The organism is Paenibacillus sp. FSL R7-277 (assembly GCF_000517965.1).
Classification (GTDB): domain Bacteria; phylum Bacillota; class Bacilli; order Paenibacillales; family Paenibacillaceae; genus Paenibacillus_AQ; species Paenibacillus_AQ silagei.
The window spans coordinates 1-57,671 of record NZ_ASPX01000022.1; the positions used below are offsets into that span (position 1 = coordinate 1).

The window sequence follows — 57,671 nt, forward strand, 5'->3', positions numbered from 1 at the left end:
CGTGCTGCAATTTGCATAACTATTATTCACTTGCCTTATCTGCTAAGCATACCGTACAACGACACGTTCCCCCGCCTGCAGTTCAATACTCACCAGACCGTCCGAATCCGGCTCCACCAATAGGCGGTCTTCTCCGCGCATAATCTCCAGAGGCCTTTCTGCCAGAACCCGGCAGACTCCACCAAGATGAGCGGTAACCTCCGCTTGTCCGAGAACGCCAGCGCTCCAGGTCAGGTTCACCTCATAGCCGCCGCGTGCCCGCAGCCCCTTTACTCTTCCTTCGCTCCAGCTTGAAGGCAGGGCGGGCAGAAGCTCCAGATAACCCTGGTGGGATTGCAGCAGCATCTCGGCAATTCCGGCTGTAGCCGCGAAGTTTCCGTCAATCTGGAACGGCGGATGCGCGTCGAACAGATTCGGATAGACACCGCCGCGTTCATTGTTAACGGCCTCCGGCTGAACCAGCGTCAGCAGGTTCGTGATCAGTTGCTTGGCGCGGTCACCCTGTCTGAATCTGGCCCATAGTCCGATTTTCCAGCCCAAGCTCCAGCCGGTTCCGCCGTCTCCGCGAATCTCAAGCGAGGTTCTGGCTGCTTCATACAGCTCAGGAACTAACTTCTCCGTGATCGATCTGCCCGGGTAGACCCCGACCAGATGGGAGACATGGCGGTGATGCACATCCTCATCCTCCACATCTGCCGACCACTCCTGAAGCCGGCCTCCGGCACCAATCTGCAGTGGCAGCAGCCGCACGCGGGCGGCCTCCAGCTCGGCCGCGAACTCCCCGTCCAGCCCAAGCAATCCGGCAGCAAGGCTGCAGTTCGTGAACAGCTCCGCGATCAGCGACAGATCCATGGTTGCCGCTTCGCTGACGGCATACTTCTTGCCGCCGTCTACGATTTTGTGCTCAGGAGAAGTGGATGGTGAGGTAATCAGGTACCCGTCCGGGTTCTCGATCAGCCAATCCTGGCAGAACAAGGCCGCTTCCTTCATCACAGGATACGCGGTCTCCCGCAGATAGGACAGATCGCCGCTGAAGGCATAATGCTCCCACAGATGCTGGGTAAGCCATACCCCCCCCATCGCCCAGGATGCCCAGACCGGATCTCCGTCGCCGTAGCCGCCAACGGGAGCCGACTGCGCCCAGAGATCGGCGTTATGATGGGCTACCCAGCCGCGTGCGCCATAGTTAATCCGGGCCGTCTCGCTGCCGTTGAGCGCCAGCCTCCGGGTATAGTCAATCAGCGGCTGATGCAGCTCGGACAGATTGCAGATCTCTGCCGGCCAATAATTCATCTCCGCATTGATATTCAGCGTGTAATTGCTGCTCCACGGTGCCCGGGTATCCTGATTCCAGATGCCCTGGAGGTTTGCCGGCTGTGTGCCGGGGCGGGAGCTGGCAATCAGCAGATAACGGCCGTAATGGAACAGAAGCTCTACCAGCCCCGGATCATTGCTGCCGTAGGCGGCAATTCTCTGATCTGTCGGCATGCCCTCCGGAGCCAGGCTCTCTCCCAGATGCAGCTCTACCCGGTCAAACAGCTCCCGGTGGTCGTCAACATGACGGCCAAGCAGCCCGGCATAAGGCTCAATAATGATACGCTGTACCGTTTGCGCAGTCTGCTGCCGCACATCGTAATTCGCCTTCACTGTGCCCGATTCCGCATCGAACGAGGTCGCCGCACTGAAGTATAGAACCGCTTCCGTTGCGCCGGTAACTTGGATACCGTCAGCAGTAGCTTCCAGGCGGCCTCCAGTCTGGACCGCAGCCAGACGGCCGTGGAACTCCAGACTCCGGGGGGACTCTCCACCGTAACGGACCGGCTGATCGACTTCGTAATAATTCGGTGCCACATATTCAGGAGCATGTCCGGTAATCGTGTAGTGCTCCCCGTCTGCTTCCGAACGGTGGCGGAGCGGACTGTCCAGCTTCGCCCGGAAGCTGAGCCGGTGCTCCTCACTGGCCGTTAAACGGACAATGATCGCCTGGTCCGGGTGAGAGGCGAAGACCTCCCGGGTATAGCGGACACCGCCGATTACATAGGAGACGGTACCAATACCTGTGGACAAGTCCAGCTTCCGGCTATATTCCCCGTCTATGGTCTGCCCGTGCTCCATCGTAAGCAGCAGATCCCCGAACGGCAGGTAGGACTGGGCGTAGGGGCCCATCATTTTTTTGCATAGCTGATCCGCTTCTTCATTCCTGCCTTCTGCAATCAGCGCCCTGACCTCAGGGAGAACCTCGCGGGCCTCCGGATTATTCCAGTCTGTCTTGTACCCGGACCACAGTGTGTCCTCATTCAGCGCCAGACGTTCCTTCTCGATGCCGCCAAAAATCATAGCCCCCAGCCGTCCGTTCCCGACTGGAAGCGCCTCCACCCAATAAGTGGCGGGAGTATTAAATGAAATATTCATTGCGCAGCTTACCTCCATACACCGTAATTTCTAATCTGGCTGAACCCTTAAGTCCTGATAAATCCTGATAACCCTTTCATTATATAGGCATCTGTCAGGAAAGACGAATCCGCAGGCTATATTCCAGAGGAGTGATGAGTGTTACGATGACTTTCTGGCAGCCTTGGGGATAGCTCATCCCGCGGATATCGGCCAGGTGATGCTCATGAAAGCCCTGCTCAAGCTCCATCCAGTCCTCCCCTGCGCTATAGCGGAGTGTTCCGGCGGTCCAGAAGGAAGCCTCGCTCATCCCCGGCACCGGCGTCAGCGCGGAGCCTTCAAGTCTGCCCTCGCTGCCGAAGAGCAGGACGATCTGGGTCAGCACATCTGCCGGAGACATCGCTGAGAAATGCAGATCCCAACCAGCTTCCCACTCGCTTACCTTCACGCAGACACTGCTCGTCTGGTTATGGGTAAGCGGCCGCTCTCCATGAGGCAGCAGATACCACGGGCTGCAAGGCAAGCCGGTCCGGGATGGCAGCTTGTCCGCCGGAATGGTGCCGTAATAGCCCTTTCCGGCTACAGACTCCAGACGATAGCCGCCCGAAATCTCCGTCAGCGTATCCATCGTAATCAGTCCAGGCTCGAAGCTTGAAGCCAGCTGAACCCCAAGCAGCCTTGCCCGGCCATGCCGCAGCGAGAACAGCGAGGAAGCCTCGGTCATCACGCTTACACTGGTCTCTCCGCTGCGCACACGGGCAACCGGAGCGCCGAATTCCGTATGCTGCTTGCTGTGGCGGACAGGCCCGCCGTAGCCGTCCTGACCGATTCGGCCCATCAGCTCCTGACGATTAAACGTGCCATTGATCACCTTGCGGTAGCTGTCCGGCAATTCTCCCGGCGAGACTGAAGCCGCCTGCATCTGCGGATAGAGCAGGAACCCCAGCATAATCTGATTGGGCAGCGAACCCGGATGGATAACCGAGCGGCCTGCCAGCTCCGCAAGAGCAGCGAATTCCGGGTCTCGGTCATGCTCAGCCATCAGCTGGTAGCACAGATAATAGTCAGCCAGCGAGTAGACGCTGCCGAAATCCTGCCGACCCGAGTAATCGGTGACCACCTCACCATCCGGGTGAACCAGGTATTTCATCATCCGCAGATTCTGGCGGACCGGCTCCAACAGCTCTGGACGGTTCAGATCCTGCGCGGCGTAATAGAGCATGATATCGCTGACCGTATTGTAAATTCCGTTACTCCGCTCCGTCCATTCGCCGTCCGGCGTAATGTCCATCCCCTCCTGAAGCCATTCCCCGGCTCTTGCCTGTAACTCCTCCAGGGCAAATATCCGGTACAAAGACCCCAGCGCGGCAGTCAGCACCCAGCGGTGATTGGGGGTATGTACACCCCCGGTCAGCATCGCCGGAATCGTCCGCACAAGGAAGGCTCGAATCTGATCCGTCACCGGCTGCAGCGGCGGCCAGCTCTGCCGCTCCAGCAGCGTGAGGATATTGGCTAATCCGACCACGACGAACGCCGTATCCGGCGGGGAATGATAATTCGTCCAGCCCGGCGAGATCGTGCCGTCCTCATGCTGGAAGCGCAGCATGAATGCCATCCCCTCATGCAGCTGCTCCAGCAGCTCCAGATCCCGGTAATACCGGGACTGCGGATTCACCAGGGCTGCCGCCCATGCCGCCAGATACTGGGCCGTGCCGGTATGATTCGGCCAGGCTACACCGCTCAGCGGATCACGCACGCCCCCGAAGTACCGGCTCTCCCGGTCACGGATCTGCAGCTCCATAGATTCCTCTGTCCATTTGTCATTAATGTCCGTTATCTTCTTGAACATCTGCTCGACTCCCCTATCTGCCAGCCCTGTTAGGGCATGATTTATACTGAACCTGCACTTGCACCAGCCAATACAGTACCAGTCAATAGCCTCAACCCTTCACAGCTCCGGTCATCACACCTGAGACGAAGTATCTTTGCAGCCATGGATAGACGAGCAGAATAGGCACTGTGGCGAACATTACAGTAGCCGCCTTCAGACTCTCCTGCACAACCGTGCTGACCGCGTTCCCCTCCATTCTCATCAGATCGGATACCTGGCTGTTCTGGATCATATGATAGAGCTTAAGCTGGAGCGGATACAGCTCCGGCTTCGTGATATACATCAGCGTATCCTGAAATCCGTTCCATCTGCCGACGGCATAGAACAGGCTTAGGGTAGCAAGCACCGGCATGGATAACGGCAGAATGATACGGATCAGCGTCCCGAACTGGCTGCTGCCGTCAATCTCAGCAGATTCCTTGAGCGCGTCAGGAATACCTGCCAGAAAAGAAATCAGGATAATCATATAGAAGGGGCTAATAAGTCCAGGGAGAACCAGCGCCCAGATCGTATTGAGCAAATGCAGCTCCCGTGTCAGAATATACTCTGGAATAATACCGCCGCTGAAGAACATGGTGACGACAATGAGGAACATGAAGATTTTACGGCCCTTCAGATCCTTCTTCGACAGGGCATAGCCCGCCGCAACCGTCATCATCATGCACAGCGCTGTGAACAGCACTGTCAGGAATATCGTGAAGCCCAGCGAGCGGATCATCGCGGCATCACTGAACACTTTTTTATACGCCTCAATATTGAAGTCCATAGGGAACAGAGTGACTCTGCCCGAAGCAATCGGGACGGTTCCGCTGAAGGAGACCGCGAGAATATGCACGAACGGAATCAGACATGCCAGCACCGATAAGGTTAAGCAGATCACAATCCATGTATCAAACGCCTTGTTAGCTGCTCTTTCATTCATAATGTACACTCCCGATCCAAAGGTTGATTAGAGGATGCTCTCGTCTGTAAGCTTCTTGGAAATATAGTTCGCCACCAGCAGGAACAGAAGTCCGACCACCGCCTGGAACAATCCAACCACCGTAGCCAGCGTATACTGCCCCGATTCCAGACCGATCCGGTAGACAAAGGTACTCAGCACATCCGAGTATTCCATAACCGCAAGGTTACCGATTACGAACGGCCGCTCGAAGCCAATCGAGATCATGTTGCCCAGATTAATGATCAGCAGCGTAACAATCGTCGGCTTGATCCCCGGAATTGTAATATGCAGAATGCGCTTGATTCTTCCGGCCCCATCGACCTCCGCCGCTTCGAACAGCTCTTTATTAATGCCCGCGAGTGCCGCCAGATAGAGAATCGTCCCCCAGCCTGCGCTCTGCCAGACACCAGTCAGCAGGTACGTGATCAGCCAATAATTTTTGTCAGAGAGAAAAGGAATGGCATCCAGCCCCAGGCTCGTTAACAGGTTGTTAATCATCCCGGACTGCTGGCCAAAGAGCTGGTACACAATCCCGCCGATGATTACCCAGGAAATAAAATGCGGAATATACAGAATCGTCTGAGACAGCTTCTTGAACCAGACCACCTTCAGCTCAAATAGCATAATGGCAATAATCAAGGGGGCGGGAAAAGAAACGATCAAATCCAGAAAGTTCAGCATCAACGTGTTGCGTAAGGTTATATAAAAGTCCTGATTCGCAAATACCTCGCGGAATCCGTCAAGACCAATCCATTCACTGCCACCAATGCCTTTGAAGAAGTTGAAGTCCTTGAACGCAATCTGCACACCATACATTGGACCGTATTTGAAAATAATAAAGAACAGCATGGGTAAGACCAGCAATGCGTACATCTGCCAATTTCTGCGGAAATAACGGGTGTATCCCACAACGATTCCTCCTCCACTGTGCCCCTGAGGCTGTAAGGGGAAGCAGCCAAGACCGGCAGCCCTGCCGCTCCCCTCCCTCACGGACCTCGAATTCAATTATTTCTGCTCGCTGTAGGCAGCCTTGCGTTCATCCAGAATGGCCTGTCCGCCGCTCGACATGTAGTCCTTCAGCATACTCTCATAGGTGACTTCGAATTCACCAGGGGGGACCATTGTAGCTTTCACCATTAGCTGCTTGATTTTATCGCTAAGTGTCGTGCCGTATTTGCTCTCGGCCTCAATCGGACGGCTGGTGAATACCGGCTCAATCGGGTTAGTGGTGGAAATCGTCAGTGATTTCGCGATGATGTCCTGATACTGGGTGCGGAAGCTCTTCACGAAGGCCTCATTATTCTTCTCCTGGCTCTCAAAAATCCGTCCGTTCGCAATAATCCCGATATCCCCGCCGCCAGACAGCTTGTTCGAGGATTCGACAGACAGATCCGGAATGGAGACCGGCACGCCGTCTTCCAGCGTATAATGCTCGCCTTCAATCCCGTTCTGGATATATTGCAAATGACCCTCTGTAGACATCCAGTCCAGATACTTGATAGCTTCCACCGCATGCTTGCTGGACTTCGGAATCATAATGTACATCCCGTTCGGAGCAGATACCGGCTTGGCCGTCTTCCCCTCGCTGTTCGTGAACGGATCAATGGCGCTCAGCACAGCCTTCGGGTTATTCTTCGTCAGAACATCATAAGTACCGTCAGGGTAGAAGATCGCATCGTTATCATCGCTGAATGCGCCCACAAGCCCGTTCCCGATATTCTGTGTAAGGGTCTCTTTATTCTCATCCAGGGCAAAGTCCTTGCTGATCAGCCCTTCGTTATACAGCTTGTTCATATATTGAATGGCATCCTTGAATCCGGGCAGCAGAATCGGATAGTCCCGGGAGCTGAGATTCTGCGTAAGTTCGAAGCGCTCCTGCTCAGTAACCGGCTTGATGAAGGACCAGACCAGCGAATCATACTGCGCCGCTGCAATCGTCATGCCCAGAGGAATCACCTTGCCGCCGGTTTCACCCGGATCTTTGGTCTTGAAGGCGGTCAGTGTATTATATAGCTCCTCTGAGGTAGCCGGAACGGGGAGGCCCAGCTTATCCAGCCAATCCTGACGGATGAAGGAAGCATATTTACCTATCGTAGAGCGTTTGGCGGGAATGCTATACTGGACGCCATCGTATTGACCGTAGCGCAAAGTATCCTCGCCAAGGAACTTGGTCAGGTTCTGTCCGTGTTCTTGCAGCAGCGGAGTCAGATCCGTCAGCCCGCCTTGCTCGGCATATTTGTTGAAGGTCCCGGAATCATAGGTGAAGACGATATCAGGAACATCGGTTCCGCTGGCCATCAGGACATTAAGCTTAGTCACTTCTTCCGAGCGGGGGATAGGGACGAATTCCACATTAATATTGTTAGCCTTTCCGAAATTCTCTTTAACATAATTGGTGAGGAAATTATCGGATGCCGTAACACCGGCCGGCGCATTGCCACGGTCAAAAATTTCGATCTTCAAGCTGCCGGCTGGCGCTGCACCGTTGCCGCTTGCTTCACTGGAATCTTTAGACGAGCATGCAGACAATACCATGGATGACATAAGAACCGCTGAGAGACCGAGAGCCAACTTTCTTTTACCGTTATCATTTGTCATATTTTCCTACCACCTATCCCTTTCGATTTCTGATTTCAATCAGCCTGTTGTCTCTGTATGATGCTTACGGCTTGACCATGTGATGAATTATTACATCGTTTGCGGAATTCGACAATATACATGTTTCTTATTGAATTTTCATGAAAAACCCAATGAAATTACAGCATTTTTCATTCTGAATATACAATTATCGCAGGAATGCTTCACGAAAATCGTATCCATAAACCTAAATATCTAACTCATATATAACCTTACATGTTATGTATTTACTGCCCATTGCACCAGACCTCCCACAATAATTAAAAAAAGCGCAAACCCGGAATCTGCTGAAGCCGGATTTACGCAGTGCTTATTCATCTTTATGGAGCTTCGATTTGCGGTAATCCCCCGGGGTCATGCCCGTAATACGCTTGAAGACCCGTCCGAAGGTAATGGAATTAGCATATCCAATCTGCAGGGCAATATCCTGTATGCTCTCTGAAGTCGTCTCCAGCAGTTCCTTGGCCTTCATCAGCCGCAGCTCTGCGAGAAAGTCCACGAACTTCATATTGAATTCTTCCTTGAACAGGTAGCTGGCGTATTTCGCAGAGATCTGGAACCGCTCGCTCAGATGATTCAAGGACAGATCAGGATTCGCATAATGCTCTTCTATATAATGCTTAACCTCGGTAATCATCACCCGGTGGCTCTTCAGCTCATTGACCGACACATAGACATGGTAGGTTTCATTCAGCCAGCCGGTCAGCAGCTCCCGGATCTCTTCAAGATTGGTGCTGCCCCGGATGCGTTCCCGCAGACCGCCGCTCCATGCTGCCGCGAGCTGACGGTCCAGCGTCTCCGCTATCCCCTTAAGCTCCTGCTCCAGCGCCTGGAGCAGCACTTCCAGCAGCATATAGATCTCTTCGTCCTTCAGGCGGTCCTTGCGGAAGGAATTGAAGATTTCGTCCAGCCGGATTCGCCAGTTCTCGCCCGACAGGCGGAATTCACGGACCAGCTGGGTGAAGCTTCCGAAGTATTTATAGCTCTGCAATCCGGAATCGTCCTGCTGATCCATTTGGACTGCAGCAATATCTGTTCCCAAGGCCAGCCTGTGACTGAGCACCTCAGCCGCTGCCGCGTAAGAATCCCGGATCTCCCGCCAGTCCCGGACGACCGTACCCACTCCGAAGGTCAGGGATACCCGCAGATTATCCATAATCCAGCGGTGGCAGTCTCTTGCCAGCTCCAGCATCGTATCACTGTCATCCTTCACCGGCTGGAACCGGAGGCCAATAATCATCCCCAGCCGCTCCCCACTGATCCACTCGGCCCAGGCTTGAAGCTGCTTATCTGCCATCAGGTCCCCCAGCACATTGGTTAAGGCGAATTTCAGCAGGTTCTGATCCTGAGCAGGCAGCGCATGCCAGTCCTTCTCCCGGTTCAGCTCGGCTGCGAATACAACGAACGCTTCGAACTCCCTGGTGCCCTCGAAGGGGTCCAGCGTCTCCAGCCGCTCTGCCGCATCCTCCAGCCTCTGCCCGCTGAGGAAATCCAGGAATAGCTCCCGGCGCTGAATAACCAGATTCTCATAACGTTCCCGCTCATAGTCGGTAGTGATCTGCACCAGCCGGTCCAGCGCGTTATGCATCAGGGCCAGCTCATCGGAAGCTACGCCAGGAGCGGCGTCCTGGGCCGCAGGCTGAAGTCCTTGAATCCGCACCATCAGCTGATGGATGGGCCGGTAATTCCGCCGGGTGATGTAGATGATATACACTACGCCCAGCGCAATCGTCAGCAGCCCGAGAATGAACCAGACGTAGGAGATCACCGAGATCCAATCGAATAAGCGCCCGGCCCGGAGTCCGCTCTCGAAGGTCCAGCCCAGATTCTTCGCCTCGACCTTCGAGAGCGTTCTGTTATTCTCGCCGTCTGCGGCTGGAGCAGAATCATAGATCGGTGTCCCCGAGACATCCCTGATCCGCAGGAAGGACAGTTCTCCACTCGTCAAGCTGTCCACTAGACGCTCTACGCGGTACACACTGACATTAATAACAATATAACCGTCGGAGCCCCATGGAATCGGCAGCCTGCTGGCCAGGCTGATCACCGGCCGTAAGTCCTTAGAGTTCCTGGGCTGAACCATCCGTACAGCGCTCCACCCCTGTTGCTGCTTATTCGCAGAGAGCTGCTGCAAATATTCTGCCTCCAGCCCTTGGCCCTGCCCCGGATTCAAGTATCCGCTCTGGCCCAGCATCAGCTTGTCCTTGTTACGGTAGACATAGATTGAATCAATCAGGCTGAAGCGTTCGGATAGACGGTTCATACTTTGCACAATTTCATACGAGCTGCCTGCCGGTGAGTCCGTGCCGGAGGGCGTATCCAGGAAGTCATTATAGGAATAGTTATTTCCGATCTCCTGCAGCACCCCCAGCTCTATATCATTCAAGGTCCGCTCCACCGTATCCGCCACATAGCTGGTGGATACGTAGTTAGCCTTCTCCGTCTCGCTGCGGGACAGCTCCGTAATGACCATGAAGGCCAGGAAGATTAGAACAGTGACTACAAGCAGGAAGACAGGGAAGTATGAGAATAGCATCCGACTATACCAACTGCGCTTCATAGAGCTTCCCCCTTCTTCTTATTCAGACTGCTGCTTACGTGAAATTGAGCTTACCTTGTACAGCAGCAATGCGCCGAGCGCGGCGCTGACCGTACAGGAGAAATACATCAGTCCCGGTCCGCCGGTCTCCAGCAGATACCCGTTCAGCAGATTCCCGGCAATGCCACCAAGACCGACAAACACCATATTGAACAGACTTTGTCCTGTGGCTTGCAGCTCTTTACCCGTAATGGAGGCCACATATTCTACGGCTGCAATGTAGAAGAAACCAAAAGACATGCCGTGCAGCGTCTGGACACCTATCATAACACCGGGAACAGGAATGAGCCATTGGATCGCCCAGCGGAGCATGTAGACAACGGAGGCCAGCATCAATGTTTTCTCATAGCCGTACTTCTTCAGGACTCTTGCGGCCACGAGCATTGCCGGAACACTGGTAATGGAAGCAATCATCAGGGCGATGCCTGACCACGCGAAGCTCCCGCCCGCCATCTGGAAGGTCAGCACAAAGAAGGAGTTGAAGGCCGTAAGCGTCTGGTTCACCAGAAAACAACCGGCGAGAAATAGCAGAAAGACCCGGTTACCCAGCAGCTGCCTGATTCCGCTGGTGAACGTTACATGCTGCGCCCGCCGCTCCACATTCACGGGAATGGTCATCACGAGGATAAGAGCAAGCAGGTTGAAGAGCAGGAAGGGAATCCACAGCTCGGTGACCCCCATCCAGTTCAGATACAGTCCGCCGAAGTACCCTCCCAGCGCCGTGCCGATACTCCCGAACAGCCGGATGGTCCCGAACGAGGTGCCTGCGGCTGAAGCTGCATTCACTGCATAAGCGTCGGCAATCGGCGTCTGGGTGCTCTGAAAAATCGTATACAAGCTGTATACCAGCACAATGACGACAAGCCATTTTACATTGTAGAGATAGACTATGGTGCCGGGAACAATCAGGGTAAGCATTAGTACCAGTCTTGTTCGTTGATAGCGGTCCACCAGAATTCCCCATAACGGCTGAAACAGAATCGCCAGCAAGGTGCCGAATGCCATCATCACTCCAATCCTCTGGCTCGTCATGCCCTGATGAACCAGAAGAGAGGTGACATACGGGTTGAAGCTGCCCCCGGCCAGACCTGTGAACAGGTACAGACCGCGCATCTTCAGCAGGACCTCGCTCTCCTTGCTGCCTACAGAGAATCTCATTATACTTGTTCCGCGTCTCATATTCATAGCCTCAATTCTGTCCGGTTCCTGCGTTCAGCCTGCTTCGGGCCGCCGCCGCAGCACCTATCGCTCCCGCCTGATTGCTGAGCACCGCCTGCCGGACAGTTAAGGATTGCTCAGGAGTATAACGGCTGACCCGCGCTGCAACCTCCTGCACATAGCCCGGGTTCTTCTCCACGACACCGCCGCCGAGAATGACCAGCTCCAGATCCAGCGTAATTGCAATATTCTTGACCGCCGCCGCCATCTGTTCATACGCATGATCCAGCAGCGCCAGTGCCGTCTCATCCCGTTGCTGCGCGGCTGCAAATACATGCTCCGCCCGGACCGCATCGCCCTGCGCCAGCTCCCGGATCAATGAACTGCTGTTATTCCCGTGCAGCCTGGCCGCCGCCTTCGCCCCGATTCCCGTGCCGGATACCTCCATCTCAAACGGGCCGAACTCACTGTACTCCGGATCGGCAGCAGCATGAACCGCTCCCGGCTCAACGATGAGATAGCCAATCTCACCCGCAGCGAAGCTGGCTCCCCGGTAGAGCTGGCCGTTCAGGAACAAGGCGCTGCCCACACCAGTACCGACCGTGATCATAATGAAATGCTCAGATCCGGCAGCCGAGCCTGCTGCATACTCGCCCATAGCTGCCATGTTCACATCATTATCCAGCACCACCAGTCCGGGATAATAAGCGGCAATTACCGGACGAATATCCGTGGTTGCAGGCCAATTGAGCGCCGGTGCGCTGGTCAGTGTTCCGGTACGCTCATTCATGACTCCAGGGAACCCGATGCCCACTCCCTTCAGAGAAGCGAGCGTAGTGCCGTTACGCTTGCAGAGCTGCTCCAGTTCGGCGAATAACCAGCGGAAGAACACCTCCGGCTCCCGGCTCAGCTGCGTTTCCACCTTGTACTGTTCAAGCACCGTTCCTACTTCATCTGTGAGGCATAGCAGTGTCTTGGTGCCGCCAACATCAATTCCGGCAGTTAACATATTCATCTAGGATTCCCCCGTCATTCTATAAAATATAAGCTTATGCTCCTTATGCCCGCAGCTCACGAAAAGCCAATTGGACCGCGGTCTGGACCGCTCCAAGTACCACATCCTTGTCCCCGTGGCTGGAAGCAGCCAGCCGGGGCTTCCGGTGAAGCCCCCCGAGCCGGGATTCCAGCCTCTCCAGCAGGATATCCCCATGGCTGCCCAGTTCGCCTCCAAGGACCACAGTCGTTGGAGCCATCACGGTACAAATACTGCCCACTGCCTCTGCAAGCAGATTGCAGTAGGCCTCGATAATAGCCAGTGCAAGAGGCTCGCCTCTGCGCACTGCATCCCATATCTGTGCTGCCGTTCCTCCAGGTGTAGACAGCAGATGCGCTGTATCACCTGCGCCTGTATATTCTTTTGCCATCCGGTTGGCCAGTTGCCTTAATCCGTCTGTAGACAACACATCCTCCAGCCTGCCTGCGCTCAGCATCAGATTGGCTAGTTCGCCTGCACCGCCGCCAAGCCCCCGGTAGATCTCCCCATGAATAATGAGGCCGCCCCCGGTTCCTGCGCCGATGGAGAAGTACAGCAGAGAGCCGCTTGCCGCCATCCCCGAAGAGGTATACTCTGCCAGAGCGGCGAGGTTGACATCATTCTCCGTCACGACAGGCACGGGGATCAGCCGGGCCAGATTAGCCCTCGCGAGCACCGCTTCACACCCGCGCAGCGGGGCAACCAGGTCAGACACGCTGCCATCTGCCGGGTCCACCACGCCTGGAATGCCGAAGGCCGCCGCCCGCAGCTTCTCCCGGGAGATCCCGGAATCCGCAAGCAGTCCCTCTATACTCTGAACCAGGAAGTCTTGACACACCGCCACTGTCAGCCCGCTATCCGGCATAGACAGCTGCTTGTAATAGCAGATCTCTCCACTCATATCCGCAAGTGCTATCCGCAGGCTGCTTCCCCCCACCTCTGCCCCTAGGGTATAGAAGCATTTCGGGTTGAATTCCACTAGTGTTGCCTTGCGGCCCTGGGTGTTCTCCGCTCTGCCGGTCTCTCTGACCAGTCCGCGTTCTATAAGATGAGCAGTGGCCGAGGATACCGTAGGCTTGCTTAAGCCGGTATACCGGCTAAGATCCGCTCTGGATTGCGGTCCGCCACCGATGATCCGGTCCAGAATCAGAAATTCATTCAGATTGCGCATGACCTTGGGGGTCCCGGCCGTTTGAATTCTCACGATTCATACTCCGTTCTATATATAGTTAATTAAGTTTACTAACTTAATGTATAGTCTAATATACAGTCTTTCGGGCGATTTATCCAGCCCCTCTTTCCTCATCTCCCCCTCTCCCAAAACACGAAAATTCCCGATCCTCCTGCGGATCGGGAATGAGTGCCGGGCTAATTCAGCATTTTCTCCATATGCAGCACTTTGTGGAAGCCGGCCTGAGCGGAGAACAAGCGGGTATTCTGTACCTTGAAGGTCCGGAAGCCCACCCGCTCATACAGCTTCTTCGCCAGCGGGTTGGTATCAACAACCTCCAGCATCACCTTACTGCGGTCCGCCTGCCGGGACCAGGTGAAGGCGGCTTCCAGCAGCCGGGTTCCGACGCCCAGTCCTCTGGCCTGCTCGGACACTACAAGCGGATCGATATGCACTGCATTAGAGGGGGTATTGCCATTGAGCAGGCGGTAGAAGCCATAAGCTGCGTAACGCCAAGCGCCGCCGAGCACACCGAAGGTCTGTCTGAGCGAACGGTAGCTCAGCATCATGAAGAAGCCATCGCCTGTCTCCAGACCGGCAAAGCCTACGACCCGTCCCTCATACACCGCGTACAGAGCCTGGTCATAACGCAGACAGCGGCTCAGAACGTCCACAATATCCTCCTCTTCACGGGAGAAGATCCATATTCCACTGAATTTCAAGGTAAAAGCCTGATAGTATAGCCTGGCGACCTCACGTTTCTGTTCTTCATCCAAGCGGTCTACGATCTCTACTTGCAGTGTTGACATACAGGTTCCTCCTTATTGTTCCACTCCAGATTCTATCCGCCTTAGGGAACCAGCCCGCTTCACGGTTACCTGCTGTCCCCTTGCCCTGTTCTGCCGAAGCCTTGGAGGACTGTATTAACCAGCAGCTTCGGAGCGTCATTCTTCGCCAGATCCCCCTTCTGAATCTCCTGCCAGGCAACGAACAAGAGATTATACATAACCGTGATGATCCAGTGGGCGGGCATTCCGGTATTCAGCAGACCGCGTGCCTGCCAGCCCTCCACCGCTTCACGCAGCGGCTGCTTGATCCGTGCTTCCTCGGCTACAATATGCGGATTCTCGTCCACTGAGGCTGCAGAGCTGAGAAAAGACACCTTGCCGCCCAAAGGAATCAGCACCTCGAACACTTCCGTCAGGAACGGGAGCATATCATGCTCCTCTGCGGTAACTCCCCCGAGCGCTTCTTCCACCAGCCCGATCGCATTCAGCGCCAGCGCATCCAGCAGCAGCTCCCTGGTAGAGAAATACCGGTGCAGCGTCGCAATACCGATCCCTGCGTGATCTGCTATCTCCTGCAGCGTAGCCGTCGGCTTCATCGCCAGCAGCTCCGTCGATGCATCCAGAATGGCCTTCCGTTTGGTATCTTTAACACTGGTTTTCATGAATATAGGCCTGCCTCTGCTGTAGGATGAGTGATAGTTTTGTAAATTCAATGATACTTTAATGATTATAATGATATATTTTTCTATCATTTAATTTTATTTTATACCGGAAGGTGAGTGGTGTCAAACCTCCAATGCACGTTGGCGAAGGGTTAACTGTATTTCATGCAACTAAACTGAACAATACAGGCTCTATGTTGCGGTTTAATTGCATTTGGTACATCTATTTATAAGTAAATGATCTAAAAGTCTGCTTTCGCCTCATTTTAATTGTACAGAATGCAGTTAACTCAGCTTATCCGGGCTTTAGGTTACTTTTAGATGTACGGAATACAATTAAACTCACTCCTACAAAAAGAAGGGAAGACGGCAACCTCCCGTCTCCCCCATATTCCTTATATTTGATCTTTCAAGCATTACTTTCGCCCACATTACCTTACCCCGCACTCCATCCGCAGCACATGAAAAGACTTCGGCCCCAGCTCATACACCATCGAGTTCGCGGTCTCAAGCGGCACACTAGAAGGAGCTATGTTGCGCGGAGCCTCAATAGAGTTCACGTCCGGCTCCTGCCCCTGCATGACATACGCCTCGCCGCGTCCGGTCAAGGACAGTGCTGTCTCCAGCTCCACCTGAACGGTACGGTCCTGTGTGTTCACCAGCTTCACATAAAGGACTTGCTGCTCCTCATCATAAGAAACAGTGTAAGGAATCTCCTCCTGATCATGTACGGTCTGCAGCACCTTCGTTCCCATCAGTGTACTGTACATTTGCTGCACATAATAGCTTGGTGTACCGTAGCTGCTCTCCCCGTCGAACCAGATCATATCAGGCGACCACTGGGCATATCCGAGTCTGGCGAACAACGGAGCATAAGAGGCCAGCACAACGATATCGGCATTGCGCTCAAGGCCTGTCAGGAATGCGGCTTCTGCCAGCGCAGCGCCCCAGCTGTTGAAGTGCGGCGCATTCATCCCGTTGCCATAGTGACCCGCATATTCCCCGGCGAACACCTTGATGTCTCTCGGATACTGATCATAGAAATGCACATTTTCGCACAGCCATTCCGGCTTCACATAGTAATGCTCATCGATAGCGTAGACGAAGTTTGGATTACCCTCGGCCCGCTTCCGGTAATATTCCCACGCCCGGGTGTAGTTGACCGAACTGACATCCGGCCCGGCGGAGCCGATGAGCTGTACAGACGGGTACGCCGCATGAATTGCCTGCTCGAACAGATCGTATCTGGTGAAAAAGTCTGCATGCTCCGTCTCCCACTGCTCGTTGCCGATCCCGATCATCTCCAGACCGAACGGTTCAGGATGGCCCATATCACACCGCAGGCGGCCCCACGGTGAATCCACCGGTCCGTTGGCGAATTCCAGCAGGTCCAGCGCATCCTGGATATACTCCTGGAAATCTTCATCATGTACGCCCACATGCTCAGTAGACTGGAACTGGCAGGCCAGCCCGACATTCAGCACCGGAATCGGCCGCGCCCCCAGGTATTCACACAGCAGAAAATACTCATAGAACCCAATCCCCAAGCTCTGATTATAGTGGCTGTACTCGCTCGTGTAATGATTCTCTTCATGATTGCCGTGCAGAGCCCAGCGGCTGCTGTTATTCTTGCGCTGCTCGGCGGCTCCCACACTCTGCTTCCATTGGTAACGGTTCTCCAGGTTATAGCCCTCAACAATACACCCTCCGGGGAACCGCAGGAAGCCTGGCTTCATCTCCTCCAGCAGCCCGACCAGATCCAGGCGGAACAGACCCAGCACCGCGTCGGAGGGAATCATGGAGACGAAGTCGAAGCAGACCGTACCCGGAGCATCCAGCCGGATGACGAAATCCCCATACGATACAGGCTCACTGCTGCTAAGCTGCGCTGTATAGCGTGTCCACTCTTCCCCTACCGCTGTCGCGATGACAGCCTGCGCCATAACCGCACTATTTTGCTCAACAGAAACTTCAATGCCGCCTGCATAACCCTCCGCTCTGGCATAGAAGGATACCTCATACGTAAGTCCCAGCTTCAGAGACACACCATCATAAGCCTTATTCGTAAAAGCATTCTGCGTCTCCCCGGCGGTAAACGCCAGGTAATGGGGATTGACCTCATTCTGCGGATACTCCGTCCGAATCTGTAGAGTAGCTCCGCTTGCCTCTGCGGGATATGCCGTCCAGCCGTAGAGGCCGTTATAGCTCTCGCTGTAGCTCCCCCTGTCGCCCTGCGCCTTCATGAACTCAAAGGAACGGTTCTCAATCATCTCGGCATGCAGCCCGCCGTCCAGACCATAGTTGATATCCTCGAAGAACAGCCCAATCATCCCCTTGGATATCGATACAGCGGGCTTATCTGTAATTTGTAGTTTCATTTATTTCCCCTCCGCCACTTTCCCTTGTCTGTATTTCTTCCAGTTCTCTCTATCCACGCCTACAAATAAGAAATAATCTCAGACGTAATGCTGCTGTCGTAACGGTCGGAGATGCCGAAGTCCATCTTTTTATAGGTCCATGCGGCCCGGCCGATCTTGTATTGCTCGAACACTCCATGTACATCCTTATACCAGTTCACCACGCTCTGCGATGGCGCTTGCTCAATGACACCATATTCTCCGCAGTACAGATACACGTTCCGCTCTGCTGCAACATCGATGGCGTTCTGGATCAGGCTGGTCATGTATGCCGGACCCATCTCGTGGATACCTTCTACATGAAGCCCCGAGCCAAAAGCGCCAATGGCCGCCGAAGTGCTACGGTAGTTCTCCAGGTCACCCGGATAGTCCATGCTGCTCTTTGGCATCTGCTCCACCCAAGCCGCACGCTGGTGTGTGAACAGGAACGGCTCATAGAAGTGGAAGGTGTACACGATATTCTCATCAAAAGGCTGATCCAGCAGCCCGAGGGTATGCACGCTGTTCCACTGGATGCCGCCGATGACAATTTTGGTCTCCGGGGCATGCTTGCGGATCTCGGCAATCGTCCGTTGGGCCAGCGCATTCCAGCGGCTGCTATCCTGCTCCACAATCTCATTGAGCAATTCAAAAGCTACAGTGTCCTTGTAACTGGCATAACGGCTGGCAATCGCCTTCCACAGATTCAGGAACCGTTCCTGGAGCTCCGGGTCATCGAACAGGGAATTCTCGGCCACGCTGTTGAAGGAGAACCCGGGCGTTTTATGCAGATCAATAATGAGATTCAGCCCGTTAGCAGCACACCAGCGAATGCAGTTGTCGATATGCTTGAACCCGGCGTAAGCCTCTGCATTCCCTGTATCCTCTATCACTTCATAATCCACCGGCAGCCGGACATGGTCCAGGCCCCAGGAAGCAATGGTCTCGATATCCTTCTCCGTAATGAAGCTCTCATAATGGGCATGCTGATACGGACACTGAGACAGCCAGCCTCCTAGATTCACACCTCTGGTATAACCCGTCCATTCTTTCATCACGATCATCCTCTCCGGCCTCAGCCTTCATTGTAAGCTCTTACTTCTACCTGTCTTAAGCATAGATAAACCCTGGCCGCAGAACAATTACAAATCGTGCGTAAGTACTAACCTATTGTGCAATCTCCCTTTGCAAAGCAGCCTGTTTGCTTTTACAATAGATCTATCTGCTATGCGGGAGGCTCCTATGAACATACACAATATCGGCTACAACCACAGCCATGACGCGGACTTCATCATTAACCGGCCCCAGGGCTCGGGCGACCATATGCTATTGCTGCTGAAGACCCCGGCCATCTTCACTTTGGAGGGAGAGAGCCGGGTGACAGGGCCGGACTCCTTCATCCTGTACAGCGAGCATACTCCTCAGCTCTACCGGGCATACGGGCCGCAGTTCACCAATGACTGGTTCCATTTCCGGCTGGACAACCCGGACGATGAAGCGCTGCTGGAGCGGCTGGCGATCCCCAAGGATGAAGTCATCCCGATTGGCGACCTGAACGAGCTGTCGATCATCATTAACCATTTGTGCTATGAGGTGTATTCCGAGAACCCGCATCAGGACGAGACCATCGAATTATATCTGCGCTTATTCTTCATTAAGCTGAGCAACCGGATTCATTCTACCCAGAAGGAAGTCGGCAACACGCACTTCAACAAGATGTCCGTCATCCGCACCAAAATCTTCAACCAGCCCTTCCTGAACTGGACCATCGATGGGCTGTCCCACGAGTTGACCATGAGCCGCTCCTGCTTCCAGCACCTGTATAAAGATTACTTCGGCGTAAGCCCGATGGCCGACGTTATTGCCAGCCGGATCGAACATGCCAAATACCTGCTCACCACCACAGACATCTCCGTCAAAAAAATCGCCGAAATGAGCGGCTACGCCAGCGAGATCCACTTCATGCGCCAGTTCAAGCAGCAGTTGGGCCAGACGCCCACCCAGTACAGGGAGCACAAAATAAAGCCAGAACGCTTGTAAGCAGTCTGGCTCTCCATTTTTATTGACTATTCCAATCGATCAAAGCCATTCCAGAAACTCAAGACGATTCCCAAAAGGGTCGTCTATATAGAAGCGCCTGACGCCTTCATCCACCCTTGCTTCATCATCCGTGACTTGAATGTTATTCTGCAACAGATGCTCACGTAACTCATTCAAGTGCTGCACATGAAATGCCGGATGCGCTTTGGTAGCGGCAACAAAATCCCGTTGCACCCCGATATGTACCTGATGAATCCCACATTGAAACCAAACCCCGCCACGCTTTTGCAGCAATTCTGGTTTGGGTATCTCCGCCCAGCCTAACAATCCATTGAAGAATCTCCGGGCCTCAGCTTCACAACCCTCCGGGGCTGCCAGTTGTACATGGTCTAGACCATAAAAATTGTAAGCCATACCTCTTCCTCCTCAAAAGTTTCATCTAATGAAACTTAATTTCATAATATAATTCTATATTATAGTAATTCGCAATATAAATCTATAAAAAACAGCCCCCTCTAAGGCGGACTGCTTCATAACTTAAAGCTTATAGATAGCAGAAGTATAGCGCACAGATAATTTAAATCTTATACAAAGTAACTTCATAGTCTGCAAAAACCTTCCCGATCATCTCCTCCACCACACTCCACTCCCCGTTCGCCAGCCCGCAGCCAATGTTGTAAGGGAGAGCGACAGACAGCCCCTTGGCCTGCGCTTCGGTCTTCAGTGTGGTTAGCGCTTGCTCCAGCGCAGCATAATCGGTATACCGGATTTTGCTTCTTCCATAGTTAAGCTGGCCGAACAGATTCGCCGTGTACTTCGCGCCCGTCTGCACCAGCTGGCAGTGTCCAAGCAACCCGTCAGGCGTGTACTGGTCACAGTATTTTTTATACTCAGGATATAAGCTCGGATAGCGGTCCCGCAGAATCTTCGCAATCCCCGACCCCATCACCCCCTGACAATTCACCTGGTGCCCTAGAATATCTTCACTGGCCTCTAATAGATCGCCGTTTACGATTTGGATGGTCATGGTTCTCTCCTCTTATCAAATTCCATCATGTCCCGGAGCTTGTCCGCTGTCTCCAGTACAAACTCATCTAGTTCCGCTTCCTTCATATAAACCGGTTCATATTCTATCGGCACTTCAGTGTTGCAATAAAAGTGAATGATATTCTGTATTTGTTTAAAGGTCTGGCCTTCAGGAAAGAACGGTAAGTATTCAGGATATCGCTGAATATGCTGCACATCGGTCCAAAACACATGATTGCCATGCAGCTTCAAATATTTGAAGTCCAGCCAGTACCAGTCCCGCTTCACCAGCTGATTGTATTCGGGAGTACCTTTTACGGATTGATGTACCGGCTCCTCCTGCTTAACTCTTGTTAACTTGATCCATTCTACATCCGTTATAAGATGACAGTAATACCCCCAATAGTAGGAACCTGCGCTAGAAGCAGGCTCAACATCCTTCAATGCATACTTCTCCCGGAACAGCTCTGGCTTAATCCCCGGTCCATCCTTAAAGTGGGTAACACTCTTAGGTATACGCTGAAAGGGAGAAAGATTCCCCTCCTCATCAACGATCCCACAATCCGGGCCAATATTTCCTACCAGAAAATCAACCTTGGATACCGGAACTCCCGCCTTCATTAACTCTTCAGCAATTCTAAAATGAGTAACCCACGTAGCCATATAGCATTCCTCCTGAGACTAACTATACTCCTGTAGTACACACTTTACCTACACATACCACTTCCGCTGCGCCTCATACATCGTCCGATACTCGCCCTCCATACTCATTAGCTCCTCATGCGTACCATCCTGCACAATCCTTCCATCCTTCATCACGAGGATTCGATCGGCCAGCTTCACAGAGCCTAATCGGTGGGAAACCAGAACTGCGGTTTTATCCCGGCACAGGGCGGCGAAATCGTTGTACAGACGGGTCTCCTCCAGTGGGTCGATGGCCGCCGTGGGTTCATCCAGAATCATCAGGTCGCTGTCCCGGAACAATCCACGCGCAATCGCTACACGCTGCCACTGGCCGCCGGATAGATCCGTGCCCCCGAACTCGCGTCCCAGCATCGTATCTAGCCCTCTCTTAACCCCTTCACCGGATAAAAGCACCCCGGCCTCCTCGCACACGGATACTACTGCGGAATCATCTGCTAGTTTAGAATATTGGCTGATCCGCACATTCTCCCGGAAGGTCTCATTATACTTGCGATAATGTTGAAAAACAGCCGACGTTCGCTCATAGCTAGTCCGCGAAGCCTCCACGTTCCCGTACCACACTTCCCCTTCCGTAGGCGGATATAATCCCATAATGATGCGGCACAGCGTGGTCTTCCCGCTTCCATTCTCGCCTACAATCGCCAGCGTCTGCTTGTTCGGAATGATCAGGTCGATCTCCTCAACTGCATTTCGGGTTGCCAGCGGATAGCGGAACCGGACACCTTGTAGCTCAATATCACTGTCTGCGGGCCTTGGCAGGTTATTAGTCGCATGAACAGGTTCGTCGATGAAATCCAGAAAATTCTCAACAGACCCGATATTCTCCGTAGCCCAGGCGATTCTCTCGGTGATCAGCTTGTTCATGAACCGGTATAGACTGCCAATCGAAGCCAGCACCGCCGCAAAAGCTCCAACCGAAATCTCCTGCTTCATCACAGACACAAACAGCATATACACAATCAGGCCGTAGCCCATAACCGTCACTATATTCAGAATGAGCTGCACGAGATGCTTGCGTACCTGCGTCCGAAGTACAATAGCGTTCAACCGTTGCAGGGCAGACGTATACAAATTCTCGAAAAATGCAGCCGCCCCCAGCAGCCGGGTCTCCGAGAGATACGCTTTGTCCGTCAAGCACTGTTCATAGTAGTCACTTTCCCGCCGGATCGGGGCAGATGCCGCCTCCAGATTCTTGAATGCTGACATCAGCACCCATTGGGAGAGCATCACCGGGATGAATACGACGACAATACTTAGCGCAAGCACTGGCTTAAGCGTGAACAGATACCACCCGATGAATACGAAATAAGTCGTATAGTAGAACAGAATGTCCAGCAAGGTCGTCCCGATCCAGATCAGCTTGCCGCTCCCGTTCACAGCCTTGTGGATATAATCCAGCCGCTTCGTGTCCTCGAATTCAGAGACCTGTAACGAATCTACTCTCTTAAAAATCATCAGATTCAGGTGCTTGCCCACGCTTAGCCCGTAAATCTCCTCATAACAGTTCCCGAGTCCGTCCATGACATGATAGAACAGATACATGAGCGCCAGTGCGCCCAAGGAAAAGAGAACCATTTTGAAGTCTATTTGATCTGTAGCATAGGCAGCAGCCGCATCCAGAAATCTCTGCATAAATAACACCTGCAGCACCCAGGAGACCGCCTGGAACAAGGCAATTCCGATGTACGTATAAGACCTCCCGGGATTCACCTGGAATAAAAGCCGCAGGCATCTGACCCCGTTGCTCAGGAACCCCTGCCCCTGTATTCTATCCATGCTGCACCTTACCCTCTGCCTCATACCACGACTTCTGGCTGGCGAACATTTTCCGGTAGATCCCATCCGGGATTTCCAGCAATTGCTCATGGGAGCCCTGTTCCGCAATCCGCCCGCTTCGCACCACCAGGATCACATCCGAGATTCTCGCGGCGCCCAGCCTGTGGGTGATGTAAATAGTGAACCGGTCTGCGCGGATGCTGCTGAACATTTCATATAGCCGGCTCTCTTCGATGGGGTCCAGGGCAGCGGTAGGCTCGTCCATAATATGGATAGCTGAGCTGGAATACAACAGTCTGGCTATCGCCAACCTTTGCCACTGCCCGCCGGAAAGGTCCAGACTTTTCTCTTTGATTTTGCCGACGTAAGTATCGAGACCGTATTCCAGCCCCTGGACCATTCCGCTCAGATTCATCTTGCTTATGCTATGACGGATTCGCTCTTCATCCTTCCTCAGGATATTCCCCAGCCGGACATTATCTTGGATCGTCAGCGCGTACCTGGCGTAATTCTGGAAGACCACTGAGATGATGCTTTTCAGCTCCGGGTAGCTGTATTCCCGCAGATTCTTCTTATTAATGAAGATTTCGCCCTCATAGTTATCGTACATCCCGGTAAGCAGTTTGATCAGGGTGGACTTACCGGCCCCGTTCTCACCGACAATGGCATAGCTCTTCCCGCTAACCATGGTGAACGAGCATTGATTCAATATGTATCTCTCCGTATCCGGGTAGCGGAAGCTCACCTGCCTGAATTCCAGCGATTGAAAGACGAAGCCGCCCAACTCCGCAGGTAGAGCAGCGGCATCCTTCTTCTCACTGAGTCCGGCAAAAACTGAGAAGTCCTTCAGATACTCCTTCATCCGCGCATGCTCCTGCATTGTCTCGGCTAACTGCCAGGACATCCTCTGCACGAGGCTGAAGATCGCGGTCACCAGCGAGATATACAAGCCAATCGATAGCTCGCCCAAGTGTAGTGCAGGCAAAAGCAAGCCCACTATAAGGATGCCGATCAGCAGAGCGATGATCGAGCCGCTTTTCAGATGAATGAAGCTTCGGATCTGTATCTTCTTCTCCACCGCGTACGTCTGATCATACAGCTTGTCGTACCGATCCCTGAGCGCCGGACTATACCCGAATAACGTGCGTTCCTCCGCATCCTCCCGGCTAGTCAAAATATTGGCTATATCCGCACTCCTCCTCCGTATCCGCTGCGCATCCATCCCCAGCACATAATTCGCCTTGCCCGTCTTAATGGCAATATAGAACAAAGGCACCGCAACCAGCACAATCACAATCCCTGTAATGAACGTGGACGACATCACAATCACAAGCAGCGAAGCGGTACCAATCAGCAGATTCAGTCCACTCATCATATTGTTGAACCCGCCCATGAAATGACCCACCGGATCTCCGCACACCCTATGGATTAACTCTGAGGTCTCCTTATTCTCAATATGCTGGTACGCAAGCCGCGCCCGCTTGAGCACCATCTCCCGCTTCAGCCGCACATTCAGCCGATTGCGCCCCGTCAGTTCAACCAGCTGCATCAGGCTGGGGAGCAGATGAGTGACGATCACATAACCCATAATCAGCGCGAGCGGCTTATAGATTAACGAATACTCCGCCCGGCCATTCACAATATGGGTCGCCGTATTAATGAAATAAGCCATCACCAGCGTCTGATAAGCAGGCATCAGGGCATCCACCAGCATGTATCCCACCGCCGCCACCGTCTGCACCGGAATCACCCGAAGCGGAATCCCGATCAGATCGAATACTGTATATTTTCTTGAAGTAAGCATGTAGTCTCCTTGTTGGAATGATTATAGTAGGAACGCAATAGGAAAGACTCGCAAAGCGTGCCCTAATTCATAGTATCATTTCCATCAGAAAGGAATAACCTGTCAGATTATAGGGGTTGGGTTGTCATTCTGTAGAGTATACTCCGTAGATATAACAGTCAATTACTTTTATTGTAGAACACAAAGTACTTCGTCAATGAAGGGGATGAGGAATTGGCCAGTATCCTGGAGAGCCTGTATCACGGCAACTTGCATCCAGATGAACAAGTGATAACCAATGACCCGCAATACACTATTTTAAGAAAAAGAGTGTCTGACATCATAGAGCTTTGGAAGGAACGCCTCTCGGCGGAAGAATTCGACGAGTTAGAAGCACTGTTAGACTTATACGGTCAAACTCACGGCATGGAGTTGGCAGCTAGTTTCAAGTATGGATTTCGCTTGGGAGCGGGGATTATGGTGGAGGTTTTGACCGGGGAGGAAGGGCTTGCTGGTCGGTTGAATAGTATTGATGACATACCACCGTCATTTAAAAGTAAACAGAAACCTTAATTTTTCAAGGTTTTCTTTTCTCATTAATAGCAGGACGGGGGGACCTTGATCCTTATGCTAGTCTCTGGTAGCTTTTACGTTAAAGTATAGTTGTTGTAGCCAAATGCGAATACGTTTTTTTATTTTCACATATAATTGAAAAATCCGCCTGAGGAACTCTGGCGGATTTAACATTTGACTAAAATTTATTATCTCCTCAGTAACTAAACCTAATTAGCTTTTTCCCCAAAAAGTGCTATAGCTATTTTTATTAGTACATAGGAAATGAGAAAGCAAACTAGGCAAGCACCAACCAATGAAATAATGTTCAGCTCATAACTCTCAGCCTGTGCAGAGATACTAAAAATATCTTGATATCCAGAAGAAAAATCATTTAGTCTAAGGCTAAGAAATGGAAATAAAGCCCCAAACTTATATTCGTAAGCCGTATTCGAGTATTCAATAGAGATAGGTTTCATTAACGAAAGTATCAGAATTATTAAAGTAGTGATCCAGTAGGTTTTTTTCTTCAACACAGTCATGAAACCACCTCAAATAATTAATAATTTTGTATACTATCTCTATATAGAAATGTTTGTTGGGTAGTAACAGATAGTGGTGTACTCGGTATTCCATACGTTAATAACCCTGTTGCAGTTACGTCCGCCTGATTTCCAAGAAGTTCAAAGTTCCCGGTTTGATGTTTCCAACTTGCAACAGCTGTTCCAGTTTGCCAACTATCTAATACTCTTCCGCCATAGAATAATCCATCATACGGCCCATCATTACTATCGCCGATAAGCGCATTATATCTTATATGAATCCAAGACACTCCACCTGAAGGAATACCTGAATATATAGTACACTCTCTATTCAAATAAGTGGTATAAAAAGGAGTTGTCATTCCAGGTTCAGCAGGTAAAGTTTTAACATCTACAACTTTATACTCAATATTTGCTGCTTCTTCGTAACCCGTCAAGCAAAGGCTAACGGGTTGTTGTGCAAATGTTCTAAATATCTAACAGAAAATTAAAACCAGATCTTTCAAATACCTAATCTATCTAGCAATTTCACACTTTATTTAGTCCATTTATAAACAGAGAATGTATGTATTAGTTATTTCCTTTTCTGCTCAGCTAAAATTCGTTTCTCAGCCTTTAAATCCTTCTTGATTACTTTATCTCCATTCAGGTAGTTATCCCATGAATCATATTTTAAATGTGCATCTTCCTCAATAATATCTTTTACATTATCAAATTTCCCCGCTTTAAATAAATCCATAATCTCTATAAGGTCTTTTCTGTTATGAAGTTTAACGCCATTATATCCAGCAAGTTCATCACATGCAATCGTGTATTGACTTGAAGATATCACCATCGATTTCTTGGCACGATAGTAGCGCATTGAACTATACACCTCTTGTACAGCTCCTATACCTACAGGATAGGAATATCGTTTGGCTTGAACTACATTGCGATACCCATCCCGATCAGTGAAAACTAGATCTGTCCCGAAATCTCTGCTTCTTGGAGTCTTATAGGCATCTTTATATCCCAGAGCTAAAAATAACCTATACAGATATTCTTCAAACTCCGATCCGTCTTCCATTTTGTCTACATCCTGAATTGTAATTTTAAGTGGATCAATCGAGGAGCTCTTTGAATACCCCTTCTGCTTTTTAGTTAGGTATATAGACACCATGACTGCGAATACAATTATAAGCACTAACACAAGAGCTGCAAATTTCACCAATACTATTCCCCCTACAAAAATAAACCTACAACTATACCACAAGGCAAGATGCAACTTCCTACCATAATTTTGAAGTTAATAAGTTAAGAGATATTTATGATAATGCTGTAAAAGTGTACATTAACCTGCTCCATATTGGAGATCGATTAGAGAAGTCGTTGTCTGACTACGAAAATACTGTTAACCAAATAAACGAAGATAAGGAATTAGCAGAGGAATACACCAACCTAATGGAATCTATCATTGATGAGGATTTTGCAGCAAGCGAGTTAGACGAAATGGTAGCTAAGGCCTGCAAGATGGAGAGCGAATTAATGGAAATCTACCCAACCGTCTATACACAGCCGAGTTCAGTTTGTGATTGAAAGGAGTTTATGATGGCAGTGACACCAGAGCTAAAGAATGTTCATGTTTTTGCTGAAGGAGATGTGACGGGAGATTTCAGTTAGCACTTTATATTTAGTATTCACTGTAAAACACATAGTAATATCCATATTATTCTGATAGACTATTTTTGCTAATTATTATCAGAATAAGGGGCTGTTCATCATGATGTTATTTATTTGGGGATTTATTGTAGTGCTCATTATCGGTATTATTTTTGCAGCAAAAAAAGGAATTAAACAAGGGAATGAGCTAAAAGAACAAACCCAAAGCATCGGAGCGTTACAGGGAGTATTCGCAAAACATGTGGAGGGACTTGGCATTGGAAGTGTCGAGTGCAAAATTTTTAGATTTTCTGATCGTGTGCTTATTGATTCAGGCAGACAAAGATTTGAAATGTATCTGGCGCAATTCAGAGCCGCTGAAGTTAAAAGTGAGCAAGAATTGATCGATAAAAGCAAAAGCGTTGTGGGTCGTGCAATGATTGGAACGCTTATTGTACCTGGGTTAGGAACAATTGTCGGTGGAATGTCCGGAATAGGAAATAAAAAGAAAACTAGTCACTATATGATATTTAACTTTATAGATGCTCATGGTGAGTTGTCAGCTGTAACTTTTCAAGACACTTTTGCATTTGGTATGAAGGACTTCTGCCAAGGCTTAAATCATTCTCTGCCGACCGGCGAGTCCAGTGTCGTAAGACTGTAACCCATAGCCCGCCGACCAGTTAAGGTTGACGGGCTTCGGCCTATACTTTCGGACTGAACGCCCGGCCCTACTTTCAATCCACCACTAACACCCGCGGCGAAGCACTCTGAATAGACTTGGATGCTGCCCAGCAGCCCAGGCCTGCGGCGATGACACTTAAGGGAATCATCGAGGCTATACCTCCCCCGTTCATGATCAGCGGAACTTTAACAATCCCATAATCCGACAGGATAACGTTCAGCAGTGGTGGCAGGCCTAATAAGCCTAAAGGTATCCCTACCAAAGCTCCGATCCCCGATACGACCAGGATTCCGGTGGTTTCCGACAGCCGGATCTGGCGGGAGGTCATGCCGATGGACTTGTAGATGCCGTAGGTGCGGCTCTCTTTCTTCATGTTAATCCGGCAGATGCTGTAGATGATCACGAACGTAATAACGATGAACAACAGCGCCATAACGGACACTGGCAGCACAATGATTTTGACCGCCTGGGAGAATACCTCATCCACAAGCGATGCCTGACTGGCGATGCCAAGTACACTGCCGTACCGCTCTTGCAAATCCTTCACGAATGAATCGGTTGAAGTGCCCTCATGCAGATTCATGAAAGTGGTGTTCATCGCACTTCCATAGCCCGGATTACTATTTCTGATGACGTCGGCGGTAATCCGCCCCGAATTAGACATGTTCGCGATTGCCTGGTAGATCCCGGTGACGGTTAGCGTTTGTTTTACCCCTTCAATATAAATGTCCATTGTATCCCCTGCTTGGATGCCCAGCGTTCTGGCCACATTCACACCCACCGAGATTTCATTGGCAGACACAGGGTTACGGCCGTCCACATTCTCATAGCCTATCTGATCATAGTTCCCGTCCGCCACCGTCAGCAGGATCCCCATCGTATCCTGTTTCACGGCAGCCCCGTCCTTCATAGGAATCGGCACCACCGCATTGGCATCCCCGTACCGCGAGTAATTCTTCACCCTTGGGTCAGAGAGGACTTCTTCTTGTAGCTGTGCAAAAGTCATTTTAGCCGGATTATCGATTCTTATGGACAGATCCGCCGAGTCATACCCCCACTTGGCAATGGTGCCATGGATGGAAGCAATGCTGTATACGAACAGGAATCCAAAGACAAGTACAGCGGTGGACAACGTCGAGATCAGTACAATAAGCAGCGAACCCCGGATATTCTTGGTGACACTTCTTAGCCCGATAATCATTGAAGTCGGAAGAGCGCCCAGTTGCAGGAGCTTTCTTTTCCATATTCCAGTTCCTCCTGATTGGTGGGAGTACTCCTTCTCGGACATGCCGTAACGAACGGCTTGGGCCGGCTCCACATGACGTGCCTTATTCGCGAACACCAGGGCCGAGAGGAGAATAACCACAACGACAGCCGCGCCAGTCCACAGGCCTGTACTTGAGAATAAATCGTTCATCCCTGCTGATCCTGTACTGAGATAAGCCATGGAACTGGCAACAATGGTGCCGGAGAGAAGATTGCTGACCAGAATCCCCGGAATGACCGATACGAGCGCCAGGAAGGTGTATTGCGCAACATAAGCCATAATGACTTTGCGGGACGATAATCCGACAGATTTAATAATCCCGATTGTTCGATAGTTAGAGAGGATGGCATCGGCAATCGTGAATCCCAAGGTGTATAAGGCCACACAGACCATGACGGCAGCCAGAAAAATCATCACGAAGCTGATCACCTGATTCGCAATCATATAATAGGAAGACAAGCTCTCGAAGTCTTTAACGGACTCCAGATAAGGGGTCCCGAGAGACTGCTCGAATCTATCCCAGTAGGCCCTATGTTGGCTGTAATCCTCGAACCTTAGTCCGGTCATATACTTATCTCCGCCAGGCAGCAGGGTCATATGTTTGTTATAATCCTCAGGATTCAGCCAGATTCTCCCGCTCGTCGCAAATGGCGAACAGTAGGAGATATCCACAACGACGCCCGCAACCTTTAGCTGAATGACCCCTTCATCCGTCTTGAATTCAACTGAATCGCCCACATGAATATCATTGGGATAAGCCAGCGAGGTGGGAATCCAGACAGTTCCTGCTTCCGGTGAGCTCTGTTCTGCTCCTTCGACGAACTGCAGCCGGTCCACGGGAAAAGGTCCTTCGGGTGCATCCATCATGAACAAGTCCACATTCAGGATCTCTTCTCCTGCGTGCGACATGCTAGACAGATAGCGGTAGCGCATCAAATCCGAGACCGTTACCCCTGACTGCTCCTCCCACCATGTATGTACCTGAACCGGATCATGGATGCCATTCTCCAGCTGCAATATTTGATGCGCGCCACGGGACTGGTCATGCATACTCTCATACATCCGGTTGGTGTTGTTCAGAACGGATACGGCCGTTGAGAGGAGCAGGGCTGCCAGCATGATGATGATTGCAATGAAGCTGTTTTGCACTTTTTTATGCTTCAGGTTCGTCCAGCATAGTTTCCATACCGCATACATCCGCTACCTCTCCTCCCCTGACATGAACATGAAAATTTGGTTTTCTCTCGCTTTCAACTGATCCGGTGCATATTTGCCTAGCTCCAGAATCCCATCGATAGTGCCGTCTTTGACCAGGATTAACCGGTCTGCCCTGCACGCAGCCTGGATATCATGCGTTACCATAACGATGGATTGATTATTCTGATTCATCTCCGTCAACAGATCCAGAATCACTGCGCCCTGCTCCTGGCTTAATGCCCCTGTAGGCTCATCCGCAAAAATCACCTCCGGCGAATTGATGAGCGCTCTGGCAATCGCCGCTCTCTGCTGCTGTCCTCCAGATACCTGGGATGGCAGGCGTCCGGCTTGAGCCCCGATCCCCATCTGGTGCAGCAGGCTTAATGCCTGCTCGTTCACCTCGCTTTTGCTGCGCCCAGCCACGTATCCCGGGAAAGCCACATTCTCCAGCAAGGTGAAATCAGGAACCAGATTGATCGATTGATATACATAGCCGATTTTGTTGGACCGGAAATCCGTAAGTTCCTTCTCTGTGTATGCATCGATTCGCTCTCCCTTGAACATCACTTCTCCGGAAGTGATCCCGTCCAGACCGCTGAGGAGGTAGAGCAACGTAGATTTCCCCGAGCCTGAGCTGCCCATAATCACCGTAAAGTCACCTTGGTATACTTCGAGATTAATGCTTTTGGCGGCGAGAAATTGTTCATGGCCTGAGGAGTAAACTTTGCATAGATCAACAGTCTTGATTAAGACTTCTTTCCTGGGATTATGTGTTATCACACAAGGCCGCCTCCTAAAATCAATCATATTCTTCTTCCTGCTCTTCGCCTAAATACTGTTACTGTTCGATCCTAAGATTGCCAGTGTCAGAGATAAGCTTGACAAGTGGCCCTCCCTCACCGATATAACCATCCTTATAACCCGGAAGCGTCACCTGAACGGTTCCAGAATCCGCAGAGAATTGAGTACGGAGCGCCTGAGGCGCTTCTGCTGTCTGGATGGTAATGTCTCCACTGTCCGAGGTGGCATGGATATCTTGACTAATGCGCTCAATCGAGGCGGTGATTTTACCCGTATCTGTCTCAGCATGGATGATCCCCTCCTCTATATCCAGCTTGATAGCCCCTGAGTCGCTTACCACCCGGTATTCCTTCGCCAGGACGGGGCCGACATCTATTTTTCCGGAGTCCGTTACCACCTGCAGCTGGTCTAGCCGGGTCTCAGGAATCCCTACCGTGAGCTTAAGCTCCGTATAGATGTCAAAAAAGCGGAAGCGGTTATCCTGAACAACCTTAATGCTGGTTTGTCCCCGATCCTGAGTGATGTGCAGCTTGTAATCCTTCATTAATGCCTTGGTCGTCTTCCCGCCTAAGGTTGCCTTGATTTCATCTCCCTGAATGGGAACCACATCAATCGTTCCAATCTCGTTTTGAAGAAGAACGCTAGTGGTCTGGTCCATCCGCACAGGCTGTTCAACCGATAGCTCATGCAAATTGAAGGGTGAATTGCCTAACAGATACAGCACTACATTTCCAATGACTCCGGCAGCAATCAGGAGCAGGGCAAGTCTGGTTACGATCCGGGATCTATTTTTCAAAAGAAATCACATCCTTCTTGATAACTGTCAGATTATACTTCAGGTACTTGATCACAAGGTGGTAATACAGCCGGGTGAGCTTTAATGTTCCAAGGGCTACTAGTAGTCCCACACCAACCAGGCCCAGCATCAGGAAGATGCTATTGATAGACAACGCCACCGACTGATACTGAAGAATTAACAGAACCGGAGAAATAAGCAGGCAAATGGCAAAGACGAACACCCCGGCAATCACAGTCAAAGAGGTGATAAAAGGCAGCAGAACGATAACTAAGTTGAACAATCCTAAGCTCACCGTTGCCATAACCGCTCTCGTAACGCTTAAGAGCGTTGGGGATTTGTCCGCTCTCTCAATTTGCGACTGGGTCAGTAGTTCACGGGCGATCAACCGGGGGTGGCCCAGCTTGGAGATCACCTCTGCTTCTGACCGCCCGCTTAATTGGGCACACTCGAAATGCTCCCTGAATTCCCCCATAAGATCGGCACATTCCTCAGGAGGAAGCAGCTTCAGATACCGTGCCAATTCATTCAGATAGGCCTCTTTATTCAATCCGATCCCCCCTTAATAATCTCCTGCACCCCTATGGCAAAAGCATTCCATTCCTCAATCATGTCGTGCATGACTCTCCTTCCCTCATCGGTAATCTTATAGTACTTCCGGGGCGGCCCCTCCTCCGATTCGGATAAATAGGTCGAGAATAACCCATCCGCCGCCAGCCTTCTTAACAACGGATAGATCGTGCCCTCCGCAATGGCAAATTTCTGCGAGATCTGCTCCACCAGCTCATATCCATACCGGTCCTTCTGTGAGGTCAATACAAGCACACAAAGCTCCAGCACACCCTTCTTGAACTGAACATTCAATACGTATCACCACGCTTTATTTAGTACTGTGCAATACACAGTAGTTACTAATACAAAGATTACCATCGACTACTGTTTATTGCAAGGTAGTTGGAGGTAATAGTTATGATTGCGTTCATATCCATTCTCATCATTTATCTCTCGTTACAATTAGGCTTAATTCATTATGAATTTTTTAAGCTATGGGCATATGCCGTGATGGATATAGGTTATAGTCCATAGACTGTTGACGAGATAGTATTTGAGGAGGTTTACCCATGGAAACGAATTATCAACAAGTTGCCTGGAATTGTATGAATAAATATGTTGGTATTACTACAAGCGATGGTCAGTCTCACGACGGGTTTGTTGCTCATATCGATCAGAACTATGTTACACTTGCCATTCCCACCAATGAAATGGTAGGCCAGATGAACGGAATGCCTGCTAACGCAACAACCTACAGACAATTCGGATACTATCCGGGTTTCTACCCGCGCCGCCGCTTTTATCCAAGACCGATCCCCTTTGGTGCCATTACAGCTTTGTACTTGCTTCCATTTTTTATTTAATAATGATTAGGGAATTCGTTATTGCATGGGCATCCGCCCAGTTCTTTATGTGGGCATTAGCATAGGATGATGTATAACCATTCGGGAGGTAACAAAGTGCTGAATAATCAAATGTATCCAATGCAGCAACAAATGCCGCAAGCAATCATGGTCTATCCTATTGATCCCTACGTAGTCGAAACCTTAATGTCTGTAAAAGGTAAACAGGTAGTGATCGAAACCACTCGCGGAGGGATTAGCGGCTGCTTAGTGGAAGTTAAGCCAGACCACGTTGTATTGGATACCAGGGGCCGGAAGTTTTTCGTACGAATCTGCGAGATTGTCTGGATCATACCAGAATAGATTTTTGTGAAGGAGCTACGATAGTAGAGATCCCCTCAGTGTTACCCTAGCTGGGCGAGGAAGGCAGCCGCCTTATGATCAGACATGCGCTTGAGGCAGGAATCAACTTCTTCGATACCGCTAATTTGTATTCGCACGGAACCAGCGAGGAAAGTGTCAGCAGGGCGCCTCCACCATGAGAACTTGGCAGTTCGCCAAGGCCCTGCATCTCCAGAAACAGAACGGTTGGACCCGCTTCATCTCCATGCAACACAACTACAACTTAATCGCCCGCGAAGAAGAAAATGAAATGATCCCGCTCTGTGCCGACGAAGGGATTCAGACCATGGTCTTCAGTCCGCTGTCGCGTGGTGTCCTGGCCCGGCCTTGGGGTACAAAAACTGCCCGCATGGCCGCAACCGTTGGGCATGAGGTTGCAATTCCAGGTGGGGGGAAGTGAATTGAACGGAGCAAGAGGCCCATGCGGGGTTGCATGGGCCTCTTGCTCCGGTCTCTTTAATTAGGGGTCCTGACCCTTGAAGACCGATCCGATTACATTCAAGAAGCTTGCGTCGCATACAATCGTGCATAAATGCCGCCGCTACGCAGCAGTTCCTCATGCGTACCCGTCTCGGCAATCTCTGTGCCCTCCAGCACGACGATCTGGTCGGCATGGCGGACCGTCGATAGCCGATGGGCAATCACCAGTGTTGTGCGATCCTTCGATATTTCGTCCAGCGCCTGCTGGATCTCTTGCTCGGTCTTGGTATCCAGCGCCGATGTCGCTTCATCCAGAATGAGGATCGGTGCATTGCGCAGAATCGCCCGTGCGATCGAAATCCGCTGTTTCTGCCCTCCTGACAGCCGTACACCGCGTTCACCAATGACCGTATCGTAGCCTTGCTCCATCTGTGCTATGAAATCATGCGCTTTCGCCGCTTTCGCTGCGGCAATCACATCTTTCCCGGTCGCATCAGCCCATCCATAAGCGATATTGTCATACACCGTGCCGTCAAACAGGAAGGTATCCTGCAGCACCATTGAGATATTGTCACGCAGGCTGGAGAGGGTTACATCCCGAATGTCGATGCCATCCACTTGAATTGAACCGGTCTGCGGTTCGTAAAACCGGTTAACGAGACTGGCTAATGTCGTCTTTCCTACTCCGGTTGTACCTACAAGCGCTACCGTCTTTCCAGGCTCAATAGTCAGGTTCAGCCCTTCTAGTACAGGAGCACCATCCGGATATACGAATGTGACATTCTGAAAGGATATCTGTCCTTGTATACGCGGCAAATGGACTGCATTTCGCTTCTCCTGTATGTCTTCCTCCTCTTCCAGCACATCATATACCCGTTTAAGGCCAGCGGCGGCTCGCCCGGACATTTCCACTAAGCTGGAAAAGGACTTTACCGGCTGATAGAACATACCCAGGTAGGCGATGAATCCAATGATATCAGCAATACTTACCTCACCTGTTGCCATCAATCTGCCGCCTAGTATCACGACAAGCACGGTACCCAGCGCGGTCACAAATGCCAGCAACGGCACAGAGGTCTCATAGAACAGACTGGCGCGCAAATAGGTCTTCGTATGTTTCATAGCCAGACGGGAAACGTTGCCCCGCTCCTCCTCCTGCCGATTGAAAATTTGGATTTCCTTCATGCCCGACAGGTTCTCCTGCACCTTGCCAGCAATCTCTCCCCGCGCCTTGGAATTCTCTCCCCATAGCGGTGACAAGCGTTTGCTTTGCCATACCGTGATCGCAAGCAGCAACGGAATTGTGATCAGACTGATCAGTGCCAGCTTCACATTGATCGTCAAGAGCAGGATGCCTACTCCGATAAAAGTCAGACCGTTGATGATAAAGTCAGGAATGGCATGGGCAATGTAAATTTCCGCTTCCATCGCATCATTCACAACGCGCCCGGTCAAGTCACCCGTCCGGCTTCGATGGAAATAGCGCAGGCTCATCTGCTGATATTTGCTATATAATCTTGTTCTTAAATCTGCCACATAGTGAAGTGCCGCATAATGGTTCATATAGCCGGCCAGTGATGTTCCGATGGCTTGCAGACAGGTGGCTCCAAGCAGCAACAGACCAATCTTCAGCGCTTCCGCGGCAAACCGGCTGCTGCCTTCGGTCGCCAATTGTGTCAACGAGCGGAGCGCCCAGGGCAAATAAAACCCGGCAATCGTGGCCATCACGATACCGGCAAATCCAATGCCTAACTGCAGCCAGTATTTCCTTGCGCCCATCAGGACACGCCATGCGGTTCTCATGTGGCAATCGACTCCTTCTGTTCCTCAGCTTGCAGGAATCCTTGATCTGCTTCTTGGTCTCTACGCTTATCACGCAATAGCTCGTACGTCACATACACCGGCCGCCCTGTTCGCGGTTCCAGCATAATCTCGGCATCAATGGCAAACACCTCACGCAGCGTCTGTACCGTCATTACACGCTCTGGCGAGCCATGCTCCACCACCTGGCCCTCACGAATCGCCACCATGTAGTCGGAGAAACGCGCTGCCAGATTCAGGTCATGCAGCACCATCACAATCGTCACCTGCTGACTGCGATTCAGGTCATAGAGCAGTTCCAGCACTTCGAGCTGATGCGCCAGGTCCAGATAAGTGGTGGGTTCATCCAGCAGGATCAGATCGGTCTGCTGGGTGAGCGCCATCGCAATCCATACGCGCTGACGCTGACCGCCAGAGAGCGTATCGACCTCACGATGCTCAAACGCTGTAAGCTGTGTAACCGATAGCGCCCAGGTGACTACTTGCTTATCCTCTTTGGAGAGCTTGCCGAAACCCCGTTGATGAGGAAAACGCCCATAGGCGACTAATTGGCCGACCGTCAAGCCGCTCGGTGCGGTTGGCGTCTGCGGCAGAATCGCCATTTGCTTGGCGACTTCCTTGGTGGACAGTGTGCGGATATCGGCACCATTCAGATAGACCGTACCACTATTCGTCTTGAGCAGCCGGCCGACTGCCTTGAGTACGGTTGATTTGCCGCATCCATTGGGACCAATAATCGAGGTGATCTGTCCACGCGGAATCTGCAAATCCAGTTCTTTGACGATAAGCGTGTCATTATAGGCAATATCAATTTGCTCTGCTGTAATACTGTCCATGACGTCCTCCTAATTGGCCTTCGCTAGTAAATAAAGAAAGTACGGAACACTGATGACCGTAATGACGATTCCCGTCGGCACATCTCCCCCCAGGTTAACCGTGCGCGTAATCGTGTCAGCCAGCACCACGACTAATCCGCCGGTCAGGCTGGCAGCCGGAATGAGTAATTTGTGATCAGGCCCGACCAGTTTCCTTGCCATATGCGGAGCAATCAAACCAACGAAGAAGAAGCTTCCGCCAACAGCCACACTGCCAGAGGATAAAGCAACAGCAGCGATCGACAACCCCAAAAACTGCCGCTTCACGGAAAGTCCCAGCCCTTCTGCCGTCTGATAGCCCAGATGGAGGGTGTTCAGCATCCGGGACTTGTAGAAAATATAACCGATTAAAATCAAGACCCATGGTGCCAGTACGGCAATATAGCGCCAATCAGCGCCCCACAAGCTCCCCGCCAGCCAATTCAGCATGAAGTCCATCTGCGAATCATCCAGCTTGAGTGTCAGGAAGGTGGTCAGCGCCCCATACCCGCTTCCGAGTGCGACCCCGGTTAAGATCAGACCGATTGGCGAGAGGTTACGCCCGCGGTGATACGATAATAAGAAGATCAATCCCGCCGCCAGCAGGCCGCCAACAAAGGCCAGCAGCGGCAGGGCAATGAAGGAACTTTTTCCTGCCGATGCGATGAATACTACGAAGAACAGGACAAACAAACCCGATCCTGAACTAATCCCCAGTGTCCCCGGACTAGCCATGTCATTGCGCAGCAAACTCTGCATCACGACCCCAGCCGCGCCCATTCCCAGACCTACCAAGATCGACAGTACAATTCGTGGCATCCGAAAATCGAACAGGATAAGATTTTGCTTACCGGTGCCGTTACCCAGGAGAACGTTCAGCACTTCCTGCGGTGAAAGATTCATCTTGCCGGAATTCATGCTAATGATAGCAAACATAAGGATAAGCACCATAAGCACTACATTGACGAGGATACCCCGTTGCACCGTATAACGCTGCTTGATCATTCGAATTCCCTCCTTTGCCTGCGGGCCAGGAAGAGAAAGTACGGCACACCAATGATAGAAAAAATAATGCCAATCGGTGTTTCGAACGGCCTATTGATCAAACGGCCAGCCAGATCGGCCGATACGGTCAGCAACGCGCCATATAGCGCAGCCGCCGGAATAATGTACCGATAATCGACACCGACCATATATCGCACAATATGCGGGGTAATCAGACCCACAAAACCGATTGGGCCAACCACGACAACAGCCAATCCAGTCAGCACGAGCACGATAATCGTCGATAGCCCCTTGACCAGTCCGCTACGGATACCGAGTCCACTTGCCACATCCTCTCCCAGACTAAGCAGTGTAACAGAAGGAGCCAGCGCCAACGCCAGCAGTACACCACCAACAAATAGAGGGGAGATAATCAGTAATTCCTCCCACTTGGCCCCGGCTGTACTGCCTGCGGTCCAGAATGCCAATGCCCGGCCCAGGTTGTAATTGATCGCCAAATACTGACTGAGTGCGCCAAACAGCATGGAGATGGACAGCCCTGCCAGCACCAGCCGCTGAGGTGTCATCCCGCGCTTGCCCAGTGACGCGATGAAGTACGTGATCCCGGTCGCGAGCGCTGCTCCCAGACAAGCAAACAGCATCATCTGCCCATACGAATACCCCGGTAGAAAGGCCAGGCATAGCGCAATCGCGAATGCTGCACCAGAGCTGATCCCCATCAGCCCGGAGTCGGCCAGCGGATTACGCGTTGTCCCCTGCATGATTGCACCACAAACCGCAAGGCTACATCCGACGATCAGATCGGCTACGGTACGCGGAAGACGTAGGGTTTGAATAATTTGATGTTCAGTGAGCGTTGGATCAAATCGGAAAATAGCCTCCCATGCAGTCGCTAACCTCATGTCAGCGGCACCAAAGCTAATCGACGCCGCTGACATGAGAACCGTTAATCCAAGCCCTACCACCATGTACATGGTGAAGTTCACCAACCCGCGGCGATTTTGTTCAGGCTTGTTTTTCATCGTATTTCCAGATCCCCTTATTTAGCTAATGCCAGCAGTTGATTGACAATATGATCAATCAAAGCACTGGAAGTCATTATATCCGTGGACCAAGATAGCGATGAACCCACCGTTACGATCCGATTATGCTGCACAGCGGGTAGTGATTTCCAAACCGCATGATCAGCAGGAACTTCTGTATCTCCTAAGGCGATCAAATAATCTCCCATGTAAGCGGGCAAGACCTCCATAGAGATCTGTCCCCAATATTTATCTGCGTCAATAATATCAGATTGAACTTTTGACGGTGCCTTCATTTGAAGCTGATTATACATAAGCTCGCCAACCGCATGCTTGGCTCCAGCGATGGAGTTCGTTTTATCACCGAATTCTCCCATCGTAATCGTCACATCTGCAAGGCCGGCATTCTTAAGGGATAGCTTCGCTTCTTCGATTTTGTTAGCATAAGCACTCAAAACAGCCTCAGCCTCTTTCGGCTTATTCAGAACATTGCCAATAAAATGGATACGCTCTTCTGTAGTCATATCACCATAAGGGACATAAATGGTCGGGGCAATTTTGGATAAATCCTCATAATTCTCTTCGCCCCATGCTAATATGATCAGATCAGGCTCAAGCGTCATGACATCTTCCGGCTCCATCTTTATGTTAATTGAATCTTTAATCTCGGTAGAATACACCGCCTCTGTCTCGCCCTTTGTCGCTCTCGCCACACCATGAGGAGTTACACCCAAAGCTACCACATCACCAACCAGATAATCGACTACAACACGCTGAGGGTTGCTGGGCACCTCAACATCACCCTTTACAGTAGATATCGTTCTGGTCTGTGAGACTGCTTCTGAAGCCTTCGTCTCCTGTACTTCCGGTTGTGTCGTCTGCCCGGTCTCCGCAGGCGGATTCACCGTTCCCCTATTATTCGCTGGCGTCCCCGACGTACATGCCGTCAGCAACAGCATCAGGCTCATCGCCGCCACAAAGATCATTTCTTTACTTCGTACTTGTCCAAACATGCTTGATTCCCCATCTCTATAAGACTTGACTAGACTCGCCAGTTCCCTCTCATTGTAATGAAGATGAGAATCATTATCAATACCATCAACCTGCATGGATGGTGCGTTTATTTTCCGGTAATCACTCGGCGTCATCTTGTAATACTTCTTAAACATCCGAAACAGGTTCTTCTCATCAGCAAATCCAGATCCTGTTGCTATCTCTTTAATGGTTGCCTCCGTATACTTCAAGTCATGACAAGCAGCTTCAATCCTTCTCTGAATGAGGTACTCCTGTAAGCTCATCCCTTCCTTCTTTTTGAACAACCGCGTTAATTGCCCGCCACTGATCCCAAACATAGCAGCAATATCCTGGAACATAATCGGCTCCCGGTAATGTTTATCAAGATATATTTTGGCAGAACTGGCTGGAAAGGGCTGGAGATAGCGAATCTCGCCACCCTCAAAATCTCTGTACACCCTATGAATCAATTGATATAGAAAACTCTTGGCCTGAAGCTGATCCATCGCCTTGCCGTGGTTCCAGTCATTCAACATTTGTTGAAACCAATCGAGCAGCAAGATAGGATTACTTGGTGTATAACCAAACTGTTGAACAAATGGATTGACTTGCTCCAGTAATTGCTGCAGGTGCTTCTTGTGGAAAAGAGGGGATTCCGCTTTATAAAAGACCATAAAGGTCTTCACACGCTCCCTTTTAGGCCAAATACTGAGCAGGCTCCCCTTCCCGCCATGAACTAGACCGAAGCGTTCCATTCCGAATGTGGTTTCATTCAGTTGAATTTGCGCTTCCCCTCCACAGGCATAGATAAACATGCTGCTAGGCATTTTATACTGCTCCAAAGGGTAGGCGGACGCTATATTCTGAAAGCGTACATCTATTAATGTAATGATCGAACGTGTCCAAATGCGGGCCATCATATCGATCATCTCTGGTGTAAATATCTGCCTTGCTTCTGCTTCTTCTTGCATCAATCCGCGCTCCCTCATCTCACTTGTCCCAATTGATATACCGTCCCTAAAATGATTTTGATTATCATTATCATAATACTCAAGGTAAGTATATCATCATTAAGTGACATTGGGGGAGCAGGCAACGGACGTTATGCTTTGTATTCCAAAGCATCTCAGGTAGCTCTGGCGAATTGTTACAAAAGAAATATCCATTTTGTCTACAAATATCCAAATGTTTAAATTGATCGTAATTTGTATTACTGGTAATGTTTGGAGAGAAAGGAGGACATTCTTTTTGTTTTTTGTAAGCGCTTAACTAAATAATGAATGAAATGAAGGAGGATTACTCGAATGCATGTGAATGAATGGAAAAGAGCTAAAACACCCTTTATCCTGTTTCTGTCCCTTCTGTTGATTGTACTGTCCTATGGAGGATCTGGCTCCAAGAGCTATGCCGCTCCGCTCAGTCTCCTTAACGGGATTCAGTTCAAGGATACTTCAGGCAATCCGGTTAATGCGCATGGCGGTGGAATGATCAAGTCTGGCAGCTATTATTATTGGGTTGGGGAGAACCGGGATGGAACGAACTATGTATCACTTTACCGTTCAACAGACCTGAAGAACTGGGAATTCCGCGCGAATATACTATCCAAGAGCAGCGCCTCAGAGCTTGCAACCGCCAATATCGAACGCCCCAAGCTTCTTTATAATGCGGCAACCGGAAAATATGTGCTATGGGCGCATAAAGAAAACGGGGTAGATTACGGAGAAGCAAAAGTCGCTGTTGCCTCAGCCTCCAATATCGAAGGTCCGTATACGTATCAAGGCAGCTTCAGGCCTCTTGACTACGATTCCCGTGATATGACGGTATACAACGATAACGGCACCGCTTATCTGATATCAGCCACAAGGGTGAATGCCGATCTTAACATTTATCGTCTGACACCGGATTTTCTGGGCGTGGAATCACTAGTCCAGACCCTGTGGGCAGGCTCATACCGTGAAGCTCCTGCTATGTTCAAGCGGGGCTCTACCTACTTCCTGATCACTTCCGGCGCAACAGGCTGGACTCCTAACCAGCAGAAATACGCAACCGCTTCCAGCATAAACGGAACCTGGAGCGCCCTCTCCAATGTCGGAGATTCACGCGCTTCCGAGTCACAAGCCGCCTATATCATTCCTGTTGAGGGTAGCTCATCCACGTCCTATCTATATATGGGTGACCGCTGGGCCGGAGCCTGGGAGCGTCCCGCCAATGAATCCAAATACGTATGGCTGCCGTTGACATTCCCTTCATCGACCACCCTCTCCATGTCATGGTACCCGCAGCTTAACATCGACAGTGCAGCAGGAACGGTCGCAGGAACTCCTTTCACGGTAGACAGCAGCCTCACGTATGAGCTGATTAACCGCAAAAGCGAAAAGGCTTTGAACATTAGAGCGAGTGCAACAGCAAATGGTGCAGATGCCGAACAATGGACTGATACTAACTTATCGAGTGAACGTTGGACGCTGATCGACGCTGGCGACGGGTACTATAAGCTTAAGAACGCCAACAGCGGATTGATTCTTGGCCCTGAGAATGGCACTACGACCGATGGAACAGTCATCGAACAGTGGTCAGACGGGGGTTGGACCAGCCAGCACTGGCAGCTGATAGATGCGGGCGGCGGCTTCTTCAAGCTGAAGAACCGCGCTACCGGCAAATTGATAGACGTCTCCTCCGGCGCACTCACCGACGGTGCCAATGTGATTCAATGGAGTGACAACAACGGCTTGAATCAACAATGGCAAATCGTCGTGGCCAATTAATGAATGGTGCTGCTTCCTTCTCCAAGCGTTGTGGTCACTATGATTGATCGCGTGGTAGCGTTCACGGAGCGTCCATTCAAGTCCATTCGCTGATCTTTCTCAAAAAAAGGAGGCGTCACAGAAGCCATTACATGGCTTTTGGGACAGCCTCTTCTTTTATTAAATCCCTATTACTATAGCCCTATATGGTTCTTGGAAAAGCCTTCTGCGGACTCGCTGTTACTGCTTTATCTTTTTGCTCTGCTCCAGCAATTTCTGTTTGCGCCCAGAGATCAGGCTGGCAACTAACCCAAAGCCGTAGACTACCGCTCCGAATCCATAAGCCACTCCGTAGCCACCGAGATGATCAATCATCCACCCTGTCATTCCCGGACCCAGCATTTGACCTACCGCATAGAATATTGAGATAAATCCGATGGCAGTTGGAACGTACCGGGGATTGACTTGTTTCGCAGCCTTCAGCTGAATTAATGTAACCAGACCACCGATACTGGAGCCCCAAAGTACTGATGATGAGACGAACCCCGGAATACTATGATTCAGAAGCGGGATGATATCCCCTGCCGCCGCACAAGCCCAAACCAGTATAAACATCCGGTTTACACCAAATCGGTCGGACAGACTGCCCCAGACAGGGCCGCCTGCAATGCTGAAGATGCCAGCTATGGCGTACACCAGACCGGCAGCGCGGTCCGAAATCCCTTCAGCCAGCATGAAACCAGATTGATATAGATTGGGAACAAGATATGCTATACCTACTAGAAAATAGAGTACAGCCACCTGCATCAATGCTTTATTTTTTAACCACTTCGGTTTGTCTGTCTCCTTCACGCTCCCTACAATCTCGGGATTTCTCAGGATCAATAAAGCCGCGATTAGCACAACAAGTGAGATGATACCGAACCCTAACCAGACCGCACGCCAGCCTAGAACGGGGAATTGAGCGGTTAGTAAGGGTACTAAAAATCCGCTTAACAGCATCCCGATACCTGCACCACTTAGCAACATCCCGAGGACGATTCCCTTCTTGTCCGGGAACTGGCCCAGCATGAGGGACATGAGCGGAGTGAACACCAGTGCACTGCCCCCTCCGGCCAGGAACATGAACAGAGCCACCCAAATGAACGAATATGATCCGGAAAGGCCAAACATGCTGATGACAACAGCACAACCTCCTGCCATAAGAACAGCTTTGCTACCCCAGCGGACAGCGAGTATACCCGATAACCCGACCGAAGCCAGGTAGCCTAGAAACATGATCGTGCCAAGCATCCCTCCCTGTGAAATTGACAATCCGAGTCCGGCCTGCATATAAGGCAAAACTAGCCCGTAGGCCATTCGCGCAAACCCTGTCGTGGTCACAATCATCAACATCCCGGTCAGTACAAACGGCCAGAAAGATGGAAGAGAGGCTGAATTGAAGTTTGAATCAGAACTATTTTTTGAGCGCACCCGTGCACTCTCCCTTCTGTGAAAAAATAAAAAAACAACTATTTTTCTATTATGATTTTTACAGACTCCCCCCTCTACCCCAAGGTGGATTAAAATCCCCGTTTCACGGAATCCTTAAGATTCTCTGCAATTTAACCATCCGATTTCATGAAAAAGCCCTTCAGTAGGTTCTGAAGGGCTTTTTCTGTACCTGGCAAGTTCAGTTACTTGTGAAGAGAGAGAGTTAACCGGTAAGTTGACAGTCCGTTCTAAATAAAAGTCTGTCATTACCATATTATATCCGGGAAGAATTTTCACGTAGTAATGCGCTGGGATTTACTCCGAATTTCTTGCGGAACGCCTCGGCAAAATGGCTTGGATTCGAGTAACCCACTGCGCAAGACACTTCAATGACGTTGGACTTGCCGGCTTGAAGTAGCTTTAAAGCCTGCTCCATCCTCTTCTCTCGTAGGTATCCAAAGATTGTGTTACCATACATTTCCTTGAAGCCCACCTTGAGCTTGTAATCATTCAAACCGACCATACGTGACAGCTGCAACAATGATGGAGGATTATCCATCTGCTGCAGGATTATTCGGCGCGCTTCGCCAACGCGCAACTGGGTCTCTTGGCTAAGCCCTATCCGTTCCTCTTTTCCTTCAAGAAAAGTGCGGAGCGCCAGTTCCAGGAGTTCTAACACCGTATACTCCAGCTCAATATTATTCATCGTTCCATCTCTTAGGCTTGCTGCAATGTGGTGAAGCGAAGCACTGGCGGAAGCTGGCGGCTTCTCCTGAAGCAACCGATACGACTTTCCTCCAAGAAGGCTGTTAAAGTCAGCCTTTTGCACTCCCCCGATGGAGGTCATAAAATGATGAAACACGCCGACAGACATCCCGATGCCCAACATTCGAAAAGATTGTGCTTGGCCAAGCTCCAATCTCGCTTCCGAGGTATTAATCAGTTGCAAACTCCAATTGGCAGGCATGAACTCCTGACGAGCGCCAGGTACACTTATCTCCCTGCTACCCTCATAACAATACCCAAACTCTACCATTGGCGCGAGTGAATCTAGGCGTATATCATGGTTCTGGTACAGCTTATAGTCTGACATAACCATCTCCAACTCAGAGCGTGGGTACAACCGAAGTACCTGTCCTATTCCTGTCGTAGGGTGAAGCATATAGCTTGAACTTCCGGCTTGATGACCTCCTTCAAACTTTTCAAAGAAATGATTGAAATTATATTGAATCGAATTGTTCATAATTAAGCACTCCATGTGTTCTCTATATGATAATCATTCTCATTGTAATGAATAATTATCTTTTTGTCGAACGTTGAGGAGTTACTGGAATCTCTACTCTCCTTTGGCATCATGGACCGTCCGGGTAGCAATGCTTATTGACGTACTACTGCGTTAAGCTGCACAAGCAGCATGGACAATGCCTCTTCCGTAAGTTCTCCACCTGTAAACGGAATTAATGCCCTCAGAGGCATATACTTCATTGAGGCCTGTATCATCTCCCTAGAAATGGCGTCAGAGGATGCACTTTCGGCACTCTGTGGAGCCAATCCTTGAAGTTGGTCCAAGACTGCTAACGTCTTCGGATTCGAAAGCAATTCACCAAGGGCAGTATTCCGGTCATATGTCGGCACGATCTCCTCTGAAGTGGATACCACATGGAGCTTCGTCTGCAACGAGATGTCCCGCGAAGAGGAGCCTATTAGAATATCGAATTCTCCGCTCTCCACATGCCATGCTGTACGTTCAACACTGTAGTAGGCAAAACTGCGCTTGTCCAAGGTGAACGAAACGGTTGTTTCTTCTCCCGGTTCAAGAGCTACTTTGGCGAAGCCTTTAAGCTCTTTCTCAAGGCGGCTAACCTCAGACTCACAGTCATGAACGTACAACTGCACCACTTCCTTGCCAAAGATAGAACCCGTGTTTTTCACATTTACGGTGACGGTGAGCGTTTCGGTATCCTTAATTTCCGTCTGGCTCACTGTTAAGCCGGAGTATGCAAACCGGGTATAGCTTAAGCCGTAACCGAAAGGAAATAAAGGTTCAATATCCTTCATGTCATAATAGCGATAACCGACATACACCCCTTCCCGGTATTCGACACGGTCTCCATCGCCAGGGAAGAATAAATAGGACGGATTATGCTTCAAGGATTGCGGGAATGTCTCCGCCAGTTTGCCGCTCGGGTTGACATCTCCAAACAGCAGGTCAGCGATGGCTCCACCAGCTCCCTGACCACCTAAATAACCTTCCAGAACAGCCTTCACCTCACCCAACCACGGCATGAGAATAGGTGCTCCGTTGCATAGAACCACCACCACGTTAGGCTGAACTGCAGCAATGGCAGAAATAATCTCCTGCTGATTGACCGGTATATTCAAATGCGAACGGTCATACCCCTCTGATTCATAGCGGTCTGGCAAACCTACTACTAGTACGGCCACATCTGCAGCTTCTGCAGCCTTCACTGCTTCATCCAGCAAAGACGGGTTCGCATCATCTGAGCCCTGATCGTAACCCTGCTTAAAAGAGATCGAAGCTTCAGACCCTGCGGATATCGAAATTTGTTCATAAATACTGTCCAACTGTGTCGGTCTGATATGAGAGCTGCCACCACCTTGATATCTCACCTTCGTAGCAAGATCACCGATAACCGCAATCCGGCCACTTTTTCTCAATGGGAGAACTTGATCCTCATTCTTGAGCAAGACCATTGATTCTCCCGCAACCCTTCTCGCCAGCTTATGATGGGCTGTCCGATCATAACTAGTACCCTCACGCCTGGAATCGGCTGCTTTAAAGATGACATTCAAGAGCCTTTCCACAGCCAGATCAAGCTTCTCTTCTGATAATTCTCCTTGATTTACAGCTTTTATAATTTGCTTAGGTCCTTCGCCGTTAGAAGAAGGCATCTCCAGCTCCATACCGGCTACAACACTTGGCACAATTTCACTAACCGCAGCCCAATCGGAGACCACGATGCCTTCATGTCCCCATTCTTCTTTCAGAATCGTGGTCAGCAAGGTTTCATTTTGGGAGGCATACGTTCCGTTGACCTTGTTATAAGAGGACATCACCGTCCAGGGCTGAGATTGCTTTACCGCCTTTTCAAAACCGGTCAGATAAATTTCTCTTAATGTACGATCGTCGACAATGGCATCTGTTGTCATCCGCCGATGCTCCTGATTATTGACGGCAAAATGCTTCAGGGATGTGCCTACTCCCTGGCCTTGCACTCCTGCAATGTGTGCTGCAGCCAGTTCTCCCGTCAGGTAAGGGTCCTCCGAGAAATATTCGAAATTACGTCCGCAGAGTGGGGAACGCTTGATATTGACGGCAGGTCCAAGGACGACCGCTATATCTTCAGCCTGTGCTTCCTTGCCGATGGCTTCACCTACACTCTGTACCAGATCACGATTCCAGGAGCTCGCCAGACCAGCAGCGGAAGGGAAGCAGGTAGACGGCACACTCTCATTAAGTCCCAGATGATCCGGTTCTCCAGCCTGCTTGCGGAGACCATGCGGACCGTCGGTTAATGTAATAGATGGAATGCCCAATCGGTCTACGGCTTTTGTTGACCAGAAGTTGGACCCCGAGCACAGCTCCGCTTTTTCGGTTAGGGTCATGTTACTTACTATCTTTCGAATATCACGTTCCATTAGTCTCTTCACTCCTCAATAATTAGTTAGGATTTTGTCCGGAATATATGATGGATTTGCTGATAATTTTGGCATTTAATTAATTTCTGAACCAGATTAGCATCATCCACTACTCGGACGAGAAGATCATACATAGTAGTCAAATCACCTGCCTCGCCATCTTTTGCGATACACAGCAAACAGATGAATTGTACAGGTTTTGATCCCCAGTTTACTGGCTTTTGCAGTGTACAGATTGCCCAAAAAGTATGTTCAGTTTGAGGTAAAATAGGATGTGGGATAGCTACGCTATTCCCAAATGAAGTTGGTGTCACCTCTTCTCTCTGCACAACAAGATCATAAAAATCCGGTCCAACCAGCCCCTTGTGCTGTAACTGATCACAAAGGAAATGTAAAATCTCTTCGCGAGAATTGAAATCACAGGATATAAATGTTAAATCTTCCTGTAGATACTCCATATCGTTATCAGAAACACCTGTAATAGCCTGTTCAATCCTCATTAAATCACTATTTCCAAGCAGTGAATTAACAATAATGACCTGAACAGAGATATCAAGAGCTATGGGAACCGTACTGATAATCAAATCAATGTTATCCAGATCCGTGTGAGCCAGCTTATAATATCCGACCGTGTCGACAATATCCAGCCGAACTCCAAATTGAATACGCAATTTATGAAATAATAATCTGGCACTGCCCACACCAGAACTACACACGATGATACAGCGCTTCGGTGGATAAGATTCCCTCCTGCGTTCCATAGCCGCTCCAATGTGCAATGCCAGGTAACCAATCTCATTCTCAGAAACATGACGCCCCATCTTCTGTTGAATAACCATTCCAGCGATTACTCCACCTTGAAATGCTAATGGGTAGGTCGATTGGATGGATTCCAGCATTGGATTACGCAAGCTCATTCCATAGCGAATTCTATTAAGAGCAGGCCGAAGGTGTAGACACAGACTCTTCAGCAGTTCTGGATCACCGCTTATGCCAAGCTTAAGCTTGGACTCGATAGCCTTCATAATATCCATTGCATATTGATAGGTATCTTTATCCACCCAACGAGTAATCTCCCGTTCATCCGTTCCCACTGCGGATAACAGTTTGGTACCAAGCAGATGCATTGTGATATACGTTATCTCAGTCTCTGGAAATTTTAGAGACAATAACTTTTCAATGTCAGTAACGATGGTTCTGGCAGCCTCGTATTCCTGCTTTTGTTCCATGAAATGATGCTCACCCGGTAATTCAATGATATTATGATTATTTTTAATCCGTTGACAAGCAATGGCAATATGAATAATCAGGTTGTTGAGTCCGGTGTCCGACAACTCTACACCGTAGTTCTGTACGTGCTTTGTGACCGAAGATCGAATGACGGTAAGATCATTTTCTAGAAATGAGAACAAATTAACGTACATAGAATCGGAATGAATGTTCTCGCGGTCGAATAAAAGTTCAGACATTCCAAACCGTATTTTCATTTCATCACCCCTTATTCTTAGCCCGTGATGAGGTTTTGCTTCAACCGTAATATGGTAAAGTTCAAGCTTTTTTTTAACCTCCTTGAGGTCGTTCTGCAAGGTGGATTTGCTAACATACATCATATCTGCCAATTCTTCCGAGCGAATGTACCCATTAGCAGTAAACATCAGATGTATAATTTTGTTAACTCTGTTATCTGGATTTGCATAATTAACGGGCTTCTCATCCCGAAGTTGACCTGCCAACCATTCGCGAAACAGCGAATCATCTTGAATTCGGAGCTGATACCCTATCCCGTGGACTGGCTCAACCTCTGCGCCATGTTGTTTCAAAATACGGTTTAGGGAATGGATATCGCTCCGGGTAGTCCTGGAAGTAACATTATTTCTTTCCGCTAAAAACTTACCATTAAGCGGAGCATCCGCAGCTAGCAGTAGTCGGAGGATCGTCGTTTGCCGTGCATCCATAACTATCCCTCCTTGCAACATATTATCTTGCCTCACTCTTCCCTTAGCCTACCCCGGTTTTACAATTATCGGGACTGGGCGGCATTGTAAAAAAGTAGTGGATCTCTCCTAACTAGAGGCCCACTACTTGATTAAACAATTAAAGTATTTCTCCATTGGATTCAATCACTTGTTTATACCACTCGAAGCTTTTCTTTTTAAATCTCGCCATTGTACCTTGTCCTTGATTATCTTTGTCCACATAGATAAATCCATAACGTTTCTTCATTTCACCCGATGAGGCACTTACAAGATCGATAGGTCCCCATGTCGTATATCCAAGCAGTTCAACTCCATCTGCGATGGCTTCTCTCATTTCCACAATATGCTTGCGTAAATAATCAATTCTATAATCGTCGTTGATTACATTACCTTCTTCTACTTCATCTACTGCACCCAAGCCATTTTCAACAATGAACAGCGGCTTTTGGTAACGGTCATATAAGGTGTTCATTAAAATTCTCAGGCCCTTTGGATCGACCTGCCATCCCCAATCCGAAGATTCCAAATAAGGGTTTTTAACAGCTTGGAGTACGAGATTACCATCAGCTCGATCCAAATCTTCCTTAGATGTGGTAATGACCAAGCTCATATAATAACTGAAGCCGATGAAGTCAACGGTTCCTTCCGACAGTATGCCTAAATCATCCGATTCCATTCTAAGGCTCACATTATTTTCTTTATACGTACGATTCATGTAACTCGGATAATATCCTCTGGCTTGAACGTCACTGTAGAACAGTGAAGCTCTATCGAATTTCATGGATTCAAAGACATCGTCGGGATTGCAGGTGTAGGGATAAGACACCATTCCTGCCAACATGCCTCCGATTTTAGCATCAGGAATAATTTCATGACAAGCCTTAACCGCAAGCGCACTGGCAACCAGCTGATGATGCGCGGCCTGTGCCTTAATCTGTTCCTTATGCTCCCCTTCTGCATAAATGATTCCTGCACCGGCAAAAGGAGCATGTGCTATTACATTGATTTCGTTGAAGGTGATCCAATACTTCACCTTTTTTCCATACCTTCTGAATAAGACTTTGGCATACTTTTCGTAGTAGCCTATAATTGCCCTGTCTCTCCAGCCTCCATATTTGTCAACCAAGCTGAGCGGCATCTCATAATGTGAAATGGTTACAATCGGTTCAATGTTGTACTTTAAGATTTCATCAAATACATCATCATAAAACTTCAGGCCTTCCTCATTAGGCTCGCTCTCATCACCGTTCGGGAAAATTCTTGACCAGGCTACTGACATTCGGAAGCACTTAAAGCCCATCTCAGCAAACAAGGCAATATCCTCTTTATATCGGTGATAGAAATCAATAGCTTCATGATAGGGATATATGTTTCCTTCAACAACGGACAGTTTTTCCGGAATTTTGCCCATAATACCATTCTCCAGTACATCTGCTGTCGACAAGCCTTTCCCGCCTATATTATAGGCACCTTCCGTCTGATTGGCCGATATTGCTCCTCCCCAGAGAAAGTGTTCAGGAAATTTGTTTTTTTCGTTCATTGCAAACACCTCTAACTTCCATTTATTTCTTGTAATCTTCGATTAGCTTTAATGCAAAATCCAAAACCTTCTCACCGTTCATCATGCCATAATCCATAGTGGGGATTACCGCAACAGGTATTCCTACAGAATCACATAGCTTCTTAGAACTTGCTAATTTGAAGCCTATTTGCGGACCTAATAACGCTACGTCCATGTTCTCTAATTGTTTGGACATCTGGCCTTCCGACATCGCTTCAATATTAACTTCCAATCCTATAGTCGCTGCCGCTGCTCTCATTTTGGTAACCAGCATGCTTGTTGACATCCCTGCCGAGCAAAATAACTTAATAGTTGTCATTAGAACTCTCCTTAATATTTGATAACAATATTGTCCAATAATCCCGAAGGCTGAATTTCTTCACCGTAAGAAAAGTAATCCCTAAGCTGCTTATCCAACGTATTCGTTACATCCACGCATATTGTATTCATTCCTGATTTAAGAATATTGTGGGCTTCAAAATGATAAGGTGGACAGATCCTGGTGCCAATAAATGTGCCGTTTATAGTGACATCAGCTACTTCAAACACTCTTCCCAAGTCCAGAATGACTGCATTAATATCTTGATCCAATTGGACTTCAGTTTCATATCTGAATGTTCCCGAGAATTTAGGCAAGTACTTGGTTAATGATAAATTCTCCAGCTGCTCCATGGTGAACGCTTCTCTAAAATCAGGATATTCCTGAGCATTTGCAATACTTACCTTATAGGGTGAGTCAACTACCTTCACTTTATGACCAATTATAAATTCTGTACCTACAATACTTGCATCAATCTCTCCCAACACATAGACAAATGATTCGTATGGAGACAATACAAGCGGGAAGCTCTTGCCGTCATACTCCACTTTGGTGATCTTATTATTAAGAACATCAAATTTGTATATGGGCTTATCCGATTCAATCTTAATTGAGGTCTGAATCATATTCAACGGATCCTCATTAAAGAACATTAAATACTCTCCGTCCTCATGGGCAAAAGAAGCAAATCTCAAATAGGGTTCGGAAGTTGCCGCCTCAATATGGTGTAACTGATTGGCTTTCATGTAATGAGACAGCTCATCCAGTTTTACCACTTCCACATGAGACATTTGATTGAGTAAATCTGTATTGCTGCTATTAAATAGTTTGCTAGGCAATGCATCTATGCAGATAATTCTCAGATGAGAATTTGCGGAAGCAATAATGAATTGAGCCAATTCCTCACTGATACATTCACAATAAGGGAGGATTAAGCACTTGTACTCATAGCCATTCACATGCAGATAGTTATCTAATACGGTAAGAAAGCTATCCTTGAATGTAAAGACATCATTAGGTAAAATATGAAAGTCAATCTGCTGCTGGGTCAGTACCCTTGCCGGTTTTTGCGTCAGCATGAAGTCTCCAGTCCATTCAGCCTCCGCATGATATAGAATGGCCGCAGTCGGTTTTCCTTTCGTTCCACTGAAGAGTGTGCTCATTTTATTGACATATTTCATTAAATCACCGAAATACCTGAATTGAGGATCATTTCCATTGGCATAGAAGTGTGGAGGGCAATCCATATCAGGAAATTCTTTCAGTGAGAAGGCATGTGGAACAAAATAACTCACTCCGCGGATTAAGAAATGATCCACGATCCACTTCATCATCTTCACGCCCTCGTACCAGCCGTAAGCGCCAAATACTTCTGCCATCGTTCTGCCTTTCTTCTTGGGATCAATTGCCCCTAGAGATGAGGCCATCTTCACTAAGGCATAATGGAAGAACTCGCTGTCCCACGTACCTCTGAATGTAGGATGTTCACCAGAATCCATTCCCGGAATCAGTTGATTCAGCACAACATCGACGCCCGCCATATCCTGCCCCGCCATCGCTCTGAACAGATGCCCGGCACCCACACCAAGTCTGGCATTGGAATCACGGTCTTCAATAACATGGCCCACATACTCAACATTGCGTTCCCTGCACCAATTCCCCAAGTTATCACTAAAGCACTCTTTGTACAGTGTGGTACAGATATCCATAAAGACATGTCTGATTTCAGGACTGCATGTTTCGTCATACCACAGAGAGGATAACTGCAGCAGGTAATCCTTACCCAATCTTAATTGCAACATTTCTTTAACCTGCCTGCTCCAGGGAAGCGGCATTAATTTACCAATCCTGCTGTCATTCCGTACTCCTTTTTCATTCATAAATCCAGGCTCATCCGAGAAGAATCCCGCAATTGTTCTCCCGAATTCTTCTTTATACCGTTGGTAGTGTGGCTCATATACCGCTTCAATTAATACATCGCAGGATTCTTTGTCCACCATATTAATATAATCCGGATTATAATCCACTTTCCTGGACTCATAGAGTAGATATACTTTCCATGAACCTGCGGGAATATTAAAGTAAATTATCTCATCATCGATTTGATCCTTCAGATCAATGATTTTATCGTCTTGCTTGGCGTAAACAGCGATTAATCGGGCAGTGGGATCGAATATATTGGCTGTCATAACCCCGATGCTATCCTTGGGTCCAAAGACTTCGACAACCCGGTGTGTCAAGAGTGTTTTTAGCCTGTCGGGATACTTCTCCTTAACCAGACCATTCGCATAGCCTGTCGGGAAGTGTGAATCATCCAGTATCCAAATCTTCATATTCAACCGTTTGGCTTCTCTAATGATAATATCCAGATCAGCCCACCATCTGTCACCCATAAAATCCGGATGAGGTCTTGATTCCAGACACACCGCACCAATATGGCTGTCATGAATTTTTTGCATGTAATCCACTAGTACTTCTTCTGACTCTCCATGCATCCAAAAAAATGGGAAAATAAAATTTTCGAATTTATTAGCATAAATATCGCCTATTTTATTCATTTCCCCACCTCCCTCCACTTATCATCACTCACATGTAGACCTTATTGAGCTGCCATCTCAGCAGCGGATTCTTCTTCAACAGCTTTTTTATCCATTATTCTAAAGAACGGATAGTATATGACCAATGACAGCAGGACTCCGAACACCTGGTACAACCCTAACCTCCAGCCTCCATTAAAGAAGCCTTGAAGCACTAATGGTGTGCCCATGGGCGCCCCGATTCCATTCGAAATTGGCAATATTCCGATCGTAACTAAAATGTATGCCAGCCCGATTAGCAATACAGGAGTAAATACAAATGGAATAAACAGTAACGGGTTCAACATTACAGGAAGCCCGAAGATAACAGGTTCATTTATATTAAAGAGAGAAGGAATGAGCGCCATTTTGCCAAATACTTTATATTGCTTTGATTTAGCTTTAAAGGTCAGCCAAATCACTAAACCTATAGTTGAACCGGCACCACCGATAGTAGCCACTGCACTTACCCAGTTAAGAGTCACAATATTGGGCAAATCCGCATTGGCCATGCCTGCAGCAACACCAACCATATTCTCGGCATCAAGTGCCGCCCAGATAGGAATCACCACTGACATCACTGCCATGCCATGAACCCCGAAGAACCAGCACAACCCAATCAATACATAAACCAGCAATGCAGCCCAGATACTGGATCCAAGACCTGTAAGAGGAATTTGAATCAGTTTATAAATGATTTGATGCATGTCCCCGAAGCTGGTTAAGGATAGCAGATAAGAAATAGCGGCAAAAAGGATGCCAATAACAATACCTGGAATAATGCTTACAAAGGATTTGGATACAAATTCCGGAACCCCTTCAGGCATTTTAATCGTTATATTCCGGTTAATAATCAATACATACAATTTGGAAACTACAATAGCGACGATCATTGCGGTGAATAAGCCCTTTGGCCCTATCCAATCCAACGGCAAATTCGTAACTGCCATGTAGCCCTCTCCTGCGACTGTCAATGGAGTAACGATAAAAAAGCACATGAGGCTGATTGCACCTGCTGAGAATCCATCTTTATCTTCATTTGAGACATAGGAATAAGCAATGGAAAATGCTGCGTATACCCCCAGCATATTTGTTGTAACGTTGAGCAGAGTGTTAAATACTCCTTTTAAATTAGAAGACACTAAAAAGTTCTGATAAGCATCGAATGGCAAACTGCTCAATATCGTTGAAAAAGCACCCATCATCATGATTACCATCAAACCCATAAGACCTTTAGAAACCGATTGCAAAGCTTTGTTCGAAGATAATTTCGCTGCAAGCGGAACGACCATTTTCTGTAATATCCCTAAAAATCCGTTCATACCTGACCCCCCATTAAAATGTTTAGGGAGCCTTTAGCTATCGCATAAGGCTAACCCCGAATGATCCTGACTATCTATTTCTTGTTAACCTCATACAATTCAATAAATTCTGCAGCCAGATCTTTGACAGTCATAGCATTCATCAGATGGTCCTGGGCATGTATCATTAGAATCGTGATCTCCTGCTTACTTCCTCCTGCTTCCTCCTGAATTAGACCCGTTTGAATTTTATGAGCCATTCGCAAAACATCCGAAGCTTCCTGCAGCATTTTTTTGGCCGCAATAAAATCATTAGTTTTCGCCACTTGAATCGCTTCCATCGCTTTACTTCTAGCTTCTCCAGAATTGGCAATCAGCGTCATAATTTTCTCCACGTATTCCATTCCATCACCTCTGCGTTTTTTCTCTCTTATCTGTCTTGCTGTCCTTGTTACAAGGTAAGTATAATTTGATATCGCTTTCAATTGAACCCATTCTTTTTCACCTACCTGGGGGAAAAAGAATGGCATTGCTTTGATTCCCCGTTTGCAACTCTTCACGAACCTTGAAAAATACATGCTTGACCTAGCTAAGCAACACACTCTATCAAATCCGCCATCAATGAAAACGTTATTCTTTATAGAGTATACAACGTGGATTTAGCCAGTATAGATAACTTATGGTTGAACACAAAGCACTTTATAAATGAAGGAGATGAGGAAGTGAAAAGGAATATAGAGAGGCTATATCATGGCAGAAAAAAGAGTATCTGAAATCATAGAGATTTGGAAGGAGCTATTTTCAGAGGAGGCATCTATATTCAAATATGGGTTTCGCTTGGGAGTAACAGGATAAATCACCTTAAGTGCTTTTATCCACGGTTTAACCACACTCCGTATCAATTCTCTACTATAAGCATTTAAATCCGTACTATATCCTGTTGAGCCTCCTACCAAAAAATTCTATCGTTTGATTAGGGGTGAAGGGAAATGAACAGCATTGAATCTATTGGGGAAAATATCAGGATTTTAAGGTTGAAAAATGGTTTCAGTCAGGAGCAGCTTTCACTAAGTGCAGGGGTAAACACATCTTACATCGTGCAGATCGAACGTGGAGAAAAGAACCCTATGATCAAAATACTAGAGCAAATATCGATTGCTCTGGAGATCACCTTAGTTGATCTATTAACTTTGTATGATCCGAAGGGAGGTGTGGGAAGCGGTTGCCATCCGTCAGCTTTAACTATAACCCCTGAAACCATTAAGCAGTGTCTACTGGAAGTATTGATGGACAACACCAATATGATTATTGAAAATAAGAAAATACACAATCCCCAAACAAAAAAGAGCACCCCCAAAGGCACTCTCCCACTCCCAGATTCCTACTCCCCCGGAACATACTCCACCAACTCCGACAGCTTACACTGAAACGTATCACATAACCTGACCAGCGTCTCCAGCTTAACAGTCTCCAAGTCCGTCTCCCGATAGAGTTTGTTAATCGAATTCCGGCTCAGGCCTGATTTCTCCATTAGCTCGGTGATGTCGTCGATCCGGTGTTTGGCCATTAGGATTCTTAAGTTGCTTCTCAACATGAGGCGTAGCTCCCCTCTAGTTATTATGTATGTATAGTTATGCTCCACATCCTCTTTG

At 49.2% G+C, this 57,671-nt stretch carries 51 protein-coding genes; 10 read left to right on the forward strand and 41 right to left on the reverse strand.

Translation table 11 applies throughout. The annotated features are described in order from the left end of the window. Positions 1-42 precede the first annotated feature (42 nt). The 13 genes from C173_RS08755 to C173_RS08815 all read right to left on the reverse strand — a co-directional run bounded on the left by C173_RS08755 (position 43) and on the right by C173_RS08815 (position 18,724). Positions 43-2,412: a glycoside hydrolase family 95 protein gene (locus C173_RS08755; protein WP_036724118.1), complete on the reverse strand. Its 2,370-nt coding sequence runs from the start codon at positions 2,410-2,412 to the stop codon at positions 43-45. Positions 2,413-2,506: 94 nt separating this feature from the next. Continuing rightward, on the reverse strand, positions 2,507-4,240 hold the full coding sequence (locus C173_RS08760; RefSeq protein ID WP_036724120.1) for a hypothetical protein: 1,734 nt from the start codon (positions 4,238-4,240) through the stop codon (positions 2,507-2,509). Between the two features lie 91 nt (positions 4,241-4,331). Continuing rightward, positions 4,332-5,204, reverse strand: a complete 873-nt coding sequence (locus tag C173_RS08765; protein WP_036724121.1) for a carbohydrate ABC transporter permease — start codon at positions 5,202-5,204, stop codon at positions 4,332-4,334. 27 nt (positions 5,205-5,231) lie between these two features. After that, the gene (locus C173_RS08770) at positions 5,232-6,098 is read right to left on the reverse strand and encodes an ABC transporter permease (protein WP_051477937.1); all 867 of its coding nucleotides are present in this window, start codon (positions 6,096-6,098) and stop codon (positions 5,232-5,234) included. Positions 6,099-6,230: 132 nt separating this feature from the next. Further along, the gene (locus C173_RS08775; protein WP_036724124.1) at positions 6,231-7,823 is read right to left on the reverse strand and encodes an extracellular solute-binding protein; all 1,593 of its coding nucleotides are present in this window, start codon (positions 7,821-7,823) and stop codon (positions 6,231-6,233) included. A gap of 349 nt (positions 7,824-8,172) precedes the next feature. Next, entirely contained in the window at positions 8,173-10,422 is a 2,250-nt protein-coding gene (locus C173_RS08780; RefSeq protein WP_036724126.1) for a helix-turn-helix domain-containing protein, read from the reverse strand. Between the two features lie 18 nt (positions 10,423-10,440). After that, entirely contained in the window at positions 10,441-11,619 is a 1,179-nt protein-coding gene (locus tag C173_RS08785) for an MFS transporter (RefSeq protein ID WP_235191832.1), read from the reverse strand. A 31-nt stretch (positions 11,620-11,650) separates the two neighbouring features. After that, a complete protein-coding gene (locus C173_RS08790; protein WP_051477929.1) occupies positions 11,651-12,634 on the reverse strand; it encodes an ROK family protein in 984 nt (327 codons plus the stop codon). A 43-nt stretch (positions 12,635-12,677) separates the two neighbouring features. After that, a complete protein-coding gene (locus C173_RS08795; protein ID WP_036724129.1) occupies positions 12,678-13,856 on the reverse strand; it encodes an ROK family transcriptional regulator in 1,179 nt (392 codons plus the stop codon). Between the two features lie 164 nt (positions 13,857-14,020). Beyond that, positions 14,021-14,632 carry a GNAT family N-acetyltransferase gene (locus tag C173_RS08800; protein WP_036724131.1) on the reverse strand — a complete coding sequence of 204 codons (612 nt, stop codon included), beginning with the start codon at positions 14,630-14,632 and terminating at the stop codon, positions 14,021-14,023. Between the two features lie 65 nt (positions 14,633-14,697). Further along, on the reverse strand, positions 14,698-15,273 hold the full coding sequence (locus C173_RS08805; RefSeq protein ID WP_036724133.1) for a TetR/AcrR family transcriptional regulator: 576 nt from the start codon (positions 15,271-15,273) through the stop codon (positions 14,698-14,700). Between the two features lie 431 nt (positions 15,274-15,704). After that, positions 15,705-17,651, reverse strand: a complete 1,947-nt coding sequence (locus C173_RS08810) for an alpha-L-arabinofuranosidase C-terminal domain-containing protein (RefSeq protein WP_051477930.1) — start codon at positions 17,649-17,651, stop codon at positions 15,705-15,707. A gap of 59 nt (positions 17,652-17,710) precedes the next feature. Beyond that, positions 17,711-18,724, reverse strand: a complete 1,014-nt coding sequence (locus C173_RS08815) for a glycoside hydrolase family 5 protein (RefSeq protein WP_036724134.1) — start codon at positions 18,722-18,724, stop codon at positions 17,711-17,713. A gap of 187 nt (positions 18,725-18,911) precedes the next feature. Between C173_RS08815 and C173_RS08820 the strand changes: the two genes are divergently transcribed. Further along, complete coding sequence (locus C173_RS08820) at positions 18,912-19,709, forward strand: helix-turn-helix transcriptional regulator (RefSeq protein WP_036724135.1); 798 nt, start codon at positions 18,912-18,914, stop codon at positions 19,707-19,709. 39 nt (positions 19,710-19,748) lie between these two features. Here C173_RS08820 and C173_RS08825 read toward each other — a convergent pair whose 3' ends face one another. From C173_RS08825 to C173_RS08845, 5 genes are all read right to left on the reverse strand, one after another. After that, the gene (locus tag C173_RS08825) at positions 19,749-20,123 is read right to left on the reverse strand and encodes a glyoxalase (protein ID WP_036724138.1); all 375 of its coding nucleotides are present in this window, start codon (positions 20,121-20,123) and stop codon (positions 19,749-19,751) included. A gap of 163 nt (positions 20,124-20,286) precedes the next feature. Beyond that, positions 20,287-20,736 (reverse strand): macro domain-containing protein, encoded by a 450-nt coding sequence (locus C173_RS08830; RefSeq protein WP_036724139.1) that lies wholly within the window; start codon positions 20,734-20,736, stop codon positions 20,287-20,289. Then, positions 20,733-21,398 carry a hypothetical protein gene (locus C173_RS08835; RefSeq protein WP_036724140.1) on the reverse strand — a complete coding sequence of 222 codons (666 nt, stop codon included), beginning with the start codon at positions 21,396-21,398 and terminating at the stop codon, positions 20,733-20,735. The genes C173_RS08830 and C173_RS08835 overlap by 4 nt, the downstream gene beginning before the upstream one ends. Before the next feature lie 48 nt (positions 21,399-21,446). After that, entirely contained in the window at positions 21,447-23,216 is a 1,770-nt protein-coding gene (locus C173_RS08840; RefSeq protein WP_036724141.1) for an ABC transporter ATP-binding protein, read from the reverse strand. After that, the gene (locus C173_RS08845; RefSeq protein WP_051477931.1) at positions 23,209-25,020 is read right to left on the reverse strand and encodes an ABC transporter ATP-binding protein; all 1,812 of its coding nucleotides are present in this window, start codon (positions 25,018-25,020) and stop codon (positions 23,209-23,211) included. The genes C173_RS08840 and C173_RS08845 overlap by 8 nt, the downstream gene beginning before the upstream one ends. Before the next feature lie 213 nt (positions 25,021-25,233). Here C173_RS08845 and C173_RS08850 point away from each other — a divergent pair, with 213 nt between their 5' ends. Beyond that, positions 25,234-25,572 (forward strand): DUF6809 family protein, encoded by a 339-nt coding sequence (locus C173_RS08850; protein WP_063830896.1) that lies wholly within the window; start codon positions 25,234-25,236, stop codon positions 25,570-25,572. 209 nt (positions 25,573-25,781) lie between these two features. Here C173_RS08850 and C173_RS08855 read toward each other — a convergent pair whose 3' ends face one another. The 3 genes from C173_RS08855 to C173_RS08860 all read right to left on the reverse strand — a co-directional run bounded on the left by C173_RS08855 (position 25,782) and on the right by C173_RS08860 (position 27,252). Continuing rightward, positions 25,782-26,087 carry a hypothetical protein gene (locus C173_RS08855; protein WP_155991348.1) on the reverse strand — a complete coding sequence of 102 codons (306 nt, stop codon included), beginning with the start codon at positions 26,085-26,087 and terminating at the stop codon, positions 25,782-25,784. 23 nt (positions 26,088-26,110) lie between these two features. Next, the gene (locus tag C173_RS34195) at positions 26,111-26,530 is read right to left on the reverse strand and encodes a hypothetical protein (RefSeq protein ID WP_155991351.1); all 420 of its coding nucleotides are present in this window, start codon (positions 26,528-26,530) and stop codon (positions 26,111-26,113) included. Between the two features lie 137 nt (positions 26,531-26,667). Then, positions 26,668-27,252 carry a restriction endonuclease gene (locus tag C173_RS08860; RefSeq protein ID WP_051477938.1) on the reverse strand — a complete coding sequence of 195 codons (585 nt, stop codon included), beginning with the start codon at positions 27,250-27,252 and terminating at the stop codon, positions 26,668-26,670. Between the two features lie 281 nt (positions 27,253-27,533). Between C173_RS08860 and C173_RS35335 the strand changes: the two genes are divergently transcribed. Both C173_RS35335 and C173_RS32785 read left to right on the forward strand, forming a co-directional pair. Further along, positions 27,534-27,668, forward strand: a complete 135-nt coding sequence (locus C173_RS35335) for a hypothetical protein (protein ID WP_268748442.1) — start codon at positions 27,534-27,536, stop codon at positions 27,666-27,668. 184 nt (positions 27,669-27,852) lie between these two features. After that, positions 27,853-28,395 carry a hypothetical protein gene (locus C173_RS32785; RefSeq protein ID WP_051477932.1) on the forward strand — a complete coding sequence of 181 codons (543 nt, stop codon included), beginning with the start codon at positions 27,853-27,855 and terminating at the stop codon, positions 28,393-28,395. Positions 28,396-28,468: 73 nt separating this feature from the next. Here C173_RS32785 and C173_RS08875 read toward each other — a convergent pair whose 3' ends face one another. From C173_RS08875 to C173_RS08895, 5 genes are read right to left on the reverse strand one after another with little or no spacing between them, the layout of a single operon-like run. Further along, positions 28,469-30,880, reverse strand: coding sequence for an ABC transporter permease (locus C173_RS08875; RefSeq protein WP_036724145.1), 2,412 nt, complete (start codon positions 30,878-30,880; stop codon positions 28,469-28,471). A gap of 3 nt (positions 30,881-30,883) precedes the next feature. After that, positions 30,884-31,660 (reverse strand): ABC transporter ATP-binding protein, encoded by a 777-nt coding sequence (locus C173_RS08880; RefSeq protein ID WP_036724146.1) that lies wholly within the window; start codon positions 31,658-31,660, stop codon positions 30,884-30,886. A gap of 58 nt (positions 31,661-31,718) precedes the next feature. Then, positions 31,719-32,477, reverse strand: coding sequence for a DUF4097 family beta strand repeat-containing protein (locus C173_RS08885; RefSeq protein WP_036724148.1), 759 nt, complete (start codon positions 32,475-32,477; stop codon positions 31,719-31,721). Further along, complete coding sequence (locus tag C173_RS08890; RefSeq protein ID WP_036724150.1) at positions 32,467-33,027, reverse strand: HAAS signaling domain-containing protein; 561 nt, start codon at positions 33,025-33,027, stop codon at positions 32,467-32,469. The genes C173_RS08885 and C173_RS08890 overlap by 11 nt, the downstream gene beginning before the upstream one ends. Continuing rightward, the gene (locus tag C173_RS08895; protein ID WP_036724153.1) at positions 33,024-33,341 is read right to left on the reverse strand and encodes a PadR family transcriptional regulator; all 318 of its coding nucleotides are present in this window, start codon (positions 33,339-33,341) and stop codon (positions 33,024-33,026) included. The genes C173_RS08890 and C173_RS08895 overlap by 4 nt, the downstream gene beginning before the upstream one ends. Positions 33,342-33,598: 257 nt before the next feature. On the opposite strand from C173_RS08895, the gene C173_RS08900 reads away from it, so the two are divergent. From C173_RS08900 to C173_RS35645, 4 genes are all read left to right on the forward strand, one after another. Next, on the forward strand, positions 33,599-33,892 hold the full coding sequence (locus C173_RS08900) for a hypothetical protein (RefSeq protein ID WP_036724156.1): 294 nt from the start codon (positions 33,599-33,601) through the stop codon (positions 33,890-33,892). 96 nt (positions 33,893-33,988) lie between these two features. Continuing rightward, complete coding sequence (locus tag C173_RS08905; RefSeq protein ID WP_442792627.1) at positions 33,989-34,234, forward strand: YuzF family protein; 246 nt, start codon at positions 33,989-33,991, stop codon at positions 34,232-34,234. Between the two features lie 74 nt (positions 34,235-34,308). Further along, entirely contained in the window at positions 34,309-34,413 is a 105-nt protein-coding gene (locus C173_RS35640; RefSeq protein WP_442792628.1) for an aldo/keto reductase, read from the forward strand. Next, positions 34,410-34,673, forward strand: a complete 264-nt coding sequence (locus tag C173_RS35645; RefSeq protein WP_036724158.1) for an aldo/keto reductase — start codon at positions 34,410-34,412, stop codon at positions 34,671-34,673. Before C173_RS35640 ends, C173_RS35645 begins: the two co-directional genes overlap by 4 nt. Before the next feature lie 98 nt (positions 34,674-34,771). On the opposite strand, the gene C173_RS08915 is transcribed toward C173_RS35645, so the two are convergent. Genes C173_RS08915 through C173_RS08935 form a run of 5 tightly spaced genes read right to left on the reverse strand, consistent with a single transcriptional unit; the run spans position 34,772 to position 41,380 of the window. Continuing rightward, complete coding sequence (locus tag C173_RS08915; protein WP_036724160.1) at positions 34,772-36,496, reverse strand: ABC transporter ATP-binding protein; 1,725 nt, start codon at positions 36,494-36,496, stop codon at positions 34,772-34,774. Beyond that, positions 36,493-37,350, reverse strand: a complete 858-nt coding sequence (locus C173_RS08920) for an ABC transporter ATP-binding protein (protein WP_051477934.1) — start codon at positions 37,348-37,350, stop codon at positions 36,493-36,495. The genes C173_RS08915 and C173_RS08920 overlap by 4 nt, the downstream gene beginning before the upstream one ends. A 9-nt stretch (positions 37,351-37,359) precedes the next feature. After that, positions 37,360-38,373, reverse strand: coding sequence for a FecCD family ABC transporter permease (locus C173_RS08925; protein WP_036724162.1), 1,014 nt, complete (start codon positions 38,371-38,373; stop codon positions 37,360-37,362). Continuing rightward, on the reverse strand, positions 38,370-39,395 hold the full coding sequence (locus C173_RS08930; protein ID WP_036724164.1) for a FecCD family ABC transporter permease: 1,026 nt from the start codon (positions 39,393-39,395) through the stop codon (positions 38,370-38,372). Before C173_RS08930 ends, C173_RS08925 begins: the two co-directional genes overlap by 4 nt. 17 nt (positions 39,396-39,412) lie before the next feature. Further along, on the reverse strand, positions 39,413-41,380 hold the full coding sequence (locus tag C173_RS08935; protein WP_036724166.1) for an AraC family transcriptional regulator: 1,968 nt from the start codon (positions 41,378-41,380) through the stop codon (positions 39,413-39,415). 324 nt (positions 41,381-41,704) lie between these two features. Here C173_RS08935 and C173_RS08940 point away from each other — a divergent pair, with 324 nt between their 5' ends. After that, complete coding sequence (locus C173_RS08940; RefSeq protein WP_442792630.1) at positions 41,705-43,174, forward strand: RICIN domain-containing protein; 1,470 nt, start codon at positions 41,705-41,707, stop codon at positions 43,172-43,174. A 219-nt stretch (positions 43,175-43,393) separates the two neighbouring features. On the opposite strand, the gene C173_RS08945 is transcribed toward C173_RS08940, so the two are convergent. From C173_RS08945 to C173_RS08985, 9 genes are all read right to left on the reverse strand, one after another. Beyond that, on the reverse strand, positions 43,394-44,626 hold the full coding sequence (locus C173_RS08945; RefSeq protein ID WP_235191833.1) for a YbfB/YjiJ family MFS transporter: 1,233 nt from the start codon (positions 44,624-44,626) through the stop codon (positions 43,394-43,396). A gap of 274 nt (positions 44,627-44,900) precedes the next feature. Beyond that, positions 44,901-45,869, reverse strand: a complete 969-nt coding sequence (locus C173_RS08950) for a helix-turn-helix transcriptional regulator (RefSeq protein ID WP_036724168.1) — start codon at positions 45,867-45,869, stop codon at positions 44,901-44,903. Positions 45,870-46,003: 134 nt separating this feature from the next. Then, positions 46,004-48,286, reverse strand: coding sequence for a glycoside hydrolase family 3 C-terminal domain-containing protein (locus C173_RS08955; protein WP_036724170.1), 2,283 nt, complete (start codon positions 48,284-48,286; stop codon positions 46,004-46,006). Positions 48,287-48,312: 26 nt separating this feature from the next. Beyond that, positions 48,313-50,241: a BglG family transcription antiterminator gene (locus tag C173_RS08960; protein WP_036724171.1), complete on the reverse strand. Its 1,929-nt coding sequence runs from the start codon at positions 50,239-50,241 to the stop codon at positions 48,313-48,315. 139 nt (positions 50,242-50,380) lie between these two features. Further along, positions 50,381-51,802: a 6-phospho-beta-glucosidase gene (locus tag C173_RS08965; protein ID WP_036724174.1), complete on the reverse strand. Its 1,422-nt coding sequence runs from the start codon at positions 51,800-51,802 to the stop codon at positions 50,381-50,383. Positions 51,803-51,824: 22 nt separating this feature from the next. Further along, positions 51,825-52,142 carry a PTS sugar transporter subunit IIB gene (locus C173_RS08970; RefSeq protein WP_036724176.1) on the reverse strand — a complete coding sequence of 106 codons (318 nt, stop codon included), beginning with the start codon at positions 52,140-52,142 and terminating at the stop codon, positions 51,825-51,827. Between the two features lie 11 nt (positions 52,143-52,153). Next, complete coding sequence (locus C173_RS08975; protein ID WP_036724178.1) at positions 52,154-54,700, reverse strand: glycoside hydrolase family 2; 2,547 nt, start codon at positions 54,698-54,700, stop codon at positions 52,154-52,156. A 41-nt stretch (positions 54,701-54,741) separates the two neighbouring features. Continuing rightward, positions 54,742-56,040: a PTS sugar transporter subunit IIC gene (locus C173_RS08980; RefSeq protein ID WP_036724179.1), complete on the reverse strand. Its 1,299-nt coding sequence runs from the start codon at positions 56,038-56,040 to the stop codon at positions 54,742-54,744. Between the two features lie 74 nt (positions 56,041-56,114). Further along, positions 56,115-56,423, reverse strand: coding sequence for a PTS lactose/cellobiose transporter subunit IIA (locus C173_RS08985; RefSeq protein ID WP_036724220.1), 309 nt, complete (start codon positions 56,421-56,423; stop codon positions 56,115-56,117). A gap of 585 nt (positions 56,424-57,008) precedes the next feature. Between C173_RS08985 and C173_RS33340 the strand changes: the two genes are divergently transcribed. After that, positions 57,009-57,446, forward strand: coding sequence for a helix-turn-helix domain-containing protein (locus C173_RS33340; RefSeq protein WP_063830898.1), 438 nt, complete (start codon positions 57,009-57,011; stop codon positions 57,444-57,446). Here the strand turns inward: C173_RS33340 and C173_RS33590 are convergent. Then, a complete protein-coding gene (locus tag C173_RS33590) occupies positions 57,401-57,613 on the reverse strand; it encodes a helix-turn-helix domain-containing protein (RefSeq protein ID WP_076154267.1) in 213 nt (70 codons plus the stop codon). The genes C173_RS33340 and C173_RS33590 overlap by 46 nt on opposite strands. Between the last annotated feature and the right edge of the window lie 58 nt (positions 57,614-57,671).

Excerpts from the sequence above, each read along its gene's own strand:
- C173_RS08755 (WP_036724118.1), bottom strand. The coding sequence starts at position 2,412 with ATGAATATTTCATTTAATACTCCCGCCACTTATTGGGTGGAGGCGCTT.
- C173_RS08760 (WP_036724120.1), bottom strand. The coding sequence starts at position 4,240 with ATGTTCAAGAAGATAACGGACATTAATGACAAATGGACAGAGGAATCT.
- C173_RS08765 (WP_036724121.1), bottom strand. The coding sequence starts at position 5,204 with ATGAATGAAAGAGCAGCTAACAAGGCGTTTGATACATGGATTGTGATC.
- C173_RS08770 (WP_051477937.1), bottom strand. The coding sequence starts at position 6,098 with ATGTACGCATTGCTGGTCTTACCCATGCTGTTCTTTATTATTTTCAAA.
- C173_RS08775 (WP_036724124.1), bottom strand. The coding sequence starts at position 7,823 with ATGACAAATGATAACGGTAAAAGAAAGTTGGCTCTCGGTCTCTCAGCG.
- C173_RS08780 (WP_036724126.1), bottom strand. The coding sequence starts at position 10,422 with ATGAAGCGCAGTTGGTATAGTCGGATGCTATTCTCATACTTCCCTGTC.
- C173_RS08785 (WP_235191832.1), bottom strand. The coding sequence starts at position 11,619 with ATGAGATTCTCTGTAGGCAGCAAGGAGAGCGAGGTCCTGCTGAAGATG.
- C173_RS08790 (WP_051477929.1), bottom strand. The coding sequence starts at position 12,634 with ATGAATATGTTAACTGCCGGAATTGATGTTGGCGGCACCAAGACACTG.
- C173_RS08800 (WP_036724131.1), bottom strand. The coding sequence starts at position 14,632 with ATGTCAACACTGCAAGTAGAGATCGTAGACCGCTTGGATGAAGAACAG.
- C173_RS08805 (WP_036724133.1), bottom strand. The coding sequence starts at position 15,273 with ATGAAAACCAGTGTTAAAGATACCAAACGGAAGGCCATTCTGGATGCA.
- C173_RS08810 (WP_051477930.1), bottom strand. The coding sequence starts at position 17,651 with ATGAAACTACAAATTACAGATAAGCCCGCTGTATCGATATCCAAGGGG.
- C173_RS08815 (WP_036724134.1), bottom strand. The coding sequence starts at position 18,724 with ATGAAAGAATGGACGGGTTATACCAGAGGTGTGAATCTAGGAGGCTGG.
- C173_RS08820 (WP_036724135.1), top strand. The coding sequence starts at position 18,912 with ATGAACATACACAATATCGGCTACAACCACAGCCATGACGCGGACTTC.
- C173_RS08825 (WP_036724138.1), bottom strand. The coding sequence starts at position 20,123 with ATGGCTTACAATTTTTATGGTCTAGACCATGTACAACTGGCAGCCCCG.
- C173_RS08830 (WP_036724139.1), bottom strand. The coding sequence starts at position 20,736 with ATGACCATCCAAATCGTAAACGGCGATCTATTAGAGGCCAGTGAAGAT.
- C173_RS08835 (WP_036724140.1), bottom strand. The coding sequence starts at position 21,398 with ATGGCTACGTGGGTTACTCATTTTAGAATTGCTGAAGAGTTAATGAAG.
- C173_RS08840 (WP_036724141.1), bottom strand. The coding sequence starts at position 23,216 with ATGGATAGAATACAGGGGCAGGGGTTCCTGAGCAACGGGGTCAGATGC.
- C173_RS08845 (WP_051477931.1), bottom strand. The coding sequence starts at position 25,020 with ATGCTTACTTCAAGAAAATATACAGTATTCGATCTGATCGGGATTCCG.
- C173_RS08860 (WP_051477938.1), bottom strand. The coding sequence starts at position 27,252 with ATGGTGTCTATATACCTAACTAAAAAGCAGAAGGGGTATTCAAAGAGC.
- C173_RS35335 (WP_268748442.1), top strand. The coding sequence starts at position 27,534 with ATGGAATCTATCATTGATGAGGATTTTGCAGCAAGCGAGTTAGACGAA.
- C173_RS32785 (WP_051477932.1), top strand. The coding sequence starts at position 27,853 with ATGATGTTATTTATTTGGGGATTTATTGTAGTGCTCATTATCGGTATT.
- C173_RS08875 (WP_036724145.1), bottom strand. The coding sequence starts at position 30,880 with ATGTATGCGGTATGGAAACTATGCTGGACGAACCTGAAGCATAAAAAA.
- C173_RS08900 (WP_036724156.1), top strand. The coding sequence starts at position 33,599 with ATGGAAACGAATTATCAACAAGTTGCCTGGAATTGTATGAATAAATAT.
- C173_RS35640 (WP_442792628.1), top strand. The coding sequence starts at position 34,309 with ATGATCAGACATGCGCTTGAGGCAGGAATCAACTTCTTCGATACCGCT.
- C173_RS35645 (WP_036724158.1), top strand. The coding sequence starts at position 34,410 with ATGAGAACTTGGCAGTTCGCCAAGGCCCTGCATCTCCAGAAACAGAAC.
- C173_RS08915 (WP_036724160.1), bottom strand. The coding sequence starts at position 36,496 with ATGAGAACCGCATGGCGTGTCCTGATGGGCGCAAGGAAATACTGGCTG.
- C173_RS08920 (WP_051477934.1), bottom strand. The coding sequence starts at position 37,350 with ATGGACAGTATTACAGCAGAGCAAATTGATATTGCCTATAATGACACG.
- C173_RS08925 (WP_036724162.1), bottom strand. The coding sequence starts at position 38,373 with ATGATCAAGCAGCGTTATACGGTGCAACGGGGTATCCTCGTCAATGTA.
- C173_RS08930 (WP_036724164.1), bottom strand. The coding sequence starts at position 39,395 with ATGAAAAACAAGCCTGAACAAAATCGCCGCGGGTTGGTGAACTTCACC.
- C173_RS08935 (WP_036724166.1), bottom strand. The coding sequence starts at position 41,380 with ATGCAAGAAGAAGCAGAAGCAAGGCAGATATTTACACCAGAGATGATC.
- C173_RS08950 (WP_036724168.1), bottom strand. The coding sequence starts at position 45,869 with ATGAACAATTCGATTCAATATAATTTCAATCATTTCTTTGAAAAGTTT.
- C173_RS08955 (WP_036724170.1), bottom strand. The coding sequence starts at position 48,286 with ATGGAACGTGATATTCGAAAGATAGTAAGTAACATGACCCTAACCGAA.
- C173_RS08960 (WP_036724171.1), bottom strand. The coding sequence starts at position 50,241 with ATGGATGCACGGCAAACGACGATCCTCCGACTACTGCTAGCTGCGGAT.
- C173_RS08965 (WP_036724174.1), bottom strand. The coding sequence starts at position 51,802 with ATGAACGAAAAAAACAAATTTCCTGAACACTTTCTCTGGGGAGGAGCA.
- C173_RS08970 (WP_036724176.1), bottom strand. The coding sequence starts at position 52,142 with ATGACAACTATTAAGTTATTTTGCTCGGCAGGGATGTCAACAAGCATG.
- C173_RS08975 (WP_036724178.1), bottom strand. The coding sequence starts at position 54,700 with ATGAATAAAATAGGCGATATTTATGCTAATAAATTCGAAAATTTTATT.
- C173_RS08980 (WP_036724179.1), bottom strand. The coding sequence starts at position 56,040 with ATGAACGGATTTTTAGGGATATTACAGAAAATGGTCGTTCCGCTTGCA.
- C173_RS08985 (WP_036724220.1), bottom strand. The coding sequence starts at position 56,423 with ATGGAATACGTGGAGAAAATTATGACGCTGATTGCCAATTCTGGAGAA.
- C173_RS33340 (WP_063830898.1), top strand. The coding sequence starts at position 57,009 with ATGAACAGCATTGAATCTATTGGGGAAAATATCAGGATTTTAAGGTTG.
- C173_RS33590 (WP_076154267.1), bottom strand. The coding sequence starts at position 57,613 with ATGTTGAGAAGCAACTTAAGAATCCTAATGGCCAAACACCGGATCGAC.